60 protein-coding genes, 7 tRNA genes and 1 pseudogene (1 of these 68 cut by a window edge) are annotated in these 55,694 nt (G+C 38.8%); 59 read left to right on the forward strand and 9 right to left on the reverse strand.

Going from position 1 to position 55,694, the window contains the following annotated elements:
* A protein-coding gene (gene menC, locus VEI_RS01700) for an o-succinylbenzoate synthase (protein WP_059361573.1) crosses the window boundary here: on the forward strand, window positions 1-124 show its 3' end. The gene continues 1,019 nt to the left of window position 1, outside the view; the window shows 124 of its 1,143 coding nt (coding positions 1,020-1,143); the start codon falls outside the window, past its left edge; the stop codon is at window positions 122-124.
* Complete coding sequence (locus tag VEI_RS01705; RefSeq protein WP_005382168.1) at window positions 121-498, forward strand: PaaI family thioesterase; 378 nt, start codon at window positions 121-123, stop codon at window positions 496-498. Before menC ends, VEI_RS01705 begins: the two co-directional genes overlap by 4 nt.
* A 159-nt stretch (window positions 499-657) precedes the next feature.
* Here VEI_RS01705 and VEI_RS01710 read toward each other — a convergent pair whose 3' ends face one another.
* Complete coding sequence (locus VEI_RS01710; RefSeq protein ID WP_059361630.1) at window positions 658-1,275, reverse strand: DUF2939 domain-containing protein; 618 nt, start codon at window positions 1,273-1,275, stop codon at window positions 658-660.
* A 147-nt stretch (window positions 1,276-1,422) separates the two neighbouring features.
* Between VEI_RS01710 and VEI_RS01715 the strand changes: the two genes are divergently transcribed.
* The 10 genes from VEI_RS01715 (at window position 1,423) to VEI_RS01760 (ending at window position 7,997) form a co-directional block, all read left to right on the forward strand.
* Window positions 1,423-2,646: an inverse autotransporter beta domain-containing protein gene (locus VEI_RS01715; protein WP_059361574.1), complete on the forward strand. Its 1,224-nt coding sequence runs from the start codon at window positions 1,423-1,425 to the stop codon at window positions 2,644-2,646.
* Window positions 2,647-2,945: 299 nt separating this feature from the next.
* Window positions 2,946-3,021: transfer RNA gene (locus tag VEI_RS01720), tRNA-Asp, on the forward strand.
* Window positions 3,022-3,041: 20 nt separating this feature from the next.
* A tRNA-Phe gene (locus tag VEI_RS01725) sits at window positions 3,042-3,117 on the forward strand.
* Between the two features lie 14 nt (window positions 3,118-3,131).
* Window positions 3,132-3,217 (forward strand) — tRNA-Leu (locus VEI_RS01730).
* 71 nt (window positions 3,218-3,288) lie between these two features.
* Window positions 3,289-4,722: a hypothetical protein gene (locus VEI_RS01735; RefSeq protein WP_059361575.1), complete on the forward strand. Its 1,434-nt coding sequence runs from the start codon at window positions 3,289-3,291 to the stop codon at window positions 4,720-4,722.
* A gap of 487 nt (window positions 4,723-5,209) precedes the next feature.
* Entirely contained in the window at window positions 5,210-6,076 is an 867-nt protein-coding gene (locus VEI_RS10050; RefSeq protein ID WP_082161444.1) for a YadA C-terminal domain-containing protein, read from the forward strand.
* 67 nt (window positions 6,077-6,143) lie between these two features.
* The gene (gene relB, locus VEI_RS01745; protein WP_016475958.1) at window positions 6,144-6,365 is read left to right on the forward strand and encodes a type II toxin-antitoxin system RelB family antitoxin; all 222 of its coding nucleotides are present in this window, start codon (window positions 6,144-6,146) and stop codon (window positions 6,363-6,365) included.
* A complete protein-coding gene (locus VEI_RS01750; RefSeq protein ID WP_038124768.1) occupies window positions 6,355-6,621 on the forward strand; it encodes a type II toxin-antitoxin system RelE family toxin in 267 nt (88 codons plus the stop codon). Before relB ends, VEI_RS01750 begins: the two co-directional genes overlap by 11 nt.
* A gap of 11 nt (window positions 6,622-6,632) precedes the next feature.
* On the forward strand, window positions 6,633-6,845 hold the full coding sequence (locus VEI_RS01755; RefSeq protein ID WP_059361576.1) for a hypothetical protein: 213 nt from the start codon (window positions 6,633-6,635) through the stop codon (window positions 6,843-6,845).
* Window positions 6,846-6,911: 66 nt separating this feature from the next.
* Window positions 6,912-7,997, forward strand: a complete 1,086-nt coding sequence (locus tag VEI_RS01760) for a hypothetical protein (protein WP_059361577.1) — start codon at window positions 6,912-6,914, stop codon at window positions 7,995-7,997.
* Window positions 7,998-8,079: 82 nt separating this feature from the next.
* Here the strand turns inward: VEI_RS01760 and VEI_RS01765 are convergent, their stop codons facing one another.
* On the reverse strand, window positions 8,080-8,871 hold the full coding sequence (locus tag VEI_RS01765) for a carbon-nitrogen family hydrolase (protein WP_059361578.1): 792 nt from the start codon (window positions 8,869-8,871) through the stop codon (window positions 8,080-8,082).
* Window positions 8,872-9,045: 174 nt separating this feature from the next.
* Between VEI_RS01765 and VEI_RS01770 the strand changes: the two genes are divergently transcribed.
* The 12 genes and pseudogenes from VEI_RS01770 (at window position 9,046) to VEI_RS01825 (ending at window position 20,748) form a co-directional block, all read left to right on the forward strand.
* The gene (locus VEI_RS01770) at window positions 9,046-9,852 is read left to right on the forward strand and encodes a polysaccharide deacetylase family protein (protein WP_059361579.1); all 807 of its coding nucleotides are present in this window, start codon (window positions 9,046-9,048) and stop codon (window positions 9,850-9,852) included.
* An 11-nt stretch (window positions 9,853-9,863) separates the two neighbouring features.
* Window positions 9,864-10,802: a phosphodiester glycosidase family protein gene (locus tag VEI_RS01775; RefSeq protein ID WP_059361580.1), complete on the forward strand. Its 939-nt coding sequence runs from the start codon at window positions 9,864-9,866 to the stop codon at window positions 10,800-10,802.
* 8 nt (window positions 10,803-10,810) lie between these two features.
* Window positions 10,811-11,764, forward strand: coding sequence for a hypothetical protein (locus VEI_RS01780; RefSeq protein ID WP_059361581.1), 954 nt, complete (start codon window positions 10,811-10,813; stop codon window positions 11,762-11,764).
* A 181-nt stretch (window positions 11,765-11,945) separates the two neighbouring features.
* Window positions 11,946-13,109: a glycosyltransferase family 9 protein gene (locus VEI_RS01785; RefSeq protein ID WP_059361582.1), complete on the forward strand. Its 1,164-nt coding sequence runs from the start codon at window positions 11,946-11,948 to the stop codon at window positions 13,107-13,109.
* 41 nt (window positions 13,110-13,150) lie between these two features.
* Window positions 13,151-13,468 (forward strand): hypothetical protein, encoded by a 318-nt coding sequence (locus VEI_RS01790; RefSeq protein WP_059361583.1) that lies wholly within the window; start codon window positions 13,151-13,153, stop codon window positions 13,466-13,468.
* Window positions 13,469-13,960: 492 nt separating this feature from the next.
* Window positions 13,961-15,313, forward strand: a complete 1,353-nt coding sequence (locus VEI_RS01795; RefSeq protein ID WP_059361584.1) for a pyruvate carboxylase subunit B — start codon at window positions 13,961-13,963, stop codon at window positions 15,311-15,313.
* Window positions 15,314-15,570: 257 nt separating this feature from the next.
* The gene (locus tag VEI_RS01800) at window positions 15,571-16,914 is read left to right on the forward strand and encodes a sensor histidine kinase (protein WP_059361585.1); all 1,344 of its coding nucleotides are present in this window, start codon (window positions 15,571-15,573) and stop codon (window positions 16,912-16,914) included.
* A complete protein-coding gene (locus VEI_RS01805; RefSeq protein WP_059361586.1) occupies window positions 16,907-17,596 on the forward strand; it encodes a response regulator transcription factor in 690 nt (229 codons plus the stop codon). Before VEI_RS01800 ends, VEI_RS01805 begins: the two co-directional genes overlap by 8 nt.
* Before the next feature lie 445 nt (window positions 17,597-18,041).
* Window positions 18,042-19,139, forward strand: coding sequence for a S1C family serine protease (locus VEI_RS01810; RefSeq protein ID WP_059361587.1), 1,098 nt, complete (start codon window positions 18,042-18,044; stop codon window positions 19,137-19,139).
* A gap of 251 nt (window positions 19,140-19,390) precedes the next feature.
* Window positions 19,391-19,720: a PadR family transcriptional regulator gene (locus VEI_RS01815; RefSeq protein WP_059361588.1), complete on the forward strand. Its 330-nt coding sequence runs from the start codon at window positions 19,391-19,393 to the stop codon at window positions 19,718-19,720.
* Entirely contained in the window at window positions 19,707-20,282 is a 576-nt protein-coding gene (locus VEI_RS01820; protein ID WP_059361589.1) for a DUF1700 domain-containing protein, read from the forward strand. Before VEI_RS01815 ends, VEI_RS01820 begins: the two co-directional genes overlap by 14 nt.
* 9 nt (window positions 20,283-20,291) lie before the next feature.
* Window positions 20,292-20,748, forward strand: a pseudogene (locus tag VEI_RS01825) (transcriptional regulator).
* A gap of 190 nt (window positions 20,749-20,938) precedes the next feature.
* On the opposite strand, the gene pyrE reads toward VEI_RS01825, so the two are convergent.
* On the reverse strand, window positions 20,939-21,526 hold the full coding sequence (gene pyrE, locus VEI_RS01830; protein WP_059361590.1) for an orotate phosphoribosyltransferase: 588 nt from the start codon (window positions 21,524-21,526) through the stop codon (window positions 20,939-20,941).
* Window positions 21,523-22,242 (reverse strand): orotidine-5'-phosphate decarboxylase, encoded by a 720-nt coding sequence (pyrF, locus tag VEI_RS01835; RefSeq protein ID WP_059361591.1) that lies wholly within the window; start codon window positions 22,240-22,242, stop codon window positions 21,523-21,525. Before pyrF ends, pyrE begins: the two co-directional genes overlap by 4 nt.
* 231 nt (window positions 22,243-22,473) lie before the next feature.
* Between pyrF and VEI_RS01840 the strand changes: the two genes are divergently transcribed.
* The 4 genes from VEI_RS01840 to VEI_RS01855 all read left to right on the forward strand — a co-directional run bounded on the left by VEI_RS01840 (window position 22,474) and on the right by VEI_RS01855 (window position 25,626).
* Window positions 22,474-23,103, forward strand: coding sequence for a 3'-5' exonuclease (locus tag VEI_RS01840; RefSeq protein ID WP_059361592.1), 630 nt, complete (start codon window positions 22,474-22,476; stop codon window positions 23,101-23,103).
* A 70-nt stretch (window positions 23,104-23,173) separates the two neighbouring features.
* On the forward strand, window positions 23,174-23,836 hold the full coding sequence (gene deoC / locus VEI_RS01845; protein WP_059361593.1) for a deoxyribose-phosphate aldolase: 663 nt from the start codon (window positions 23,174-23,176) through the stop codon (window positions 23,834-23,836).
* Window positions 23,837-23,926: 90 nt separating this feature from the next.
* Window positions 23,927-25,222, forward strand: a complete 1,296-nt coding sequence (locus tag VEI_RS01850; protein WP_223209311.1) for a pyrimidine-nucleoside phosphorylase — start codon at window positions 23,927-23,929, stop codon at window positions 25,220-25,222.
* An 8-nt stretch (window positions 25,223-25,230) separates the two neighbouring features.
* Window positions 25,231-25,626, forward strand: a complete 396-nt coding sequence (locus VEI_RS01855; RefSeq protein ID WP_059361595.1) for a cytidine deaminase — start codon at window positions 25,231-25,233, stop codon at window positions 25,624-25,626.
* 111 nt (window positions 25,627-25,737) lie between these two features.
* On the opposite strand, the gene VEI_RS01860 is transcribed toward VEI_RS01855, so the two are convergent.
* Window positions 25,738-26,559: a MetQ/NlpA family ABC transporter substrate-binding protein gene (locus VEI_RS01860; protein WP_059361596.1), complete on the reverse strand. Its 822-nt coding sequence runs from the start codon at window positions 26,557-26,559 to the stop codon at window positions 25,738-25,740.
* Window positions 26,560-26,797: 238 nt separating this feature from the next.
* Window positions 26,798-27,694: a 1,4-dihydroxy-2-naphthoate octaprenyltransferase gene (gene menA / locus VEI_RS01865; RefSeq protein ID WP_059361597.1), complete on the reverse strand. Its 897-nt coding sequence runs from the start codon at window positions 27,692-27,694 to the stop codon at window positions 26,798-26,800.
* Window positions 27,695-27,882: 188 nt separating this feature from the next.
* Here menA and VEI_RS01870 point away from each other — a divergent pair, with 188 nt between their 5' ends.
* The 4 genes from VEI_RS01870 (at window position 27,883) to VEI_RS01885 (ending at window position 31,338) form a co-directional block, all read left to right on the forward strand.
* The gene (locus tag VEI_RS01870) at window positions 27,883-28,827 is read left to right on the forward strand and encodes a hypothetical protein (RefSeq protein WP_059361598.1); all 945 of its coding nucleotides are present in this window, start codon (window positions 27,883-27,885) and stop codon (window positions 28,825-28,827) included.
* Window positions 28,827-29,651: a hypothetical protein gene (locus VEI_RS01875; protein ID WP_059361599.1), complete on the forward strand. Its 825-nt coding sequence runs from the start codon at window positions 28,827-28,829 to the stop codon at window positions 29,649-29,651. The genes VEI_RS01870 and VEI_RS01875 overlap by 1 nt, the downstream gene beginning before the upstream one ends.
* 66 nt (window positions 29,652-29,717) lie before the next feature.
* Window positions 29,718-30,089 (forward strand): RidA family protein, encoded by a 372-nt coding sequence (locus VEI_RS01880; RefSeq protein ID WP_059361600.1) that lies wholly within the window; start codon window positions 29,718-29,720, stop codon window positions 30,087-30,089.
* A gap of 1 nt (window position 30,090) precedes the next feature.
* The gene (locus VEI_RS01885) at window positions 30,091-31,338 is read left to right on the forward strand and encodes an L-cysteine desulfidase family protein (protein WP_059361601.1); all 1,248 of its coding nucleotides are present in this window, start codon (window positions 30,091-30,093) and stop codon (window positions 31,336-31,338) included.
* Window positions 31,339-31,400: 62 nt separating this feature from the next.
* Here the strand turns inward: VEI_RS01885 and VEI_RS01890 are convergent, their stop codons facing one another.
* The 3 genes from VEI_RS01890 to tadA form a co-directional block, all read right to left on the reverse strand.
* Window positions 31,401-32,588: an MFS transporter gene (locus tag VEI_RS01890; RefSeq protein ID WP_059361602.1), complete on the reverse strand. Its 1,188-nt coding sequence runs from the start codon at window positions 32,586-32,588 to the stop codon at window positions 31,401-31,403.
* A gap of 251 nt (window positions 32,589-32,839) precedes the next feature.
* Window positions 32,840-32,930 (reverse strand) — tRNA-Ser (locus tag VEI_RS01895).
* Window positions 32,884-33,432 (reverse strand): tRNA adenosine(34) deaminase TadA, encoded by a 549-nt coding sequence (gene tadA, locus VEI_RS01900; protein WP_082161447.1) that lies wholly within the window; start codon window positions 33,430-33,432, stop codon window positions 32,884-32,886. The genes VEI_RS01895 and tadA overlap by 47 nt, the downstream gene beginning before the upstream one ends.
* Window positions 33,433-33,536: 104 nt before the next feature.
* On the opposite strand from tadA, the gene VEI_RS01905 reads away from it, so the two are divergent.
* From VEI_RS01905 to VEI_RS02035, 27 genes are all read left to right on the forward strand, one after another.
* The gene (locus VEI_RS01905; protein ID WP_059361603.1) at window positions 33,537-34,163 is read left to right on the forward strand and encodes a trimeric intracellular cation channel family protein; all 627 of its coding nucleotides are present in this window, start codon (window positions 33,537-33,539) and stop codon (window positions 34,161-34,163) included.
* 138 nt (window positions 34,164-34,301) lie between these two features.
* A complete protein-coding gene (locus VEI_RS01910; protein WP_059361604.1) occupies window positions 34,302-36,107 on the forward strand; it encodes a DUF4127 family protein in 1,806 nt (601 codons plus the stop codon).
* A 9-nt stretch (window positions 36,108-36,116) separates the two neighbouring features.
* Window positions 36,117-37,232: an acyltransferase gene (locus VEI_RS01915; RefSeq protein WP_059361605.1), complete on the forward strand. Its 1,116-nt coding sequence runs from the start codon at window positions 36,117-36,119 to the stop codon at window positions 37,230-37,232.
* Between the two features lie 211 nt (window positions 37,233-37,443).
* Complete coding sequence (locus VEI_RS01920) at window positions 37,444-38,301, forward strand: aminotransferase class IV (protein ID WP_059361606.1); 858 nt, start codon at window positions 37,444-37,446, stop codon at window positions 38,299-38,301.
* 75 nt (window positions 38,302-38,376) lie between these two features.
* Window positions 38,377-39,423 (forward strand): methionine ABC transporter ATP-binding protein, encoded by a 1,047-nt coding sequence (locus tag VEI_RS01925; RefSeq protein WP_059361607.1) that lies wholly within the window; start codon window positions 38,377-38,379, stop codon window positions 39,421-39,423.
* A complete protein-coding gene (locus VEI_RS01930; RefSeq protein ID WP_059361608.1) occupies window positions 39,404-40,057 on the forward strand; it encodes a methionine ABC transporter permease in 654 nt (217 codons plus the stop codon). Before VEI_RS01925 ends, VEI_RS01930 begins: the two co-directional genes overlap by 20 nt.
* A gap of 8 nt (window positions 40,058-40,065) precedes the next feature.
* The gene (locus VEI_RS01935) at window positions 40,066-40,371 is read left to right on the forward strand and encodes a YerC/YecD family TrpR-related protein (protein WP_059361609.1); all 306 of its coding nucleotides are present in this window, start codon (window positions 40,066-40,068) and stop codon (window positions 40,369-40,371) included.
* A gap of 136 nt (window positions 40,372-40,507) precedes the next feature.
* Window positions 40,508-41,302, forward strand: a complete 795-nt coding sequence (locus VEI_RS01940; protein ID WP_059361610.1) for a TSUP family transporter — start codon at window positions 40,508-40,510, stop codon at window positions 41,300-41,302.
* 11 nt (window positions 41,303-41,313) lie between these two features.
* On the forward strand, window positions 41,314-42,081 hold the full coding sequence (locus tag VEI_RS01945; protein ID WP_059361611.1) for an SDR family NAD(P)-dependent oxidoreductase: 768 nt from the start codon (window positions 41,314-41,316) through the stop codon (window positions 42,079-42,081).
* A gap of 159 nt (window positions 42,082-42,240) precedes the next feature.
* Window positions 42,241-43,104, forward strand: a complete 864-nt coding sequence (locus VEI_RS01950; RefSeq protein WP_059361612.1) for a hypothetical protein — start codon at window positions 42,241-42,243, stop codon at window positions 43,102-43,104.
* 14 nt (window positions 43,105-43,118) lie between these two features.
* Complete coding sequence (locus VEI_RS01955; protein ID WP_059361613.1) at window positions 43,119-43,457, forward strand: YkvA family protein; 339 nt, start codon at window positions 43,119-43,121, stop codon at window positions 43,455-43,457.
* A gap of 118 nt (window positions 43,458-43,575) precedes the next feature.
* Window positions 43,576-43,995 (forward strand): acyl-CoA thioesterase, encoded by a 420-nt coding sequence (locus VEI_RS01960; RefSeq protein ID WP_059361614.1) that lies wholly within the window; start codon window positions 43,576-43,578, stop codon window positions 43,993-43,995.
* A complete protein-coding gene (murI, locus tag VEI_RS01965) occupies window positions 43,988-44,797 on the forward strand; it encodes a glutamate racemase (protein ID WP_059361615.1) in 810 nt (269 codons plus the stop codon). The genes VEI_RS01960 and murI overlap by 8 nt, the downstream gene beginning before the upstream one ends.
* 12 nt (window positions 44,798-44,809) lie before the next feature.
* The gene (locus tag VEI_RS01970; RefSeq protein WP_059361616.1) at window positions 44,810-45,349 is read left to right on the forward strand and encodes a hypothetical protein; all 540 of its coding nucleotides are present in this window, start codon (window positions 44,810-44,812) and stop codon (window positions 45,347-45,349) included.
* A 12-nt stretch (window positions 45,350-45,361) separates the two neighbouring features.
* The gene (locus VEI_RS01975) at window positions 45,362-46,015 is read left to right on the forward strand and encodes a coenzyme F420-0:L-glutamate ligase (RefSeq protein ID WP_059361617.1); all 654 of its coding nucleotides are present in this window, start codon (window positions 45,362-45,364) and stop codon (window positions 46,013-46,015) included.
* A 173-nt stretch (window positions 46,016-46,188) separates the two neighbouring features.
* Window positions 46,189-47,853: a hydantoinase/oxoprolinase family protein gene (locus tag VEI_RS01980; protein WP_059361618.1), complete on the forward strand. Its 1,665-nt coding sequence runs from the start codon at window positions 46,189-46,191 to the stop codon at window positions 47,851-47,853.
* Window positions 47,840-49,222, forward strand: a complete 1,383-nt coding sequence (locus tag VEI_RS01985) for a histone deacetylase family protein (RefSeq protein WP_059361619.1) — start codon at window positions 47,840-47,842, stop codon at window positions 49,220-49,222. The genes VEI_RS01980 and VEI_RS01985 overlap by 14 nt, the downstream gene beginning before the upstream one ends.
* A gap of 152 nt (window positions 49,223-49,374) precedes the next feature.
* Window positions 49,375-50,148, forward strand: coding sequence for a ribonuclease PH (gene rph, locus VEI_RS01990; RefSeq protein ID WP_082161445.1), 774 nt, complete (start codon window positions 49,375-49,377; stop codon window positions 50,146-50,148).
* A gap of 1 nt (window position 50,149) precedes the next feature.
* On the forward strand, window positions 50,150-50,731 hold the full coding sequence (locus VEI_RS01995) for an XTP/dITP diphosphatase (protein WP_059361621.1): 582 nt from the start codon (window positions 50,150-50,152) through the stop codon (window positions 50,729-50,731).
* A complete protein-coding gene (locus VEI_RS02000; RefSeq protein WP_059361622.1) occupies window positions 50,728-51,225 on the forward strand; it encodes a metallophosphoesterase family protein in 498 nt (165 codons plus the stop codon). The genes VEI_RS01995 and VEI_RS02000 overlap by 4 nt, the downstream gene beginning before the upstream one ends.
* 75 nt (window positions 51,226-51,300) lie before the next feature.
* Window positions 51,301-52,083: an adenosylmethionine decarboxylase gene (gene speD / locus VEI_RS02005; RefSeq protein ID WP_059361623.1), complete on the forward strand. Its 783-nt coding sequence runs from the start codon at window positions 51,301-51,303 to the stop codon at window positions 52,081-52,083.
* 147 nt (window positions 52,084-52,230) lie between these two features.
* The gene (locus VEI_RS02010; RefSeq protein WP_059361624.1) at window positions 52,231-53,436 is read left to right on the forward strand and encodes an NAD(P)-dependent malic enzyme; all 1,206 of its coding nucleotides are present in this window, start codon (window positions 52,231-52,233) and stop codon (window positions 53,434-53,436) included.
* 126 nt (window positions 53,437-53,562) lie between these two features.
* Complete coding sequence (locus VEI_RS02015; protein ID WP_059361625.1) at window positions 53,563-54,156, forward strand: type IV toxin-antitoxin system AbiEi family antitoxin domain-containing protein; 594 nt, start codon at window positions 53,563-53,565, stop codon at window positions 54,154-54,156.
* Window positions 54,149-54,982, forward strand: coding sequence for a nucleotidyl transferase AbiEii/AbiGii toxin family protein (locus VEI_RS02020; RefSeq protein ID WP_059361626.1), 834 nt, complete (start codon window positions 54,149-54,151; stop codon window positions 54,980-54,982). Before VEI_RS02015 ends, VEI_RS02020 begins: the two co-directional genes overlap by 8 nt.
* Window positions 54,983-55,231: 249 nt before the next feature.
* Window positions 55,232-55,308: transfer RNA gene (locus VEI_RS02025), tRNA-Pro, on the forward strand.
* A gap of 11 nt (window positions 55,309-55,319) precedes the next feature.
* Window positions 55,320-55,393 (forward strand) — tRNA-Gly (locus VEI_RS02030).
* Between the two features lie 108 nt (window positions 55,394-55,501).
* Window positions 55,502-55,578 (forward strand) — tRNA-Arg (locus tag VEI_RS02035).
* Window positions 55,579-55,694: the final 116 nt, after the last annotated feature.

A 55,694-nucleotide genomic window follows, 5' to 3' on the forward strand; every position in this document is an offset into this window, starting at 1 on the left:
CCTTATCAATCCAGAAATTTTATTTACCGATGGGACCATGCAGGTGCCTAATGGTGCTGGTCTTGGCGTTGATGTATTGGATAATCGTATTGAAGAATATACAGTGGAGAAGCGAACACTATGACAATGATAGACGCATTACAAATCGATTGTGTAGAGCTAACCGGACCTACCAGTGGGCAAGGGGTGATGCATTTAACTAGTTATCATGCGCAACCACAAGGCTATCTCAATGGCGGAGCTACCTTGGCCTTTGGTGAAATTTTATCGGGGATGCTCAGCAATCAACTGATTCGAGATGATCAATTTGCTGTAGGACAATCGGTAACCGCAAATCACATGCGCCCTATGAAAGCAGAAGGCGATTTGATTGCTAAAGGACAGCTACTCTTACAAGGGAAAACATCTCATGTTTGGCGCTTTGATATGTATGATGAAAGCCATCGCTTGATATCTCAGGTTACCGTAACCTGTGCGATAGTACCTAAAAATCGATAAGAAAAAAGACCTCTTTTTGTAAGCTGATACGGAAAAGAGGTAGAGGGTAGCAAAATTCGACTTTGGCCCTGCGAAGCCCGAAGGGCGTAGACAGACCCGGCCGGTGGAGAATTTTATTACCATCTACCTCTACAAACGTATTTGCTACGAAAGAGGTCTTTATTTTCTTGTGATTTTATAGAGTGCTTCGATATCTGGGATATCGTAGATGGCCCAAGTTCCATCACCGATGTGCTTCATAAGTACTCGGATGGGAGCTGTTTGGTTTGTTTTTGTATTGTGAATCGTTACGGTTACTGTGGCGGTATCGCCATTATCTTCAGAGGTAATGTTTTTTATCTCCCAATGTCGTTGTTTAAATAATTCACCCCGTTGGATGCGGTCTACCATAGAAAACGTATTGGATGTGTCTTCGCTTTCAACATCTGAATCACTACTATTTTGCGATTTGAAACTATCTGGATCCTCTACATATTTACGAATTACATCATCAAGAAGGGCTGGTCCAAATGTTTTTGTTGCTGCCACAGCGGCCTTGCCTAATGGTGAGGATGTATCCACATAGGTGTTGCCCTCGCGGGTAACGATATTTTTAACCAATGATGTTGTATCGATGTGCTCCAATACCGTATCCGCATCTTTGTTTTCAACGGCTTCACGGATAGTTTGGAACGTATAGACTGGTGTATGAGGAATATACCATAAGAAATACCACATAGCGCTCAGTGCAGCTATGATGGCAATAATAATTGCTATTGTTAATGTTTTTGATCTCATAATGTTGCTCCGATGTATATAATACATATATTTTAACACATAAATTTCTCCTTCTCTATAGTTGTCAGCGCTTTAGATTATAGGTATAATAAAATATACTCATTTTATATTCATTATTAAAATGAATGTGTAAGAGAGGAGTTAGAAATGAAAGACAAATTAATACTAAAAGCTCTGGTTTGCAGTGCTTTTATGTGCAGTCTAAGTGTGGGAACGATGGCTGCAGATGTGAGCACCGATGTAAAAGCTGGGGATACTGAACAAAGTAGCTGGATGGACCGTACGGATATCGGTATTGGGTTACAAGGTACTCAGAAAGATTCTTATCATGATTATGCAATGCCTAATAAACAAATGACTGATAATAATCTAAGCTATGATACACGATTCCATTATCATAATCATAATTCTAAGCAGAAAATGAACGCAAAGTATTTTATAGAAACATTGCAACCTATAAAGAAATATGGCAAAAATGTCAAATCTATGGTGTTTGTACAAGGGCGCTTAGATGGTAATGGTGGCGAAAAAGTTTCCACTACTACATATTGGAATGGTTCGGATTCAGATTTTGGAAGAATGGACGGTCAAGGAACTTATATTGATAAAGGTGAAGTAGTAGAACATGATACGCTTGGTGTTGTCGGTACTGCTGGTATTGGCTATCGCCGTCTTAGTACACATGAGCATGCCTACGTCGGTGCCAATGTATTCTATGACTATGCTTTTAAAAATAAATTTTCTCGTGTTAGTACAGGATTAGAATATGTAGCTGGTCTAAATACGATTAGTGTCAATGTATACCATGGACTATCAGAAAAAAAGGTGGGGCCTTATGACATTAACACACCTTTGCGTCAAGTACCACGGGCAATAGATTTTCATGATAGCTTTAGTACACCACCTGATGGTATTCATAGAACACCTCGATATTCTTATGAACATGTATTGGATGGCTTTGATATACGGTATACACGAGATTATAAGAATGCCCGTTGGCTATCTAGTTATGTGGAAGGATATCATTGGAAAACAAAAGCACCAGGAGAACATCCAGAAGATATGTTCTATATTGACCAACATAAGTGGCAATCCATACATGGGCTAAAGGTAGGCGCTAAAATGAATGTGACGCCTCATATTTCTGTAGATCTAGGTATTGGTAAAAGTAATATTAGTTCTGTAGAACCGTATGTATCTATTATGTATACATTAGGTAAGTCTAAATATGCGTACTTTGGTGGTAAGCATAGTGAAAATGTGATGACTTCGGCACGTTCTAAGATGTTTGATAAGGTTAAACGCAGTGATATGAAGGTTGAGTATTATTGGGAACAAGACTTGCGTGACGGTCCTTGGGATCATTTATAATTAGTATCATATCTGTAGAAATACTATATAATAATTAATTTAATATAGTTATATTTGAATTGGCACCTAAAGTTCCCTTGTAGAATTTTAGGTGCCAATTTTATTTCTGTAATTTGGGGATATAATCTGGAGTATATTGAAGCATACTGAATATAAATGGCTATTATATACGATTTTTGATGTATAATTCTTATTTCTATATATTTTGGAGAGATTCATCAAAAAATTAGAAAAAAGTACTTGCATTATATTAGTGGCTCATGTTAATATATACGAGTAGTCAACGAGAGTTGATACGCGGCCCCGTGGTGTAGCGGTTAACATGTCGCCCTGTCACGGCGAAGATCGTCAGTTCAAATCTGATCGGGGTCGCCATTTTTTTTTACAAAAAACATGCCTCGGTAGCTCAGTCGGTAGAGCAACGGACTGAAAATCCGTGTGTCGACAGTTCGATTCTGTCCTGAGGCACCATTTTTGTATTCCACGCGGTTGTGGTGGAATGGCAGACACGCCATCTTGAGGGGGTGGTGAGCGTACGCTCGTGAGGGTTCAAGTCCCTCCAACCGCACCAAATATAAGGACCTACAGTTCACTGTAGGTCCTTCTTTTATATCTGTATGAGCAGAGTTTTATGGGAGAGATATGATTAAAAAAAGTATTGCCTTATGCATGTTTTCGCTAGCATTGTCTTGTCAATCTAGTTTGGCTGTATCAGTAGAAAATCAAAGTCAGACGTCAAGTATTACAATCAAAAGTAATATAAAATCTGAAGATTCTTTAAAGTCAGAGTTTGTTGAAGTTATTCCTGGTGCTTTTAAAAGAGTCGGGATGGGCAATTCAAAAACACCAAGAAAGCTTTCAGCAGAAGAAATTGAGTTATTGAAAGCACAAAGTCAGAAACGAGCTAAACAACGATTATTAGAACTACAAAAGTCAGATATGAATGTGGAGTATCAAATTTTTGATCTCCTTTATAATGATCGGGATGAAAAGGCACTCAAACAAATTACGCGCTACAATACGTTAGAAACAAATAAGCAAGGCTATGGATATGGCAGTAGAGATAAACCATTACGTATCGTAAGTCCTTATATGAGAAAAAATGGACACGGGGAAATTAAATTAACGAATCCAGTTAATATTCCATCCTACAGAACGCGTGCAGATAAGAATAAAGCAAGTGATAAAGAATTCAAAGCCTTTCTAGAAAAGAATAAAGGGAAATCTTATGATCTGTATACGGCTAGAACTAAAGAGGAGATAAAAGAATCAATAGAGGCATTTTTTAAGCCCATAGAGTTAATTGAGTATCCTATTAATAATCCTAAGGATTATAAGCTAGTTGCTACGATTCCAGGGTTTCCTAAACAAATACCTAGCTTTGCAAAGAATATTCATCTACATAGTAATCCCCCGTTCTTACAAGGCGGTTCATATGTACAACTGGCTTTTGGTGGTACACCAGATCAATTGAAGCCTTACATTGATGAGGCACGGATTGATTCTAAAGTTGTCATTTCAAAATCTGATCTATCCAATGTATATGTAAAAAACTATGTTGATTCAGATATGGAATATGCAGATACTTTGAAAACCTTAATGCCTACATCGATAATTATTGTAGAAAATACAACAGTATCTATGGGCAAATATGTACAAAATCAAGTGGATAATCCTATTGAGAAATCTGTTGATGAAATGTATGCATTACAGAATCAAGTGTTGGCTGAATTTAATAAGATTAAGATTGATGGTGAGGATAGCGAAGCTAAGTATAAACGTTATGTAGAAACGCGCAAGAGAGTAGAGGCTGAGCGAGATACATTAAAACCTAAACCGACGGATACGGTAGGTTTAGGTAAGAAGAAATATCCTATTTATACAGAGTTGGAGAATCGAAAACTACAGAAACAATATTTACATAGATTGTCTTTTAATGAAGACACGGTAGAAATGCCTGCTGATTATGTAATATATTTATTTGATTTTGGTGGTAATTGGAATCATCCATATGCGTTGGGCGCAGCGGTGAGCCCTGAGAAAAATTATATTATTTATTTCTGTCGACGCGGTTAATTGTAGGTTTAATATTGTAATTAGCTGATTTAATCTCTTTATAAATGGCAATTATTAAACTAAAAATAAATTATTGACATAAATTATTTTAAAATATAAAATAATTGTAGACATACTGGCGTGTCATAAAGGGACTTAGAGAGCCTAGCCAGATTTAATATGATATAGTTCGAGAGATCTATATACAACTAAAGACATGTTGCTGAGAGAGACGAGAGACTAGTAACATGTCTTTTTTGTGTGCTTAAAAAGGTTTATCATACAACTAGTTATAAAAATTACTTCATGAATCATTTAGTTGATTGATAAATATACTTAAAAATAAATAAAATATTGACATTAGAATTATAAACAAATATATTGATGGTGACATTCATTTTCATAAATAGAGATAGAGAAAATGATATAACAACTATAGTGTGAGAGCTTTAGGAGGGAACTTTCAAATGAATAAGGTCTATCGAGTTATTTTTAATGTCAAAAAAGGTTGCTATACTGTTGTAAAGGTCGTGCAGCTACAGAAGAACAATTAAGTGCTGTACGTAAAGAGATAAAAGATAGTGGTACTGTGATTAATCAACAAATTACGAATGTCGATAATCGTGTTAATACGGTAGAAAGTAAAATTAATACTGTTCAATCTCAAGTGTCTACATTAACTGAACGGGCAGATAAAACATATGCACGCATTCAAACTGTAGAACAATCTGTACAATCCGTAGATTCCAAGGTGACAAAGGTTGATGCTCGTGTTACAAGTGTTGAAACTAAGGTGAGTACAATTGATACAAGTGTTACAAATCTTGGTAAAGAGGTAAAATCAAATACAGAAACATTAACGGCACATACTGCTACTACTAATAACCGTTTTGCTACTATTGAAAGCAATATTAATACATTAGATCAACGTGTTGGTAGTATAGAATCAGGTATTGCTTCTGTTAACCAACGAGTGTCTAATCTTGATAGTCGCATTAATAAGGTTGGTGCAGGTGCAGCCGCACTAGCTGCTTTGCATCCTGTTAGTGGAGATGGTACTAAATTCGGTGTGGCTGCTGGTGTTGGTATCTATAATGGTCAAAAGGCAGTGGCAATAGGCGGTTCTTATAACCCTAATGACATGACCACAATTAGTGTTGGTGGCGCTGTAGGAAATGGCGAAAATATGATTAACGCTGGAGTATCCGTTAAAGTGGGAGCGGGTAATGCTATGAGTAAGGCACAAATGAATAGTCAAATTAGAACCTTACAAGCAGAAAATAATGCATTAAAAGCTAAGGATGCTACACAAGACACTCAATTACAAGAACTTCGTGCAGAAATTGCTGCATTAAAAGCAAGCATGATAAAATAATATAATTATAATTATAGACAGGCACCTCCTTGTGTATTACAATGTAATACACAAGGAGGTGCTTTGTATGTCAAATATTTCTGTGAGACTTAATGAACAAGAAGAAACACTGTTTAAAACGTATGCGGAATTTATGGATGAAACCTTGTCAACACTATTTAAAAAAGCGTTACTAGAAAAAATCGAAAATGACTTTGATCTTAGAGTGGGTCAAGAAGCTTTGAAAGAATATAAACAGGATCCTGTTACATATTCTGTAGCAGAAATGCGTGCAAAGTATGGTTTATAAGCTAGAGTTTAGTAAACGGTTTGACCGACAATTTTCAAAGTTGGATAAGTCAACACAACGTTATATTTTTAATTGGTTGATAAAACATTTGGATAATGTAGAAAATCCACGATATTCTGGTAAATCGTTAACTGGTAATAAACAAGGATTGTGGCGGTATAGAATTGGCAACTATAGAGTTATTGTTGACATTAGTGATACGAATTGTGTGATTATAGCGGTAGAAGTAGGTCATCGAAAATTTATTTATAAGTAGAGGTCATATTAATGAAATACTTACGTCGTGAATTAAATCAAGTAGAAAAAGAATATTTAAAACAATTTGGCGAAGGCTCTTTAAACCGTGTTATTCTCCACGATCCAGATACAAAGGATAAACAAGAAGTCCAAGATACCATTGATATCCTAAAAGAAGCTATGGCAAAAAATAAACCTCTAGAACAAGTTCCAGAGGAAATGTGGAAGATTATTGAGTTATAGAGTATTTGCGTGGTTGTATGACATGTATACCAACCATTTTATATAGTTTAGCTGAGAGAGATTTGAATGAAGTTAAAAAGAATTGCACTAGTTGTGACCGTATTATCTGCTAGTATAGGGATAGCAAATGCCGAGCAGATATCTAACCCACCTGTATCAATACCATTGAGTACAAAGACTACTCAACTTGATAGAACACAACCTTTAGAGGTTATGCCCTATATGGAAAGTAAAGTTACAGGTGAAACAGAACTATCTTATGCTGTTATGTCCGTTGCTAAAAAAACATATAATGAACAAATGTTGCAACATCGAGATGCAGAATTACGTATGCATGCTCATATTGAGGAACATAATAGAAAAATAAGAGGTGTGCCGCAACGAGACCTTATTAAAAATCCTTATACACAAGAGGAAATTGAAAAACAAATTGTGGATGCTATTAATTTTAGAGAAAGTATTAAGTATCCTATTAATGACAAGGAATATTACAATCATATAGATGTAGATAAAGTGAATGATTTGTCAGGTTTTCCAAAGAAAATACCATCATTTGCTAAGCAGGTTGATATTCATTTAAAACCTCCTAAGGCAATTGAAGATGGTCGTTACATTCAAGTTTCTTTCACAGGCAAACCATCAGAACTAAAGCCTTATATTCAAGATGCAGAAAATCATGCTAAGTTTATTATTACTAAGGGGCAGGCTGAACGTGTTTCTATTAAACCTTACGAAGATGTTAAGACGAATTGTAGAAAATACGTATCTACTATATTGCCAGAAGAATGGATTGAAGTAACCAATACATTCAATAATATGTATCAATATAAGCTGGCGCTAAGTAATGAAAATATTAAGCGACAAGTTAATCGTGAACTCTCTAACCAAAAGAACAATCAAATGGGTTTTGACTTAGAGCAAGATGCTAGCCAATTAAGTTCTGATAAAGTGTTGTCTAATGATGAAAATAAGGCTTTACAGAAAAAATATTTGGGTTACTATTCGTATAAAGAGGTAAAGAGACCATTTAACGCAGAGTACACATTCTACATCTTTAAATTTGATTATTTATATAATATGTTTACCGTTGCCGGTATGGCCGTTAATCCGGAACAAACTAGAGTAATTTATTTCCTCCATACAGTACAATAAAACAAAACAAAACTAAAGGCACATCGTTAAATGAATGCTTTTCCTAATATAAGGAGAAATTCAATAACAATGTGCCTTTATGTTATAGGTTGTAGAGTTCTGGTTTACGATCTCTAAAAATATTAATCTTATTACGAATATCTTCAACTACAGCGTGATCTATATCTACAGATGCAATGCCTTCCTTAGTATCCATCTCGAGTAGATTTATACCCCATGGATCATATACGGCGGAGTGACCTGTACTTTGAACTCGACCGACCGTGCCGCACCCATTTACAGCACAAAGGAATAACTGATTCTCGATAGCGCGTACTTCGTTTAATACTTGCCAATGGCGTAGACGCATAGTCGGCCATTGGGCAGGTACGAATAGAAGCTCGGTGCCAGGTAATGCAGCCATTCTCACGAGTTCTGGGAATCGGATGTCGTAGCAGATGACGGTGCTGCATGGAATGCAATCTAACTCAAAATGCGTAGTATGTGTGCCGCCTGCGAAGTATTGGTCTTCTTTAGCTGGACTAAAACCATGCATCTTGGAGTATTCGCCAACTAGTTCGCCGTTGCGATTATATGTATAGGATGTATTGAACACAACATCATTTTTAGCAACTGCTACGGAACCGCCTACAATATTTACATTATGCTCTTTTGCAAATGTACTTAATAACGATTTAGTTCGTTCTCCGTTCTTATCGGAAATATTGATTAACTCTCTTGAAGGATAAAACCCTGTATTCCATGTCTCTGGCAAAATGATAATATCTGGATTTTCAGAAAGAGAGTGGGAGAGTAATTCTTGAACACGATTGTAATTATATTCAACGTCATTAATATGGACGTCCATTTGAATAAGAGTAAGGCGTTTTTTCATAGTAAATCCTTTGTCTATATGTATAGTACTGTTAAAAATATATTTTACAATTAGAATATTAAATCATTCTGGCATGGATTACAATAAGGCGTAAATAATTTACTGGTTTTTACTATTTTTCATAGAAATGATATAATATATCGTATAAAATTGTGTCTATATAAAGGGGGACCTATGAAACGCTTTTCATTGGCAATGCTTTTCACAATTGTAATTGCTACAATGCTAGCAGGATGTGGATTGCTTTCACAGCAAACAACCGAAACTAAACCTAAAACGCCGCCTGTGAAAGAGGTAACAATGGTACAACCGTCTGGGATTCCAGTACTCATGTATCATAAAATTGGTGATGACAAAGATAATGATGCAGTTATTCGTGAAGATTTGTTTAGAGAGCAAATGAAATTCCTCAAGGATAACGGGTATAACCCATTGACGATGGATCAATTATACGATTATGTAGTTAATGGCGCTGCGGCACCTGAAAAGCCTGTAGTGTTAACCTTTGATGATGGGTATGCAGATACCTATTCTATCGTATATCCTTTGATGAAAGAGTATGGTTTTGCTGCTACTGTATTTGTTAATCCCGGCGATGTAGGAACGCGACTTACATGGGAGCAATTGAAAGAGATGAAAGAAAATGGTATGACCATTTCTAATCATGGGTTCCAGCATATCGAAATGGGACAGCTTTCAAAAGCGGAGCAAATGGAAAATATTAAAAGGGCTCAACAAGCTCTAGCTGATAAGCTTGGTATTACAGATAATCCTTGGTTCTGCTATCCTTATGGCGACAAAAACAAGGATACCGATGCGGCAACAAAAGAGAGCGGCATAAAAATGGCAATGGCTATGAAATCTGGTTGGGCGCATAAAGGCGATAATCCGTATAATATTTTGCGCGTCTGGATTGGCAATGCTGTAGATATTAAGCATTTTGAAGAGCGAATTAGCACTGAACATTTCAGTGATTTATAAGGAGATAGACATTGTTTAAAAAGAATTGGGTAAAGTTCATCCTCATGGTGTTCTTGTTTACCGCAGTCACATCACCAGTAGTGGTATTGTTTGGTCCATTTAATAATGTAAAACGTGCCGTTATTGGTGCTATATTGCAATCTCGTCACCCTCACTACATAACTTGGTTATTTAGTACTGATGAATTGCAAGCAATCCTTGGTTCCGTGGGCGTTGTAAAAAGCCAAGACTTATTCAAATTTAATGCTCGTGAAGACAAGGACTTAAAATTAGAAAAAATTGAGTCATCTCGTTATGTCGGCTATGTGCTTGAAATTCCTGATCCACGTCGCATTCAAGTAGCAACGGCAGCCAATATTCAAGAAAAAGGTGATACTACAAGTAATATCGCTAAAATGAATGGTGCTGTAGCGGCTATTAATGGCGGTGGGTTCCACGATCCAAATGGTACGGGTACAGGTCGTTTACCATATGGCTTTATTCTTCATGATGGAGAATATATCATCGGTAAAGATGTAGGCCCATCTGAGGCTGTTGACTTTATTGGGTTCTCAAAATCTGGCAACCTAATTGCTGGCAATTATGACAAAGCAGAACTAGCTGATATGAAAGCTATGGAAGGTATTACCTTTGGTCCTCCGCTTATCGTAGATGGTAAGAAAATGATTACTGATGGCGATGGCGGTTGGGGCGTAGGCCCTCGTACGGCTATTGGTCAACGCAAGGATGGTACTGTGTTATTTGTAGTTATCGATGGTCGTCAACCGGGCTATTCTATCGGTGCTACATTGCGTGATGTACAAGATGTATTATATGAAAAGGGCGCATACATTGCCGCTAACCTCGATGGTGGCTCTAGCTCTACCTTGTATTTAAATGGCAAAGTTGTTAATAAACCAGCCGATTTGTTAGGGGAACGGATGATTCCTACGGCGTTTATCGTGAAATAGGAGGGACAATGAAACCTTTTACGCGTGTACTGAGCGCCTTTGCAGTAGGTATTTTGCTGCAAGGAGGGGTGTATCTGTACCTTGATCAATATATGTTTGCACCCACTACTGAATTTAATGTGTCTGGTGCATCTAAGGATGACACAAAAAACTTCCCTAATGTAAAAGAGGGCCGTAAATACGTGTCCTATGATCATCAATTTATGGCTGTTGTAACTGATGACAGTCTACGGATTTATAAGGCTGGTGAAAGTAAACCTACAACGGTTAACTTAAAAGGCCGCTCCATTAGTTACTTTGACTGGATGCCAGACCGTAACTATGCAATTATGGGGCTTTATACGGATAATAAAGTCGTTATGGCTCGACTCAATGCAGATGATCCTGAACATGAAGTCGATACAGAACTAGAAGATGTGCCAAAAGGCAGTCGTATTGTTGATGCGGCATATTCCGAAGCAACTAATGTGGTATACATGAAGGTAAAGGTTCGTGAAGGTGCATACCGCATTTATCGAACTGATGCAAACTACGATACTCGTCGCGTTTACATGCAAGCTACAGATATTGGCCGCATAGCCGTATTCTACGATGAAGATAATTTCTTCTATGACAATGCTAAAACAGGTGATATATTCATGTTTAACGGCATTGAAGGTGGCTGGCGTGTAATCAATCCACCAGGACGCTATAGATTGATTGGTGTAGATACTAGTAAAACAATCTATATTGGTCGTGTTGATGAAGATAACAATGTAATCACTGTGTATACTGGTAAATTAGGTGTAGGTTTCAAACCAGTTTATAAGTATAACAATCCAACTACATTGTCTGAGGTGACAATGAGTACTGTGAAAGAAATTATTGCTAATGGTAGTGATGATACGACAAAGGTAACAGAAGATAATGAAAAATCTTCATCCTCTGATTCATCAACTAACTCAAAAAAGAAAAAGAATTAACATAAAGCCTTTATAATCTTAGGTTATAAAGGCTTTATTTATAAAATATTTTTGGTTTTATGCGATATAATTAAACTTAAATTCATATCTGTTTTGTTAGATAGAAGTAAATAATAACAGAAATGTATTGATGCTGAATAGTTAGTAGAATATAAACGCTATGTGAGAAAGGCGGTTGTTTGTGAATATACTATTTGTACGGCTTAGTTATATAGGTGATATACTACATGCCACAGCCGCTGCGCGGTGGATAAAGCAACGGTATCCTAATGCAATATTACATTGGATTGTTACACCGAGTATGGCTGAGTTATTAGAACATAATCCATATGTAGACCATATTATCCCCTGGGAACGGGATGTGTATGAGGCTCATTCCAAAAAATTGCACCTACGTACCATGTGGAATATGTGGTGGGATTTAAGAAAACAGCTACAACCATATCAGTTCGATATTGCTGTTGATATACAAGGTCGCCTTATTACAGGCCTTGTATTACTAGCAACAGGTGCTCCTATACGCTTAGGTTTGGGTGGAACGAAAGAGTTGAACTGGCTGTTTACAAACTATAAATCAAAAGATAGATCCAAGCATGTTATTGAGCAATATCTTGAAGTGGCCCAGCTATTACCGATGGCAATACAGCAATCTAGTCTTAAAGATAGAGGTACAGTTGAAACCTCTAATCAGGATCTTTTGGCTAATGATGCGTCTGAGACGACTAGATCTGATGAAAGTTTTGATGATATAAATCAAATGGATCTCTTTGTGACGGATGAGGAACAGCAACAGGCGCAATCTGAAATCGCACATGCTTTCACAGATAAAGAGAGACCGACTATAGGGATTGTTCTTGGTTCGTCTTGGCAAACTAAATCTTGGCCTAGTGAAAAGTGGCAGCAATTAATTGAATCCATGTCATATAGGAGTAATTTTATTTGCTTTGGTGGACCAAAGGAAGAAAAGGATTTTACTAGTCTCATGCAGTATGTAGAAAAAGAGGAATTACCTGTTTATAATAAATTAGGTAAAACAACACTTCGTGAAATGGCCGCCCTTTTGCAGGCCTGTGATGTGGTTGTTTCTTGCGATACTGGTGCGTTACATATGGCGATTGCTTTAAATCGACCTGTTGTGGCTCTATTTGGCCCTACAAATCCCGCTGAATGGGGACCCTTAACTGGACTTTATAGAGTGATACAAAATCATGATATGGATTGCTTAGGATGTCGTAAGAGAAAATGTCCTAAGGGCAAAGCCTATTGTATGTCAGGCATTGATCCAATATGGGTGAAAGAAAATATTATTGAACTATTAGATGTAGTATCTAGTGAGGTTCGGTAATAATAATTATAGCTTTTTAGTAAGAGAAATAGGTGATTATAATGGCAAAATTTAAGATTCAAAAAGGTTTGTCTGATGCGGAAATGATGAAGCAATGGGGGGGAGAGGATAATTTTGAAGAAACGATGATGGAGGCCGAACGTAATGCAGCTAAGCCTGTAATTCATCAAAGTCCTCAACAAAGTCAAGATGCTTTCTACCGTGAGTTCTTAACAGAAAAGGTAGAAACTTTAATTGGGAAAATGCTATTAGACATCAAGATGGAGTACTTTAAAGAAGGGGAAGGCGCTTTTTCTATTCAAGTAAAACGAAATGGCAAAAATATAGTTCTTGAAACAGCTCCGAAAAAAGTGAAATAAAACGCTTATACAAAGAATGTAAAATGTATAATTATGAAGTTTATAACCTACTGAACTCTTATCATAAAAATTGATAACTGCATTTACTAATCAAGATAATTCGTTATACTACATCAAGAAATACTGATATAGTCTAGACCATAAACAAAAATTATATCAAAATTTTGTTTAGTTAGTTTATACATTCTCATTAACATACTATTTTGGTAATGATTGAAAATACAAGATAAAATCTAGTGTATCCGGCGTTTATTGTGATTTTTCATACACTTTTATACCGAAAATGATCGCTTTTTAATGACAAATAAGCATAATATACTTGTTGACAAAGAATTTTAGAAGTAGTCTAATATAAGTATGTTCCAATAATTCATAGTGTATTTTACTTATATGGGTAGGCACTATAGAAATTGTTGATAAATAGGTATGAGATAGTAAGTGAAAAGATGCATAAAGTTGCATCGGGTAACTATTTCGAATTGGAGGATTAACATGGCAAACAAACTAAGAATCTGTGAAACCGTTCTTCGTGACGGTCATCAATCTATTTTGGCAACACGCATGCGTTATGAGCAAATGGAACCAGTACTTGGTCTTTTAGACGAAATTGGTTATGAAGCTCTTGAGTGTTGGGGCGGTGCTACTTATGATAGCTGCCTTCGTTTCTTGAATGAAGATCCATGGGAACGCCTTCGCAAATTGAAATCCAATTTGAAAAACACTCCATTGCAAATGTTGCTTCGTGGTCAAAACTTATTGGGCTACAAACACTACTCTGATGACGTAGTAGAAGCGTTCTGTAATGCAGCTGTTAAAAATGGTATCGACCGTATCCGTATTTTCGACGCATTGAATGACCCACGCAACATGGAAGCTGCTATTAAGTACTCCAAAAAAGCTGGTGCACACGTTCAATCCGCTATGGTATACACTATTTCCCCAGTTCATACAACTGAAAGCTTCTTGAAAGTAGCTGAAACATTGGTAGAAATGGGTACTGATTCCCTTTGTATCAAAGATATGTCCGGTTTGTTAGGACCTGCTGATGCATATGATTTAGTTTCTACTTTCAAAAAACGTTTTGGCGAATTGCCAATCGATTTGCACAGCCATTTCACTTGCGGTCTTGCAAGCACTACATACTGGGAAGCTGCTAAAGCTGGCGTAGATATCATCGATACTGCTATCTCCCCATTTGCTCATGCAACTAGCCAACCAGCTACTGAAACTATGATTGAAATGTTCAAAGGTACTGAATGGGATCTTGGTCTTGATCTTGACAAATTCATTCCATTAGTTGACCATTTCCGTAAAGTAAAACAACAAATCGCTGAAGAATTCAACTTGAAACCAGCTAGCGATGTAATCCCAGCTGTTCGCCGTTACCAAATTCCTGGCGGTATGTTGTCCAATACTCAAAACCAATTGAATGAAATGGGTATGGGAGATCGCTTCTTCGACGTTATGGATGAAATGCCACGCGTTCGTGAAGACTTGGGTTACCCTCCATTGGTAACTCCAACATCCCAAATCGTTGGTACAATGGCTATGATGAACGTTATGATGGGCGACCGTTACAAAATGGTTCCTAACGAAGTTAAAGACCTTGTACGCGGTAAATATGGTGCGTTGCCTGGTAAAATTTCTGACGAAATTCGTCACACTATCATTGGTGATGAAGAACCTATCACTTGCCGTCCAGCAGATCTTATCGAACCTGAATTGGAAGGTTACCGTCAAGATTTAGCTTCCAAAGGCTACAATGGTATCACTGACGAAGACGTATTAACATACGCTATGTTCCCAGAAGTTGCTATTAACTTCTTCGAAGCTAACCGTCGTTAATCTTACATTAACAGCTCTACCTATACAGGTGGAGCTGTTTTTATGTCTATTTATAGAAAATCTACTCTTTATTTATATTTTCTAGATATAGATATGAAAAAAATATAATTAGTAATTATTATTGGTTACAAATATAAACATATGATGAATAAGTTGTGAATTTTATTACATGAAATTTACGTTTTTGCTTGCTAATCATGCGTAAAATAGCGTACACTATAAGGAGTATCTACTAATTATGATATTGAGGTAATCCTGTGAATTTACAAATTAGAATTTGGATATCCAATGTTGTTCTATTTGTAGTTCCTATACTAATAGCAATTATTCTATTTTTGTTATATTTTTCAGGGCTACGCATTTTAGCAAATGCTGGATACTATTTGCGTATCGAGCAAGAACAACAATTTAAAAGTGTCAGTCGTGTGGCTGAGACAATTACTTTTTATGGCTTAGATAATGGTTTAATTGATTCTCTTGTTAAACCTAGCTATAGCTTGTTTGACCCAAATGAAATCTATGTAGAGGTTCTTGACCAAGGTAAACTTTTATATTCTTATGGAACACAACAAATTTACAATGAATCTGCTATTGTAGGGTTGATCGATGTTAACCCAGAATTACAGGGCATTGTGTATCAATCAAATCATACCTTTGTGTATGAAATGCGTAAGAATGAAGGTCGCCATGCTTACTTGTACCATATAGCTATTAAACGCGCTGTTCATGGTAGTGATAGTTTGATGGAATCAGTTTCCTTCTACATTAGTATTGTGGCTTTACTTTTGTTTATTGTTACATTTTTTGCAATTAACCGATTTGTAACTAAGTTTATCATGATTCACGTTCGTAATATGACGGAATCATTGAGAGTCGCTAATTACCAAATCGAGATGGAACAGGAGCAACAAAAGGAATTACTAGCTGGTATTTCCCATGATATCCGAACTCCATTAACTGCTATCAAAGCGTATGCAGAAGGTGTTAGAGATGGTATAGCACCAACTGAAGAGCAACAAAAGCGCTACATGGGTATTATTTTAAAACGCGCTAATGATTTAGATTCTATGTTGGAGGAACTATTCCTTATAACAACGCTAAATTATAAAAAAGAATCTAGACCGTCGGAAGCAATCAATCTAGGTAAATACGTACAGGGCTTTGTTGATGATCATATAGAACATTACAAGTCTAGAGGTCTTGAATTAAGTCAACGTATTACCGTAAAGGATGCAACTATTATGGCAAATCCGCAGTTGCTACAACGGGTTTTGCAAAATATTTTAAATAATAGTGCAAAATATAAGATGGCAGATATAGGACATAGTGTTATTGATGTCACCGAAGATGAAAGTCATGTGTACTGTGTGGTAAGTGATGATGGTCCTGGGGTTCCGCCAGAATCGCTTGACCGACTTATGCGTCCGTTTTATCGAGTTGATTCGTCCCGCACTAATCCACAGGAGGGGAGTGGACTTGGTCTTTCGATTATTAGACGTATTATGGAAATTTTCGAAGGTCGTGTAGTGATAGAAAATATTAGACCACATGGACTTAGGATTATTTTAGAGTTCCCAAAAAAAGGAGAAAATCATGAGTGAACATATTCTAATAATTGAAGACGATATCGATATTGCTAATATTGAACGTGATTATTTGATGGTTGCTGGTTATGATGTAACTGTTATGAACAATGGTACTGATGGTATTGAAGCTGCTTTAAATACACCTGTGGACTTAATTATCTTGGACGTTATGTTGCCGGAAATGGATGGCTTTGAAGTTTGTCGCATTATTCGTGACAAAGTCCGTGTACCTATCGTAATGGTTACTGCACGCCTTGATGATATTGATAAAATCCGTGGCCTTGGTGTAGGTGCCGATGACTATATCGAAAAACCATTCTCTCCATCCGTATTGATTGCTAAAATCAAAGCAATGTTAGCGCAATATAAACGTCTTACAGAAAAAGACGTGGTTGATACGAATGCAATTCAATCTGGTGATATTCGTCTTGATCCAAAAATGATGAAAGTTTGGGTGAACGATAATGAAGTTCATCTTAAAAAGAAAGAGTTCCAACTATTAGAATTCCTTATGCGTAATCGCGATATTGTATTCTCTAAAGAAGAATTATATTCCCGTGTATGGGGCTTGGACTCTTATGGTGATTATGCAACTGTAGCGGTTCATATTAATCGTTTACGTGAAGAAATTGAAGAAAATCCATCTGATAGTAAACACATTATTACTGTTTGGGGTGTAGGTTATAAATTTGTATAAATTAACAGTTTAATTCACTTTGAACTCATGGATTGGTGCGCTGTTGATAAGATATGGGATTAGAGGACTTATATTATAGAGATATAATTGAAGTTTTAAGTATTGTTTATATACTATGGTTTATTTTTTAGACATATCGTGTATACTATAATTGTAAGGATTTTATGAAGATATACGGAAAAGATACACTTAACTTCTCTCTCTTAATAAGTTCTCTCTCAACTTTTCCGTCTTCATAAATAACTCTCTCTCACAGTCCTTACACTCTCAAACTATATGCAAAAGAGGTATTCATTAGTAAATGCTAATGAATACCTCTTTTGTGTTCTCTGCTTTTTACATATATTTTAGGTTTAATAAGAATTGTTATATTGCAAATCTATAATATTAGCAATATAATAAATTAGTATTAATTGTATACAATTGAAAATACAGGAGAAAATATATGAATATAAAAAACTATAAGAAACAAATTATAGCATGTGCTATTGCAGCCTGTGTAGGTATCGGCGGTGGTTATTATTTATTTGGTACTCCAGCAGGCCACCAGCAAACTGTAGTGTCAGAGAATACCAAACAAACTAAGCCACTAACAGAATCTCGAAATACTTATGTTGTACAGGCGGCTAAAAAATCAGGCCCTGCCGTAGTTGGTATTACAACACAGGTATTCCAAAAGGATATCTTTAATCGTACTATTTATGCAGGTGAAGGCGTTGGCTCTGGCGTTTTAATCGATAATGAAGGTCATATTGTTACCAATAACCATGTTGTGGCAGGTGCTAAAAATGGGGAAGTTACAGTTTCCTTGTCTGATGGATCTACTGTAACAGGTACCGTTATAGGCACAGATTCACAAACAGATTTGGCCGTTGTAAAAATTACGGCGCCAAAGAACATTCAACCTATTACTATAGGTGATTCGGATTCCTTACAAGTAGGTGAACCTGCCATTGCTATCGGCAATCCATTAGGTTTAGAGTTTAAAGGTTCTGTAACATCTGGCGTGATCAGTGCCTTGGCACGTACCATTGACGATCAAGGACAACGTTTTCCATTGATTCAAACTGATGCCGCTATTAATCCAGGTAACTCTGGTGGTGCATTACTCAATGCGGATGGCGAGCTCATTGGCATCAATAGCTCTAAAATTTCTAAGGAAGGCGTTGAGGGGATGGGCTTTGCTATTCCTATTAATTCTGCTAAGTCTATTATCGACTCTATCATCAAGAATGGTAAGGTAATCCGTCCATATTTAGGAATATGGGCTGTGGATCGTCAAACAGCAGCTCGCAATAATGTAAGCTATGAAGGAGAAGGCCTTCTTATTGTACAATTGGATCCTACCGGTCCTGTGGCTCGAGCTGGTATTGTAGAAGGTGATACGATTGCTCAAATCGATGGTAAGAATGTAAGTACATTAATCGAATTGAAAGAGCAAATTGATGCCAAGAGCCCTGGTGATACAATTTTAGTATCTTATACTCATAATGGTAAAATGAAGAGCGCTCAGGTAAAATTAGGACAAGCCTCTACAAATTAATTAATAGATGTGTATTTACATTAGAAAATTGAATTTAATCTAACATGTTAAAACCCTTTCAATTCATGAAACACTTTATAATAGGTGTGTTTTTAGAGATATTGAAAGGGTTTTATATTGTATAAAACATTTTTTTACAAGGTACCTTGCAATTCGAGGTACCTTGTGTTATTATGTATTTGTCAGTACATGATAGTGACCGTAAGAGAGCTTTCACATTGGCAGGTAGGCACAGCCTAAAGGGAGGAACTATGCAAGTTCAATTAAAAAAAGGTGTTATGGATATGCTTGTGCTAGCACTATTAACACAAAGTGATCGCTATGGATATGAAATCGTAAGCACTATTTCAGAATACATTGAAATTTCAGAAGGAACTATATATCCATTATTTAATAGATTGAAAAAAGAAAAGTATGTTGAAACGTATTTGAAAGAGTCGTCCACAGGGCCATCTCGAAAATATTATCACATCACGGCAAACGGCCGTGTAGCATACAATCAGATGCGCCAAGAATGGGATGAATTTTCTAGTGTCATCAATATCCTGTTGAAAGGAGTCGACTATAATGGACAAAAATAGCTTTTTAGAGGCATTGCGCAATATTTTTAAAAAGGCGCACGTTGCCGATGTAGAGAGTATTATAGAGGTTTATGAGGAACACTTTGCCGTAGGTTATGAAAAAGGCCTTACAGATAGTGAAATCATTAAATCGTTAGGTACTCCAGAGGAAATTTATGCATCCTATGTAGATGCAGGCATTATTACAGATACATTAGGCCAAGATGGTGGTGACAGTAAATCTGTAAATATGCAAGAAATTTATGCTAGATTTGATGACTACAAAGAGCGTTTATTGCCGCAGTTGCCAGGAATGGCTAAAAAAGCATCTAAAACCTTACTATCCATCGGTAGTGGTTTATCATATATTGTGGGGGTTCTTATATTTATTATTACGCCGGCAATCCTGTATTTATTAGGTAGCTCTTGGCAACCATTCGAGAATGTAACGGCATTTCCTGCATTATCATTGGTAACTTTAGTGGCACTTGGTGGTGTAGGTCTCTTTGGGGGCCTTACATGTATCTTTATTGGTATTGAACTTCGTGGTGTACGCGAACGTTATTTCAGCAATGTAGATTAAGGAGGACCTATGAGACGAATTATAATTGCTGCCATTCTAACTGTAATCAGTGCTGTAGGGGTAGGTACATCCTTTGCTGTAAATGATTTACCAAATTTTGGTGAATGGATGAAAACCAATGAACAACAGTTCAGAAAAACACATAGACATGATGGTCCTAATATGCATATGAATCAACATATGATGGATGGAAATAATAAAATGATGCCTCAAGATGGTATGGGGCCAAATAATGGTCAACATATGTACCAAAATTGTCAAAACCAAATGATGCCTCAAGATGGTATGGGACGAAATAATGGTCAGTATATGCATCAAAATGGTCAAATGCCTCCACAAGGCCAATCTGGTCAAATAGGGCAACAAGGTCAACCTGGTCAAATGCCTCAAGGGGGGGCAACCAAATGGTAATGTGCCTCAACCATCTGTGGAACAAGGTGCATCACAGACTACTCAAAATCAATAGTATTTTATTGATTCTTTTCTCTCACAACACTTTTAGAGCGCGTGGTCATGAAAGTGCATTCATGGCCACCGTAGAGCCATACACTCTACGTGATACATATGTATCAGAATCTCTCTCTTACACACAATAACTACACACAAGCAAAAAGAGCTCCTCAGTGAAGGAGCTCTTTTTGTATCTGTTTATAATTTTATTTAATGTGTTTAGAACCGCGTTCTGTCATAGCTACGCCATCTTTACAAAGAGGGCATTCCTCTGGCTTGTATGTTGGAACTTCAAGGTTGAGTAATGCTTGTACCTTTTCGTTTGGTACGCCAAATTCGGCTTTGCCGCCAGAGCGGTTAACAAGAAGACCTACGCCTACGATTTCACCACCGGATTGGTTCACTACGTTAACAACTTCTTGTACGGAACCACCAGTAGTTACAATGTCCTCAACGATGAGTACGCGTGTACCTGGTTCAATCTTAAAACCGCGACGCAATGTCATAACGCCTTTTTCACGTTCTGTGAAAATAGCGCGAGTACCCAATTCTTTACCAACTTCGTGAGCCAATAAGATACCACCAGTCATAGGTCCAATAACGAGTTCTACATTTTGATCGCGGAAGCGTTCAGCTAACTCTTTACACAATGTTTCAGTGTACTTTGGATGTTGTAATACATTGAATTTTTCAACGTACATTGGGCTATGCAGACCAGAAGTCAATAAGAAATGACCTTCTAAAATTGCTTGGGTATCGATAAGTAATTGTTTTACTTCTTGTTCTGACATCATTTGGATACACTCTCCATTTCTTCAATAATCAAGCGCACAGCTTCTTGTGGGTTATCCGCTTGTGTAATCGGTCGGCCAATAACGAGGCGAGATGCGCCATCTTGTAACGCACTCGATGGTGTAGCGATGCGTTTTTGGTCATTTGTGGCTGCAAAGGATGGGCGAATACCAGGCGTAACGATAAGGAACTCTGATCCGCAGGCATCGCGAATCATCCTAGCCTCTAAAGCGGAACATACAACACCGTCCATACCAGATTCTTTTGCTAGTTTAGCAAGGCGAATTACTTGGTCTGCAATTGGTAATTGACCGCCAATAGATGTCCAAGATTCGTCATCAAAGCTCGTTAAAACGGTAATAGCCAATAGTTTTGGACGTTCGATGCCTAGTTTTTCAGCGCTTTCACGAGCAGCCTCAGCGGCAGCTTTCATCATTATAGGGCCACCTTGACCGTGAATGGTAATTAAATTGGCGCCTAAACGAGTAAGGGAAGATACGCCATGGGCCACCGTATTAGGAATATCATGTAATTTCAAATCGAGAAATACATGCTTGCCGTGCTCTTGCAAATAGCGAACCGTTTGGTCCCCTTCGGCGTAGAATAATTCCATCCCCACCTTGTAGAAACTAACGGAATCCCCTAGTGAGGACACGATAGATTTCATCGCATCCATTGTGGATACGTCGAGGGCGACGATTAATCTGTCATCTGCCATGTTATAACCTCCATAGTACTTATATATCTAAATAATTTTCACATAGAATGGGGCGTCCTGTCAATGAAAATCCAATGTGAAAGTATACATAAGAACGGCTTTTGTACATCGATTTTCTTCACGTTCATGATATAATAAATAAAGAAGTGAAGATGATTCCTAATACGAGTTGATATATGTATATCGGATTTATTTATATAATTTATTGTTAGTAGCTAAGAAAGGATAACCATGTTAGATTTTGTAGCATTGGATTTTGAAACAGCTAATAAATATAAAAATAGTGCCTGTTCCTTAGCGGTTATTACCGTAGAAAATGGACAGATTACAAAAAAAGCATATAGTCTTATTAAACCACCGTTTATGTCCTTTGATCCTGAGTGTATTGAGATTCATGGTATTGAACCTAATGAGGTAATACATGAGAAAACATTTGATCAATTATGGCCTACTATTTACGAGAATCATTTGAAGGGGAAAATCATGATTGCTCACAATGCTAAATTCGATATGAATGTATTGCGTGCTACTCTTGATTACTATAAAATTCCTTGGCCAGAACTCGATTATGCATGTACTGTAAAAATCTCTCGTGCCGTATGGCCTGATTTGGTAAATCATAAATTAAATACTATGGCAGCGTACCTAGGTGTAGAATTTAAGCATCATTATGCATTAGATGATGCAGAAACATGTGCTAAGGTCGCTATTGAGGCCGCTCGTTTGAAAGGCGCTAATTCATTGCCAGAGTTGCTTTCAAAAACAGGTGTACCGCTCGAGCCATTTATCGATGAAAAGAATAAGGCAGCACAGGCAGAGCTTCATAAAGCACCAGAACCAGAGCAAATGTCATTTTTCTAAATATGGCTTAGTTCGAAATACAAATTAATGATGAACCGTATAGTGTAATAGATTGTTTTGGGAGGTTATTATGCTAGGTAAAGAATTATTGACATATGTTGATCATACATTGTTAAACCCCATTGCTACATGGGAGGAAATTAAGGTCGTTTGTGAAGATGCACTAGCATATCATACAGCGTCTGTATGTATTCCACCGGACTTTGTAGCATCTGCGCATAATGCATATCCAGATTTAACTGTGTGTACCGTTGTAGGTTTTCCTTTGGGATACCAAACTACAGAAGCCAAGGTGGCAGAAACTAAACAAGCTATTGAAGAAGGTGCTTCGGAAATCGACATGGTAATCAACTTAGGTGATGTTAAACAAGGTGATTACCATGCTATAACCGAGGAGATTAAGGCACTTAAAGCCATATGTGGAGAGAAAATATTGAAGGTCATCATAGAGGCTTGCTCCTTAACAAAGGATGAAAAAGTAGAATTGTGCCACTGTGTGACTGAAGGTGGTGCAGACTTCATTAAGACATCGACTGGATTTGGTAGTGGTGGCGCTACCTTAGAAGATGTGCAATTATTTAAAAAGCATATTGGGCCACATGTACAAATAAAGGCGGCTGGCGGTATTCGTTCCGTTGAGGCTATGAAGGCTTATATCGAGGCTGGATGCACACGTATTGGGGCTAGTGCGGCAGTGGGGCTATTACAAAATCGATTGGATGAACAAGTATAGATTGTTTAGCCATGTACTGTATAGAAAGGGGGCTGTACCGAATTTAAAATAAGCTATTTCGGTACAGCCCTTTATAGGTGAACTATGAGAATGTATGATGTGATACTCAAAAAACGACAAGGTATTGAGTTAACTGACTCTGAATTACAATGGCTTATACATGGTTATGTAGCGGGTGATATTCCAGACTACCAAATGAGTGCCTTTTTGATGGCTGTCATATTTAAGGGCATGACACCAAAGGAGCTAGGGGCTTTCACTATGGCTATGGCATATTCTGGTGATATGGTTGATTTATCGGCTATTAAGGGAATCAAGGTAGACAAGCATAGCACTGGAGGTGTAGGTGATAAAACAACACTTGTCATCGCATCCTTGGTTGCAGCCTGTGGAGGTGTGGTGGCTAAGATGTCTGGTCGTGGCCTTGGTCATACGGGTGGCACCATTGATAAAATGGAGTCTATACCTGGTCTTAGAACAGAGCTTTCAGAGGAGGAATTTAGAAATCAAGTCAACAATATTGGCGTTGCTGTAATTGGTCAATCCAGTAATATTGCACCAGCCGATAAAAAAATTTATGCACTTCGAGATGTAACGGCTACGGTGGATAGTATTCCTCTTATTGCATCTTCGATTATGAGTAAGAAGCTCGCTTCTGGGGCAGATGCTATTTTATTAGATGTTAAGGTCGGTAGTGGTGCATTTATGAAAACTATCGATGATGCTCGCTTACTCGCGCAGGCAATGGTGGATATCGGTAACGCTAATGGTCGTATTGTGAAGGCTGTTATTACAGATATGGATCGACCATTGGGGCAGGCCATCGGAAATGCTTTGGAAATTGCAGAGGTGATTCAAACCTTGAAGGGACGTGGACCTCAAGATTTAACACACGAATGCCTTGTGATGGCGACCCATTTATTAGTGATGAGTGAAAAGGGCGATTATGACAACTGCTATTCTATGGTGCAGACGGCATTGCAAAATGGAGCTGGTTTGGCTAAGTTGCGAGAACTCATCGTGGCACAAGGTGGAAAAGGTCAAGTTGTAGATGATACTTCTCTATTAGGGTCCGCTCGATTTACCTATGATATTAGGGCCTCTAAGGCAGGCTATATCGCTCATATGAATACGGAGGATTGTGGTATTGCATCTGTTATGCTTGGTGCTGGTCGTATTGTGAAAGATGGCCCTATTGATATGACAGCAGGGATTGTGATGCATAAGAAAACTGGTGATGCTGTTGTAGCAGGTGATGTGCTTGCCACCTTGTATGCTAATGATGAAAGTCTGTTTGAGGGAGCCGAAAAGGCCTACGTACAAGCCCTTACAATAGGTACAGAAGCATCTACTATTGGTGAGACTATACTTGGTTTTGTAGAATAGGAGGGCTTATGATAGAACAAGAGTTACAGAAATTAATTCAAGCTGCCATAGAGACGCGTAAACAGTCCTATAGTCCGTATTCTAATTTTGCCGTAGGGGCCGCTGTTTTAAGCAATGATGGATACATCTATGGAGGCTGTAATATTGAAAATGCATCCTATGGGCTCACAAATTGTGCTGAACGAACTGCTATATTTAATGCTGTGTCCGATGGGAAACGAAACATATCTGCCATTGCAGTTGTGGCGGATACGGACAGGCCTTGCTCGCCTTGTGGCGCATGTCGTCAAGTCATTGGAGAGTTCAAGATACCTTGTATTATCATGGCAAATTTAAAAGGAGAGTATAAGACGGTTACTCTAGAAGAATTACTGCCCTTTAGTTTCTCAAACACAGATTTATAAGAATGACTGGAGTTTCTTTTACCTTAGTAGAATGGTATAGAATTAAGTTTTATAAGCAAAAGAAAAAGGCTGGAGCACGTTGTAGTGGCTCCAGCCTTTTGATATGTAATCTTAGAAAGCAGGTAAGATAGCACCTTGGTATTTATCTTGAATGAATTTTTTGATTTCAGGGCTATGAAGAGCAGCCATTAATTTTTGGATGCGAGGGTCATTTTCATTGCCTTTAAGAACAGTTACGATATTTACATAAGGGGAATCGTTAGCTTCGATGAATAATGCATCTTTAGCAGGGTTAAGATTTGCATTCAATGCAAAGTTAGTATTAACAGCTGCTAAAGCAACATCGTCAAGAGAGCGAGGTACTTGTGCTGCTTCCAATTCTACAAATTCGTAACCATTAGGGTTAGTAGCAATATCTTGTACAGTGGATAAGATATTATTGGAGTCTTTCAATGTGATAAGACCAGCTTTTTGCAATAACAACAATGCACGACCGCCATTTGTAGGGTCATTAGGAATAGCGATTTTAGCGCCTTTAGGAAGATCTTTTAAATCTTTGATTTGACGGGAATATAAGCCCATTGGTTCAAGATGAACACCACCCACAGATACTAGAGGAAGGTTATGTGCTTTCGCAAATTCGTCCATGTATGGCACATGTTGGAAGAAGTTAGCGTCGATTTCTTTATCACCCAATGCTAGATTTGGTGTATTGTAATCAGTGAATTCTGTGATTTTTAATTCAACACCTTCTTTTGCTAAGATTGGTTTTACTTGTTCTAAGATTTCCGCATGTGGTACTGCAGTAGCACCAATTTTTAATACTTGTTTGTCACCGCTGCTAGCCGCTTTATTATTATCGCTGCCGCAACCTGCGATTAATAGCGCACCGCCGAGAACGACTGTAGCCGCTAATGCTAAAAATTTGTTCATACAAACACTCTCCTTTTCGAGAAAATTAAATGTAATTTAATAAACTTATAGTACTAAAATATTTCCTATTCTGCAACTATGTATTATTGGCGGTTATCCATAACTAAAAGTTATAGGGCTCATTATAGGTAAAAGTAAAAAATAAGCTGCCCTAAATAACTCCACCGGCTGGGTCTGACTTCGGCCTACGGCCTTCGCAGGGCCAAAGTCGTTATTTAGGGTAGCTTATCTTTTTTTATTATTTACTAATAATGAGCCCTATACTTAATAGTAATTGGTATAACATCGCTGTGGCAGCAGTAGTGCCCATCGCTTTATCTAATTCAAATTCATCGACATACATATAGAATGTTTTTATTGTTTTGAACGCTGGGATAATAGCAATAAGGGCTAAGAGGGCAAGTATTGGTAATGCTTTCAAATAGATCCATGCACCAATCCAGATAAAATTAAAAATATAGGTAATGCTCATGAGGCTGATGGCGCGGTCTCGACCTAGTACGATAGGTAGTGTACGGCGACCGTGGTTTTCATCATTACGAATATCACGGATATTATTGGTAAGCATGATGGAGCCTACCAAAAGGGTGGCTGGGATCGCTGGAATTAAGAGTGACCAGCTAAGTTCACTAGTCCATGCATAGCCCGTGATGAGAACAATGGCAAGCCCCATGGCTATACCAGAGGAGATTTCACCAAATGGTGTGCGAGAAATTGGCTTTGGGCCGCCAGAGTAGAGAAAGCTAATTAAGATGCAAACAAAGCCAGCTGGAATATAGTACCAAGTAATTGTAGATGCTAAATAGAGACCAATGATGATTGGCACGACCATCAATACTTTTATCATGGTAATGATGAGTTCAGGCGTGATAGCACCACGCGTGATAGAGCCCGCATTGCCAACCTTTTGGCCTGCATCGAGACCTGATTTAAAATCCTTATACTCATTCCATAAGTTGGCTACAATTTGAGCGGATACGACGGCTAGAAATATTAGGATGGTGTGAAAGATGGCAAGACCTGTACCATGAACAGCACCAAAGGCATAGTAACAAAATGCAGCACCTAAAATAGTAGGTCCTAGTGCAGCTGCTAATGTGCGCGGTCTAGTAAGAGGAATAATTTCTTGTATCATAATGGTTTGGCGAAATGACAACTCCTTTCTGCAATTAATGAGTTTCTTATCTCTAAGTATTGTATAGTACATTAGGTAAAATGTAAATTTGAGAAACCTATCATGATAGTACAATTATATAGTATAATACTATATATATTCAAAATTACTAATTTAGAGTTAATATAATAGATTCACGAGGTGAGATCATGAAGTTGTGGAGTAAAAAAGTAATGGCACTAGCTTGTGCAACATGCCTAACAGTTGGCATGGGGGCAGTAGCCTGTGCAGATACGATTGACCTAGGTTATGGACAATATGCAACTACAAATAATGGTGTTAGTGCCACCGCTATAGACGTAGTTTCTACAAATCCTAATTTTAGAACTAAGGAACAAAATAAAGCTGTAAATGAGGCTAATGCGGAAGTTAGAAAAAAACTTAGCGAGCGCATGCAAGAGATATATCAAGTAGCGATTCCTCCATTTAATGGGAATACTGTAGATGGATATAGTGTCTATCAACTATCTGGAGATAGTGCTTTGGGCCACCATACAGCTTGGTTGATATCATATAATCTGAATAAAGATTTTATTGATTATTCTAGTGATGTATCGACTCAAATTGTTAATTCTGTAATGGCCGAAAAACAAGTAGGAATAATTACAAATAATAAGCCATACTCCAAATCAAATGCAGAAGAGTTTATTACTCAGTTGTCATTAGTCAATTTAGATCGTAATTCATTAACACCTGTTATGATCGAATATAATACGGCAATGCAACGCAATATGAACAAGCAGTTGAATCAAGCTGTTATAGATAATGCAACTTTATCTCCTAAAGAACAGCAACTTACAAATGAAGCGATTGATGTTTTAAAGAAAATTATCCCTAATTTCTCGGTAGGTGCTACAGAATTATCTTTTAGCCCTTACACCTCTAAATTTGGTACTCTTGAGAGAGTGAGCTTACGTGGTAGCATTAATTATGATGGATTCATGTTGCCAGGTGCGTTGAATCTGTATATATTACCACAAAATGAAGGTATTTCTATACAAGTATTGGCGACAGAAGATACGAGCAGAGATTACTGGTTAGGACAACTAGAATCTATGTATAGTTTAAAAACCCTAAAGGGAGGACATAAATAATGAAACCATTAAAAACGCTTGTGTTAGCAGCCTGTTTAGTTGGTGCTGTTACTAGCTTGGCTGGTGCAAAGGATGTAAAAACGTTGGCTGGCACAATGACTGTTCCAAATACAGTGACTGTCACATCTGCAGCTAACACAAATACAGTAGGTATTATAAAAGATATCCTTATCAAAGATAATGCAAAGCCTAATATCAATAAACTTACACGGCAAAGTAATGATGAGGCGTTGGCTGTTTTAGACCAAATGGGTATTTCCTACGATGTATATCAAATCCAAGGTGAAGATAAAACAGGACAAAAGGATGCGTTGTTAGCCGCTGTAGATTTAAAAACAGCAGCTAATGCATTGTTTGAAAATCCTAAAGGTAATGCTCCTATTCTTCCTGTATTAGCAATACTTAATACGGGTAAGATGGATCCTATTACAGAACAACTTATGTTGACTACGGTTAATAATGCACTGCCAAAAGAAACTAAGACGTTTACATTGGCAGATAAGAATATACCTGGTTCTGTATATGTAAAAGCCGGTAATGATTACAGTGCTGCTGTTGGTGTAGTGGGAGAGCGTAAAGCGCCGACAACTGTTACTGTGGAAAATACAGAAATGATGGAAAAAATAAATAATACAAAGTATCCAACATACACTGTTGGTACTCGTGTATTGCTTGATACAGAAGGTCTTAAATTCCCTTACTATGCAAAAGCAGCTCTTGTAATGACCCCAGAAAAACCAACACTGTTTTTGGCATTAACAAGTGATGTACAACGTCAATATTTTATGCCAATCTTTACAGAAGCTTTCAAATCCATTAAATAATTAATTGAAATACATCGTGTTGTGATGTTTGATTTAACTATATATTTGTAACAAAGGAGAGTTATTATGAAAACGATTCATACAGACAAAGCACCTGCAGCAGTAGGTCCTTATTCTCAAGCTAAGGTAGCAGGTGGATTCTTATTTGCGTCTGGACAAGTGCCAATTAATCCTGAAACAGCTACAGTTATTGAAGGTGGTATTGAGGCACAAACTGAACAAGTATGCAAAAATATCGAAGCTGTATTAACTGAAGCAGGTACAGACTTTTCAAAGGTTGTTAAAACAACATGTTTCTTAGCAGATATTAATGATTTTAAAGCATTTAACGAAGTATATGCTAACTATTTTACTTCTAAACCAGCACGCTCTTGCGTAGCTGTAAAAGATCTTCCATTAGGCGTATCCGTAGAAGTGGAAATCATTGCGGAAGTGTAATATGGATTATATTTCTTTATTACAGTCTGAGATGCGGCCTGCCTTTGGTTGTACTGAGCCCATTGCTTTGGCGTATGCGGCTGCGAAGGCAGTCTCTGTTTTAGATGAGTTTCCCAATCATATTCATGCGCGATGCAGTGCGAATATTATTAAAAATGTAAAATCTGTAGTCATTCCTAACTCTGGTGGTCGTAAAGGCCTCATAGCTGCAACGACTCTTGGAGCTATCGTAGGTCATCCGGAACGTGAGTTAGAGGTATTGGAATCTGCTACAGATGAAGATCGCAAATGGCTTGGTACATTGCTTGATGCTAATTTCTGTACCGTTTCATTAGCGGAAGGCGTAGATAATCTTTATATTGAAATTACGGCTGAAACAGATGCACATACGGCCGTTGTTCGTATTGAAAATGACCATACGAATATAACTTATGTATCTGTGGATGATGAGATTATCTCTGAATCTGTCAATGAGATTAAAAAAGCGGCTAAAACTGAATGTGCCATGACCTTTGATAGCATTTACGAATTTGCTAAGAACGCTGATATTTCTGGCATTTTGCCTCAAATTAAACAACAAGTCGAGTATAATACTGCGATTTCGAAGGAAGGTTTATCTAACGATTATGGCTCTAATATTGGCCAATTGCTATTGTTGGATGATGAGAATCCTTCCCTTGAAACGAAATGTAAGGCTCGTGCAGCGGCTGGATCTGATGCTCGTATGAGTGGATGCCCATTGCCTGTAGTAATTTGCTCAGGTTCTGGTAACCAAGGCTTAACCGTGTCTGTGCCTATCATTACATCTGCTGAGGAACTTGGTAAAAGTAATGATGAACTGTATCGAGCGCTAGTCTTTGCAAACTTGTTAACCCTTTATGTTAAATCTGGCATTGGTAAACTATCCGCCTATTGCGGCGTTGTATCTGCCGGCGTTGTAAGCGTAGCAGGTATTGCCTTCTTGAAAGGCGATAGCAAAGAAATTATCGAGAACACCCTTGTAAATGGCCTTGCAAGTCTATCTGGCATTGTATGTGATGGAGCAAAGCCGTCTTGCGCAGGTAAAATTGCAATCTCTTTAGATGGTGCCTTTATGGGCTATAAACAAGCCCGCCTAAATAAGAACTACCAAAAAGGCGATGGCCTTGTAGCATACTCCGTTGATGATACCATCCGCAGTATTGGTACCGTGGCTCAAGGCATGAAAGAAACGGATATCGTTATTTTGAATGAGATGTTAAAACATTAAGTCTTACACTTAAATATGTGATTGCATAGAAAAAGAACCCTCGTTGAAAGGGTTCTTTTTGTTTACTGTAATTTTTTAGGATCTTTAAGTAGCAATGATGCCCCTAGGCCCATTACGAGGAATGGTACTAGCGTCATCATTGCAGTTGGGAGTGAGTAGGTGTCGGCTAGGTTACCCACCACTGGTGCGATGATACCGCCAATAGTTTGGCTCACGCCGAGGGTGATGCCGGAGGCAAAGCCGATGCTTTTTGCTAGGTAGGTTTGTCCTAATACGATGACAGGACTGTAGCTAATAGCTTTGGCTGCGCCAATCATGAGTAAAAGTAGATAGCCTACAGGTAATATGATTGCTGGAGAGAAGGTTGGTACTTCGGTTAATAAGAACATCGCTGGTAACCAAATTAATAGAGATAATCTAATGATTTTGATAGGACCATATTTATCGCCCAATAGACCGCCGATATATGTCATGAAGATGCCGATACTAAAGAATACGGTTAATGCAAAACTGCCTTGTTCGGGACTAGTACCGAGCTCACGAGTCCAGAAAATAGGGATGAAAGCGTTGATAACTCGGAAGTTGACCGATTGGCTGAGGATGATGATGAATAGTATGCCAAAGTACTTCCAGTAGTTTTTCAGAGGTTTAGCTGCCACTGTAGGATTTTCAGCAGCTACAGCTTGGTCGATTGTACATGCATAAGATACGATGCGCGGCATGAGTACGAATAAAACTGATGAAATAAGTATGCCTACTACTGTGAAAGCCGCTAATCCATGTGGACCGACCGTATAGGCGATGGCACCTGCAAATAGAGGCCCAATAGCAAAGCCTGAACTGCCACCGATGGCAAAGGTTCCCATAGCTTTCCCTTTTTTGCCGCCACCAAGGCGATTCATAATTTTCGCACCTTCTGGATGGAAAATAGAAGAACCTACACCGGCGAGTGTGGCACAAATTAAGAGGCTTTCATAAGAGGTAACAAAACCCATCATACCCGTACTACAGGCGGATAATAAGACCCCCATTGCTATGAGGCGCGGTTGATTGATTTTGTCTGAAATATAACCGAGTAAAGGTTGTAGTAATGACGATAAGGCCGTATTGGCTAAGATAAGAAAACCTGCTTGCTCTAAGGATAGTCCATAGGTATAGATGAACAATGGCAATAGTGCAGGCAATACACTTTGGCATGAGTCATTGATCATGTGGCTCAGCGTGATGAGATAGGGATAATATTTTTGCATAGTAGTATCCTCTTCGATTGATGATGTAGTGTACGATATATTTCTATTATATACTATATTTGTATTAAAATATAAAATTGCATGACAGATATTGGAAATATAAAAATCTTTACAGATTCATTGACTAGATGTAATATTATGAATAATTAAAGCATAAAACTTATTTAAAAAAACAAGAAAACCTAGATAACATCTGGATTATGTGTATCTAGGTTTATTTATTATATCTCTATCATTATCATTTAAAAGAATGGCAGAGGAGGAGGGATTTGAACCCCCGCGCCGGTTGCCCGACCTACCGCATTTCGAGTGCGGACCCTTCAGCCTCTTGGGTACTCCTCCGTGCTTTACGACGCTCTTTAAAGAAATCTTTCATCAATTGGCTACATTCATCGGCTAGGATGCCTGCTTGCAATTGCGGTTCATGATTTAATCCAGGGTGGGATAGCACATTAAACAAAGATTCAACAGCGCCTCCTTTGTAGTCGCTAGCACCATATACAACACGATCAATACGGCTGTTAATAATGGCTCCGGCGCACATCGGACACGGCTCTATCGTAACATACAGGGTGCATCCAGTCAACCGCCAGCGTTTTAGGCTATCACAGGCTTCGCGAATGACGAGAACTTCTGCGTGCGCCGTTGCATCATGATCGAGTTCACGTCGATTATGGTGGCGCGAGATGATTTTGTTATTATAGACTAAAATAGCACCAATAGGGATTTCACCAAGGGCATAAGCTTTTTGTCCCTCCTCGATAGCAAGGCTCATAAAGTATTCGTCGCGACTACGTTCGTCCATCTGATTCAGTTCATTTTGTGGTATAAGGTCTTTTGTCATTATAGTACCTCTTCATGTATAATATCTTACATAAAGTCTATCATATTATATGAGTTTTTGCGAATAGATTTAATCGTTGTATATGTAAATCGTGTGAGGCAATTATGGATATTATTTGGTATATGTTTGATATGATTGGCACCGTTGCTTTTGCCGTATCAGGGGCGCTTGTGGGCGTGTCGCGTAAAATGGATATTTTCGGTATGGCTGTACTCGCTTTGGCTACCGCTATTGGAGGCGGAGTTATTCGAGACGTATTGTTAGGCTATTTTCCACCGAACTCATTGAGGAATGTTGTATATGTTACGGTAGTTCTGGCAGTGACATTCATCGTTTTTGTGATCTATAGCAGTCGTTATCATCGCAATATGATGGGGCCTCGCAGCCGTGCTAGCTATTTGTTTGCCGATGCATTGGGGTTGGCATCCTTTACCGTAACAGGTGCTTCTGCGGGGTATACATTATATCCTGAACTTCCTATCTTTATTGTGTTACTAGGCACAATTACTGCTGTGGGCGGAGGTATTTTGCGTGACATGTTAGCACAACGGGTGCCATCTGTACTAAAAGAAGATGTATATGCACTACCTAGTATTATTGGTGGGATTGCATATTATTTATTTGTTATTTACGGTTGGTCTGATCAGGCCGTATATGGTGCTTTCAGCATTGTACTAGTCATTCGATTGCTGGCTATTAAATATCAGTGGAGCTTGCCGCGCGTTAGATAGTAGCGGAGGTTATGGCTAGATTTGCGAAAATATGACTAAGTGATATAATTGTAATATTAGTTATTTTTAAAATGATTGTATCCCTTACAATAGTTGTGAAATGTACGCGCATGCGTGCTTAATGAAGGAGTTTAATGTATGTCTAAGAAATGGTTGAAAGTAGCATTAATGGTTACCGCTATTGCTACTAGTACATCCATCCAAGTTGATGCGGAAACTGTACTGTTTGTTCCGCAAGATGATCGACCTGTAAGTCTTCAGTATACCGTTGACACTGCAAAAGCTGCGGGTATGACGGTATTGACACCACCACAAAATTTAATATCTGGTAAAACCTATAAGGGGCAAGCTGACCAAATTTGGAATTGGGTAGAGCAAAATGCGGGGCGTGCCGATGTTATGGTATTGAGTACGGATACATTGATTTATGGTGGTCTTGTAGATTCTCGTAAGCATAATTTGCCTCTAAGTACATTGGAATATCGCTTAAAACGTATTGAAGCGTTAAAGGCAAATTATAAGAATACTCGCATTTATGGTTTTGGTACTGTAATGCGTTCTCCACGCGCTAGTGGGGGTGGCACAGAACCGTCCTACTATGCAGACTATGGTCCAACCATATTCCAAATTGCTGCATTGCAAGATAAACTAGACGCTGGTACATTGACTCAAGCAGAAACACAAAAATTGATGAGTTTACAAGCCTCTGTTCCTGTAGAATACTTGCAAGACTGGTTTTCCCGTCGTCAAAAGAATATGCAAATTAACAAGGGCTTAATCGATGAAGCGCGTAAGGGGGTATTTGAGTACTTTGCACTCGGTCATGATGATACGTCTCAACTATCTCAATCCGCTTTGGAAGGTCGTTATTTGAGCCAATACTCTAAAGGAATTCCACGCACTCAATACGGAAGTTTTCCAGGTGCCGACCAACTGGGCTTGTTATTGATGGCTCGTTCTCGGACTGATGAAAGTGTAGAGAAACCAACATTCTCCATCATCTATCCCCTTGGTGGAGCGGGTAAAACATTACCAGGCTATGAAGATCAAACGATTGATAAAACCATTGCAGAACACGTAGAGGCTGTAGGTGGTACGATGACAACAGCTGGTAAACCAACGGTTCTTCTTGCTGTTAATACGCCACTATCTACGAGCACCTCTGAATCTGAAGCATTTGGCAATTTGCCAATGGTGTCTCAAGCAACTAATGCCTTTGTAGACCGTATTCAACAAGCTACTGAGCAAGGTGTAACTGTGAGTGTTGCAGATATTGCTTATAATAATGGTTCTGATAATACCTTGGTAGGTGCGATGTATAAACGTGACTTACTGTATAAAATAGGTGCCTATAATGGCTGGAATACAGCAAGTAATACAGTAGGTTATGCTATCGCGCAAGGCTTGTTGCTCAAATCCATGAGCCCTGAAGGCCATCGCGATATGTTAACCCAGCAATATCTAGATAACTGGGCGTACCAAGCTAATATCCGCAAGGATATTTATCGCATGCAGGATTCTATCCGTACCGATAATGTACGTTACTCTGGCGATTTAAATTCAAAACTAGAAGAGTACTTACAAGAACGAATTCAAGATTTTGGTAAAACCTATTTAAAGGTAGACCCTCGCACAATCAAGGCTACATTCCCATGGGGCCGTCTATTTGAAACAGATATTACCGTATACAATAAACCGGTCGTACCATTGCAAAAAGACATTCGTTTGCAACGTGAAGCAGAAGCAAAAAGAAAAGCTGAAGCAGAGGCTGCAGAGGCTGCAGCGGCAGCCGCATTAGCAAACGGTCAAACAGTACCAGCTGCTCAATCAGTAGCAACTCAACCAGTAGCAACTCAACCTGCTACACCTGTTGTGGCGGTACCAACAACTCAGCCGGCAACGACTCCTACTATTATTCCTACACCGGCAGCGGTGCCACAATAATAATTGCGTATGAAAAAAGCATTTTTACCTGAAATAACCTATATGCGGGGACTTTGCATGCTCGGCGTTATCGGCATTCATGTAGGTTCCTATGCATTACAAAATCCATTCGTTAATTTACAACTCATTAGCGTATTGGAAATCTTATCGCGATTCGCGGTACCCGCATTTTTCTTCCTTTCAGCGTTTGGACTGTTTTATCATACATCGGTAAATGATCCATTTAGCTACAAGGACTTTATGAAACGGCGTATCCAAGTGGTACTATACCCTTATATCGTGTGGTCCTTATTTTATCTCCTCTATACAGGAATAACGGCGCACAATTTAGGTAATCTGCATCCAGGCCCATTAATAGTGAACCTCCTATTTGGAACCGGTATGTACCATTTGTATTTTATGGTCATCTTGGTATGGTTCTATGTGCTTATGCCGTTATGGCGTGTCCTGGTGCGGTGGATTTTGAAAGTCCCCATTCCATGGCTCGTTATCTTATTTGCCTTGCAATTAGGATTTGATTTTATATCGTCCTATCGACTAGGTGCGTGGGTGACACAGCAATTTAGTGATTCACCAACTATCAAATATCTTTTTGATATGCGCCTTAACTATTGGGTGATTCATTATGTATGGATATTCCTCTTTGGTGCTGTTGTAGCAGAAAAATATGAACAAGCATCAGAGTATATGTGGCGATATAGATATATTTTGGCGATTTGTGCTGTTGTATCGATGCTCTCCATGTTAGGGGCCTATTACTACGTGATGGATGTATGGCATTACACTGTTCTTGAAGCGATTTACACGGTCCATCAGTTAAGTCCAATGGGGGTATTCTATACGGCGTTAGGCACATTATTTAGTCTATTCCTATTCCAAGTAATGCCTCTCAACAATACGATGGAAGCATTTTGGTCGCAAATTGGTGACACATCCTATGGCATATACTTAGTACATCCATTCTGGTTGTTGATTATGACAGGCGTGATGGTAAAATATAATCTTTTGTTTACGGTGGTTCATGTTGTTTTACTCTATGTGATGGCCGTAGGTTTATCCTACTTAACCACAATCGCTTTAAAACAATTGCCTACATCGGCTCGTAAATATATTCTTGGTAATTAAATCTTAGGTTATATCGTGTGCATTATACGTACGATATAGCTCTTTATAAGAAAAACCGCTCTGGCCATAACTTATAGTTATCGGGAAGGGGCGGTTTTTTTCATAACTAAAAAGAAAACTTTCACAATGTAAAGTGTAAAAATTAATTAGTAATTGTGCTATAATACAATCATACTGATTAGAGTTACAACAAGGAAAATGAGGTGCTCTTATGCAAGAATTAACATATTTTAACGGTGAATTCGTCGAATCAGGTGCAAAGGTTATCAGCATTAATGACCGAGGCTATTTATTCGGCGATTCTGTATATGAAGTTGTACGTGTTACAAAAGGTCGTTGTTTTGCGTTGTCCTATCATCAAGATCGTTTATATCGATCCATGCGTGAAATGGATATACCTGTAAAAATGACACCTGATGATTTAACGGAACTTCACGAAATTTTGATTGAACAAAGTGAAATCAAAGAAGGTTATATTTACTTACAAATTTCTCGTGGTGTAGCGCCGCGTCATCATGCATATGATCGTTCTAAATTGGAACCACAAATGCTCATGTCTATCCACAATCTCGATATGGATGAGGTGAATAAGGTGGCAGCTGGTGTAAAAGCGATTGCTTTGCCTGATGAACGTTGGAGCCATGTAGATATTAAAACAACTAATTTGATTCCTAACATTTTGGCACAAACAAAGGCAGAAAAGAAATTTGCTTATACAGCGATGTTATTCCGTGACGGCATTTGCACAGAAGGGGCAACATCCAATGTGTTTGCCGTAAAAGATGGCATTCTTTATACTCATCCAGCAGATAATTTCATCTTGAAGGGCATTACTCGTCAAATGATTATTACTCGTGTAGCACCATCATTAGGGGTTACTGTCATTGAAAAAGAATTCGACCGCGTATTTGTAGATGATGCGGATGAATTATTCTTTACCGATACTATTGGTGGCGTAATTCCAATTACAAAACTCGATCGTAATCCAGTAGCTGATGGTAAACCAGGTACTGTGACCATGAAATTACGACATGGTCTGGAAAAATTAATGGAAGAAGGCTTAGCTTAACCTAGTTTTACTATAGCTTTGATATTGTTAGCTAAGTGGCTAGTAAGGGGCGCTTTCACAGAGAAAGGAACTATTTTGATTACATTAGAACACATTAGTAAGGTTTACGAAGGTGCTCATCGCGTAGAGGCCCTGAAAGATATAAGCCTCACCATTGAAAAAGGGCAAATCTATGGTATTATCGGTCAATCAGGGGCCGGTAAATCTACATTGATTCGCTGCATTAACATGCTTGAAGCACCTACATCGGGTTCTGTTATCGTAGACGGCACCGATTTGACGAAATTGAGTGCTAATGAATTGCGTAAGGCGCGCAAAAATATTGGTATGATTTTCCAACATTTTAACCTCTTATCATCTCGTACCGTGTATGATAATGTAGCATTTCCATTGGAAATACAAGGGATGAGAAAAGCTGAGATTAAGGAACGTATCACACCGATTCTTGATATCGTAGGCTTGTCTGACCGTGTAAATAACTATCCATCCCAATTGTCGGGTGGTCAAAAGCAACGTGTTGGTATTGCACGTGCATTGGCATCTAATCCGAAGGTATTGTTATGCGACGAAGCAACATCCGCCTTGGATCCACAAACTACACAATCTATCTTGAAATTATTGAAAGATATCAATGAACGCATGGGGCTTACTATCGTTCTTATCACTCATGAGATGCAGGTTATTCGTGAAATCTGTGACCGCGTAGCTGTTATCGAAGGGGGCATGATTTTAGAGGAAGGTAGTACCGTTGATGTATTTACGAATCCGAAGAAACCAACTACAAAGGACTTCGTTGGTTCTGTAGTAAGTGATAACCTACCACAAGAGGCTCTTGAACACTTTGAACTTCACCAAGATTGGATTGCTGGTACGGCACCACTTGTAAGATTGAAATTTACAGGTCAAGCTACAGATGAACCGGTTGTGGCGGGATTAGTTCGCCGTTTTGATCTTGATGTAAGCATCTTGTTCGGAGGTATCGATTACATCCAAAATACTAGCGTTGGTCGCCTCATTGTCATCTTAAATGGCGATTCTATGAAGGCTAAAGAAGGGCTAGACTATATTAGAACATTACCAATTGAAAGCGAGGTGATCGGTTATGTCAGAGCAAGTCGTTAAATTGTTACTAACCGGTACCTTGGATACATTGCAAATGACTGTAATTTCTACAGTTATGGCAATGCTTATTGGTATTCCGCTTGGCGTAGTATTGGTTATTACGTCTAAAGGTCATATCTTAGAAAATACAGCACTTAATAAAATTTTAGGTGCTATCATTAATGCTACACGCTCTATTCCGTTTATTATTTTGATGGTTGCTATCATTCCATTTACTCGTATGGTAGTAGGTACATCCATTGGTACAACTGCAGCCTGTGTGCCGTTGACATTGGCGGCAATTCCGTTTTTAGCACGCTTGGTGGAAACATCCATTAAGGATATTCAGTTTGGCGTTATTGAAGCGGCTCAATCCATGGGGGCCAGTCCATTCCAAATCATCCGTAAAGTATTATTGCCTGAGGCTTTGCCTACGATTATCGATAATGTAACAGTACTTATCGTTAATTTAATCGGTTACTCTGCGATGGCGGGTGCTATTGGTGGCGGCGGTCTTGGCGATATTGCAATTCGCTATGGTTACCAACGTTTCCAAGGGGATATCATGCTCGCTACAATCATCATTCTTATCATCATGGTACAAGTAATCCAAATGGTTGGTGATGCTTTATCCAAGGCGATGAATAAGAAATAGGAGGCGTTATGAGCGTCAATGAAAAATTGAGAAGTGCTCAACATGACGAGCTCTTTTCAGGTATATTACAACTTCAAACTGTGGAAGAGTGTTATGCATTCTTTGAGGATATTTGTACTGTAAATGAATTGAAAGCTTTATCACAGCGTTTACAAGTAGCAAAAATGTTGCGTGCTGGTGATAGTTATGAAACAATCGTAGAAGAAACCGGTGCTAGTACAGCAACCATTAGTCGCGTAAAACGATGTCTCGTTTATGGTGCTGATGGATATACCTTGGTATTAGATCGATTGGCAGAAACAAAAGATTCATAGAGTGTTTTCATAAAATCACAATTATACAACGGTGACCGATGGGCACCGTTGTTTTGCATATAAGGCTATTATTTTTCTATCTGTGAATGGTAAAATAATATTATGAATCTGATCAGTGAGATTTTGGAGGTCGTATATGGACTGGATTCTTTCGATAACTGGATTGCCGTATGACTTGGCGATTCTCATGCTGCTTGCTATAGCTGGGGCCTTTGCGGGTTTTGTAGACTCCATCGTCGGTGGTGGCGGTCTTATTTCCGTACCGGCTATGTTGCTGACAAATTTACCGCCTAGCGTTGCATTAGGTAGTAATAAACTATCTAGCATCTTTGGCGCTGGTAGTGCGTCTATTACTTTTTTACGAAATCACATGGTTGACTTTAATCTAGTTCGTAAATTACTACCTTTTACCTTTATTGGCTCTATGCTGGGCACATTAGCAGTTGTATCGTTACCGCCATTATATGTTAAGCCCATTATTATTGTATTACTCGTAGCGGTAACCTTATTTGTGGTCTTTAAAAAGAATTGGGGCGAAGTGAATCGAACATCCCAAGTAATGGGACGGGCCTTATATATTTGCATGTCCTTTGCTCTTGGCATTGGTATCTATGATGGATTTATTGGACCTGGTACGGGTACATTTCTCATCATGGGATTTATCTTTACGGGCTTTGATTTCTTGCATGCATCAGCAAATGCAAAAATATTAAACTTTACCAGTAATTTAGCATCTTTACTGGTATTCCTATATTTAGGTCATGTCAATATTATGTATGGTTTGGCCGCTGCTGTAGGTCAAGTTGTTGGCGCTTATTTAGGTTCTCATCTAGCGATTGCGAAGGGGTCCTCCTTGGTGCGCGTAGTATTCTTGTCGGTAACGACCGTTATGTTATTAAAATTAGTATTTGATTATATTTCTACCTTATAGGAGGTGTGAGTATGCCTCATAAAAGTGATGTTCAAGTGGTATTGATTAGTGGCGGTACATCCGGTATCGGATTTGCTACGGCCAAGCTTTTACTGCAAGAGGGCTGGTGCGTGGTTATCAACGGTCGCGACGAACAAGCAGGACAAAAGGCGAAGATGAAATTACGTCGTTATTCGTCAAAGGTTCACTATATTAAGGGTGATGTATCTGTCGTAAGCGAATGTCAACGCATCGTAAATGAAACTGTAGATTTCTATGGTGGTATTTCGGCTCTAGTAACGGCGGCAGGGTATTATGAAGAAGAATTGTTGTCAGATGTGTCTGAGGCAGCTTTTGATGAAATGTTTGGAACGAATGTGAAAGGTACAGTATTTTTGTGCCAAGCAGCATTACCCTATTTACGTAAAACAAAGGGCAGTATCGTAACTGTATCTAGTGATGCGGGACTGCAAGGCAATGTAGCTTGCTCTGTATATGGTGCATCAAAAGGGGCTATCGTAAGTTTTACAAAATCTTTATCTCTTGAAATGGCACCACATGGGGTGCGCGTAAATTGTGTATGCCCTGGTGATGTAGATACTTCTCTTGTAGATAAACAGATTGCTCAATCCCATCAGGATGCAGTGCAAGCAAAGGAGGAAATGGGACAGCATTATCCATTAGGCCGTATCGCAAAGCCTCATGAAATTGGTGAAGTTATTGCATTTTTGATCAGTTCCAAGGCTTCTTTTGTAACGGGTGCAGCTTGGACTATTGATGGTGGTCTTACAAGTTGGTAATGCATTGATGTTTATCTATTACTAATAGTCATAATACACCCATTTATACAGGTAAAAATATATATTATTCATTTCAATTCTACATTGAGAATGGTATAATAATACTAATGAATAAAACATACATTCACAAGTGGAATCCGGAGAAAAAGGAGAACGATTATGGCAGAATATAATGGCGTTACAATTGAACCGCTTAGCGATGGTGGTCAAGATTTAAATTATCAAGTTGAACAGTTTATTTTCTGGGGCGCTGGTCGTGCTGCTGTGTTAGCTTTATCCCCTAAATTTAGCAATGTTGCTTTATGCACAAATGCAACATACATGGTGACTCGCATTGCACATTTGTATGATGTAGAATTACAAACAGGTGCTGTTGTAGGTTTAGTAGGTGGTTTGAGCACAGCTATTGCTACAGCTGCAATTTCCATATTAGTTCCTATGAAAGCAGTTCGCGTACCTGTAGCTGTTGGTTTAACATATGCTATCGGTAAAGTAGCACATATTTGGATTGAAGATGGTATGCCATCCGATATTGAACGCTACAAACCAATGATCGCTGAATTCTATGAAAACGGTAAAGCTATTGCTGGTGAAATTGCTCGCGATGCAGCTGCAAGCATTCCTTTCACTCAATGTCAACGCGACGTATGGGCTGGTATTGCCAATGAAACAGGTCTTGCTAAAGAACAATTAGAGCAAGTATATGCTGACAAAGTGGCACCTGCTATCGAAAAATGGAACACAGAAACAAAATACCAACTTCATGACCATGCAGCAGAAGCAGTTGCTAAAGTTACTGATGCAGCGAAAGAAAAAATCGATGTAGCAAAAGAAACTTTGGATACAGCAAAAGAATTGGCTAAAGGTGGCGTAGAAGTAGCAAAAGCAACAACTCAAGTAGCTGTTGAAAACGCAAAAACTACGGCAGCTCAAGCTGTTGAAACTGCAAAAGATACCGCTTTCCAAGCTGTTGAAACTGTTAAAGAAACAACAAAATCCACAATTAACGGTTTCCGTAAATAATTGGAAGGATTGTTATGAATCCATTAAAAATTATCAAATATGGCAAGTATTTTAGTGAATCACGCTTTTTAGCGTTTGCAACACGATATGGTAAAAAACTTGCCTTTGTACAAAGAGCAGTGGTGTTATTCTTGTGCTTACGCGATCAAGATACACCGAAATATGTAAAGGCTATTTTAGCCGGCGCCTTAGGGTATCTCATCCTACCAATTGATGTCATTCCCGACACGATTGCGGGCCTTGGCTGGGTGGATGATGTAGCTATTCTTGGCATTGCTTTCAAAGTGGCCAATCGCTATATCAAAACAACCCATGAAGAACAAGCGAAAAAGTTATTCCCTTTTGGCCGTTAACAAGTACATAGAAAAGGCAGTTTAATCATTTTTATTGGTTGGACTGCCTTTGTTTATTTGACACCCTTTGTTAATAGATATACAATTAAATTTATATTGTAATAAGAAGGATGAATAAATGTATACAGCGACAATTAACGTCCGTTTTTATGAAACCGATATGATGGGGATTGCCCACCACAGTAATCATTTTCGGTGGTTTGAAATGGCTCGTATTGAATTTCTTCGTCACATCGGCGTAACCCTATGGGACATGATGGACGAGGACATAGTATTTCCAATCATGAATGTATCGTGTAACTATAAGGAACCAGCTCGGTTTGATGATACGATTAATATAGAAACGTATTTAGTCAAAATGACTCGAGCTCAAATGGTATTCAAATACCGTATGCGACGCGCCAGTGATGGTGCTCTATTGGCAACGGGGGAGACCAAGAACGCATTTATGTCTAAATCGTCTGGAAAAATCATACGATTAGAGGATAAATTTTATCAACCTATTGTAAATGCTGTTGAGGAGATGCCTCATGACTAATATAGATACACAACGACTGCCCATCGGTGTCTTTGACTCCGGTGTAGGAGGTCTATCCGTTTTGAAGATCCTTCAAGAACAATTTCCCAATGAAGACTTCATCTATATAGGAGATAATGCTAATAACCCCGTTGGCAATCGACCGACTGAGGAAATTACAGAAATCGCATGTCGTATAGCAGAAACACTGCATCAACTTCCGGTGAAACTGATGGTTATTGCTTGTAATACCTTTACTGTAGTAGCCCTTGATGAGGTTCGTAGCCGTGTAACTGTGCCGGTTATCGGCGTGTCGCAAGGTGTTAAGACGGCTATTCGTGAAAGCAATAGTAATACCATCGGTATTATGGCGACGGTTGCCACCGTGAATAGTCATATTCATAAGCATGTGGCCATGGAAATTGACCATGAAGTATTTGTGTGGGAACAACCATGTCCAGAACTAGCAGGTTTAATTGAACAAGGCCATTTACAGGATGATGCTGTGCGTGAGGCGGCTAAAGACTATTTAGCACCTATGCTAGAACGCGATATTGATGTTGTTGTATTGGGGTGTACTCATTTCCCATTCGTTAGATCAGTGCTCCAAGAATTATCGGGCGATAGCATCCGCTATATCGACCCTGCTTATGAGACAAGTGATCTTGTTAAACGAACGATGGATAGTAATAATTTGCATAATCCGTCTACGAAGCAAGGTCATAGTACCTTGTATTTTACAAAGGATATCGTTCTCGGTGCTGATTTAGGGGCCCAATTCTTAGATACGGATAATTTTTCTGTGGAATTGATTACACTATAAAGGAGAATTCTCATGTGGTTTTATAACATATTGAATGTGATAGTTGCCATTGCAGTTATCATAGCTGTTTTGTATTTATTGTTCCGTTTATTCGTATTCAAACAAGGTAATGAACGTGTTATTTTGTTAGCGAAACGAAAAACAAACTTTCAGTTGGCAGACATGAACATGAGCTCTATGACATTGTTCTGCGATGTACCATTTGTAAATAAAGGTCGCCAACTTGGCACCATTATGGATTTGTTCCCTCGTACATTGTTACCAGAAGAACATTTTGACGCAGTGAAGGTAGATGCTTGGGCGATGGATATCGACCGTCCGCGTCACGATGGGTATTTTGAAGCCATTATTATTAAACCTCGCAAAGGTGGCACGGTTCGTATTTACGTTACATTGACTGGCAAAAATGGCAATATCCGTGAAGATATTAAGGGATTCCCTTACATGGATATCGATATTTACTACCAAATCGTAGGTCGTACGGACTATCATATTGATAAACAACGTATTCGTTTAACTGCTGAAGAAGTACAAGCAGCATTAGTTCACTAAGGAGGCATAACAATGGCAGAATTAGAATTAGTATGTGTTCCCACACGTATTCTTACAGATAATGATGACATCGTTGATGCTATCGTTGAATTTGGTGGTCATAACATTGGACCAGAAGACATCGTATGTGTAGCAGAATCCGTTGTTGCGATTACACAAGGTCGCTTTACACGTCCAGAAGAACTCGATGTATGTTGGCAAGCACGCATGATTAACCGCTTTATTCATCCGGATGGATCTATGGCATCCATTTATGGTATGCAATCTGCAATGAACCTAGATGGTAAATGGAAGGTGTTAGGTGCATTCTTCTTAGGCGCTATAGCTAAAGCGTTCCGTAAACCTGGTGTGTTCTATGCAATTGCTCGTGCTGCATCCTTAACCGATGATGTAACTGGCACAATGCCTCCGTTCGATAAACATATCGTATTTGGTCCTAAAGATCCAGATAAGGTAGCTGAAAAAATCGTTCAACGTACTGGTTGCTACGGCGCTGTTGTGGCGGACGTGAATGATTTGAAACGCTCTGCAATTCTCGGTACAAGCCGCGGCATTGATGCAAATAAGATTGCTCAATTGTTGATTGATAATCCGTTTGGTAATGATAGCCAAATGACACCAATCGTTATCATTAAAAACTATGCTTCCGTTTCGGCAGCGAAATAAGAAATTCTCGATGTTTCCGGTGCAGAAACTGGTAAGTCTAGATATGTAGCAACAAGAGACTGTTCCGGCGGTCTCTTTTGTTGTATATGAGATAATAAACGTTATGAGCACGCTATATATTGTGAAAGTCTAGTCCCATGCTTACAATGTGAAAGCATAGTTAGGAGGATAGTATGTTATTAGGCATAGATGTAGGTGGTACCTTTACAGATGCCGTTATCATAGACGGTGCAAACATCGTTTCTTGGGCAAAGAGACGTACCACAAAAGATAATCTCATGAACGGTATTACAGAGGCCTTAGGTGCTGTATTAGTCGATATAGACTCGGCGCAGATTGAACAGGTTACATTATCTACTACAGTTGTTACGAATACGATTGTAGAACATAAGGAACAACCGGTAGACCTCTATGTTGTAGCGGGACCAGGCCGAAATGTGGACGATATATTTCCCGTAAGGCCCGTGTATCTAAAGGGCTATACAGATCATAGAGGGATTGTAGTAGAATCGACGAAATGTGAGGCTATTAATCATATTGCTCATACGGTGCAATCTCGGAGTGGCACCAATTTAGCGGCCGTATCTGCTAAATTTGGCGTTCGAAACCCTAAGGAAGAACTAGATGTTACAAATGCTCTGAGTGCTATGTATGACACTATTTCGACAGGTAGCTCTCTAAGTGGCAATCTTAATTTCCCTCGACGCACAATTAGTGCCTATTTTAATAGTGCTGTAACGGATGTATTTAATCGCTTCAGACAAGCTGTGCGTGATGCATTGGTTGCACATAATATTACAGCCCCAGTGTATATATTAAAGGCTGATGGTGGTTCATTGCCTATCGATACGATTGCTTCGGTTCCTGTAGAAACCGTATTTACAGGTCCTGCTGCGACAGTACTAGGCCTAGAAGCATTGCGTAGCGCTACATTAGGGCATACAGTGGCCCTAGATATAGGTGGTACTACAACAGATATATCCTTATGGAAACAAGGGAAGCCCCTTATGACAAAAGAGGGGGTATCCATTCGTAATTATCCAAGTGCGGTGCGTTCCTTTGCAGTGACATCCGTCGGTATTGGTGGCGAATCAGTGGTGCGTTATAATAACGGAAATCTTACAGTAGGTCCAGAACGTGTAGGTCCATCTGTTGCACTTGGTGGCATAGAACCAACATTAGGAGATGCCCTTATTGTTCTTGGAAAAGCCCAGTATGGTGACGGACAAAAGGCCTATGATGGGATTGCTCAAATTGATAGTACTATAGATGCTACTACTATGGCTCAAAGTATCGTAAATGTAGCGGTACAGGTGATTCAAGAGGGGATTGATACGGTAGTAGCGAACGAAAATAAACGACCTATTTATGTAGTGGCTGATATTGTGCATCCAGATCCATTTGTGCCAGCACAGCTTGTCATCGTTGGCGGTACAGCCGCAAGTCTAGGTCCTATCATCGGAGACCAATTAGGATTGCCTATTCACATTCCGTCTGATGCGGCGGTGGCAAATGCTATTGGTGCAGGTGTGGCTAATCATACTATGGCCATTACGATTCATGTCGATACAAAACGGCGCACCATGGTGGTTCCTGAATTAGGCATTCAAGATACATCTAGTCATCTACGCTCAGCCCAAGCCGTAGAAGAGGTTGCATATAGTCTATTGCGTGAGGCGGCCAAAGAACAAGGCTTAGTTACTTCAGATGTACTACCTGACATAGAAACTATTAGTGTAGAAGATTTTCCAGTAGTAGATGGATGGCAATCAATGGAACGCATTATAACTGTGAAAGCTCAATTACAAGCGGGGGTGAGTAGTTATGTGGAATCATAAGGACAGTTACCGTGTACGAAATGGAATCGTGCCGGCAAGTGCAATAGAACATTCTTCATTAGGCCTCGTATTTTTTCCTGCCTTTGATTGGAAAATTTCCGCTACCCATCCAGAAAGGCAAGAACGGTTACTCTATACGCGGGATCAAATCGTAGAAGAAGGGTTACTAGATGTACCCAATATTCGAGAATACAATCCTATCGTAGCAGAGTGGGATGTAATAGAACGTGTTCACGTTGGTGCCCCTGATTTACAATCGTGGGTGACCGATGCGCATCGCGTATCTGCTGGTGGTGCCATTGCTGCAGCTGATGCAGTATTACAAGGTGAAGTAGATAGAGCCTTTGCTCTCGTTAGACCTCCAGGGCATCATGCGATGGCCATGGTACATGGTATTCGAGGATTCTGTACCATCAATATCGAGGCCGTCATGGTCCAACACATACGCAAAACCTATGGTGTGAAACGCGTAGCTATCGTAGATACAGATGTGCATCATGGTGATGGTTCACAAGACGTGTTCTACCATGACCCAGATACATTGTATATAAGCTTTCACCAAGATGGACGGACCTTATATCCGGGCACAGGTTTTATGGATGAATTCGGAGGCCCTCAAGCCATTGGCGCTAATATAGATATTCCATTACCACCGGGCACGGGTGATGAAGGTCTATTAAAGGTGATGCATGAACTTGTATTGCCAATTCTACATGAATTTAAACCGGATATCGTCATTAATTCAGCAGGACAGGACAATCACTTCTCTGATCCATTAGCAAATATGAATGTGACCGCTAAAGGATATGCAGAATTAGTGGATTTATTGCAAGCAGATGTCGCTGTACTTGAAGGTGGCTATTCTGTACAGGAGGCCTTGCCCTATGTAAATACAGGGATAATCTTATCCATGGCTGGCCTAGATTATAGTTGTGTTATTGAACCAAATTATGTAGAGCAACATCAATCGGCTAATGTAACGAAATATATAGATGATCTCATTGTTAAATGGAAACAGCAATGGGCACGTCGTGATGAAATGGCACGAGAGGCTCTTGTTGGTCATACAGATAGATGGGTACATGATTATTCTGTCTATTATGATGAGTCCGGCGTACAAGAACAACGACGTGAAACGGTACGTCTCTATGAGGATAAGATAGGATGGCACAGCATAGAGTCCTATGGTAACTATGGTCCGTATGCAAAACAGAGTGTGTACGCCATGTTTATTCCTTGGCAAGCTGATGATGCGACGAGAGAAGAGGCTTTCACAGAAGCCCGAAAGGCACAACAGCGAGGTGGGCTGCAACGCTATGTTGTGGTAGATCCATTAGGTAGTGGACAAATAGAACTAAAAGGGAAATGATGTCGTCATATATCGAATATAATCGTCATTTCGTGCTATAATAGAATAAATAATAAGACGCCCCTTTGTATAAGGGGCGTTACTAATGTAGTAATTCGGCTATATACATCGTGCTAAAGAATATATAATATGGTTACAAGGGAGGCATTGTGATGCGCAGCGATAATAGAACAGCTGGTCAATTGAGACCAATTAAGATAACGAGACATTTTACGGAATATGCAGAAGGTTCTGTACTTATTGAATGTGGTAAAACAAAGGTTATTTGTACAGCTACTATCGAGGAAAATGTACCGCGCTGGCTAAAAGGTTCCGGTCAAGGCTGGGTGACTGCAGAATATTCCTTATTGCCACGTTCTACAAAAACACGGGTAAGCCGTGAGGCCGCTCGAGGTAAACAAACGGGCCGTACCGTTGAAATTCAACGCTTAATCGGTCGAGCATTGCGTGCCGTTGTTGATTTAAAAGCTCTTGGTGAACGGTCGATTACTGTAGATTGTGATGTTATCCAAGCAGATGGTGGTACGCGTACGGCATCGATTACAGGCGCTTTCGTGGCGCTTGTTGATGCAATCGACTATACTTTTGGTGGTTTTGGTAAATTCCCAATTACTGATTTTTGTGCCGCTATTTCTGTCGGTATTGGCCCTGATGGTCCGATTACGGATTTATGCTACGAAGAGGATAGCGCTGCCGTTGTGGATATGAATGTGGTACGCACTGGTGCAGGTAATCTCATCGAGGTACAAGGTACAGGTGAACATGGCACATTTAGCCGCGACGAACTCAATGCACTATTAGACCTTGCAGAAGCTGCAACCGATGAATTGATGGCAAACCAACGAGACGTATTAGGCTCTGTAGCGGATAAAATCGGTAAGGTGTATCCTGATGCACCAGCTATGGCGTCTGAAGGAGATAAGTAATATGGAACGAATTGTGCTAGCAACAGGTAACAAGGGAAAAATCCGCGAGTTTGAACGGGCTTTTTCTCACATGAATATTACTTGTGTGCCTGTAAAAGAAGTTGCCACAGTTCCAGAACCTGAGGAAACAGGCACAACCTTTATGGAAAATGCCATTCTCAAAGCTAAATATTATAGCGAAAAAATAGGGTTACCTTGTTTAGCGGATGATTCAGGATTAACTGTTGATGCTCTAGGAGGTGAACCTGGCGTATATTCTGCACGTTATGCTGGTTCGCATGGTGATGATGAAGCAAATAATCAAAAGTTGATTCGAGAACTACAAGGCAAAGCTAACCGGACGGCTCATTATGTGTGTGCACTAGCACTAGTCTATCCAGATGGCTCTAGTTTAACCTCAGAAGCCTCTTGCGATGGTGAAATTCAAGATACGCCAATCGGTACAAATGGTTTTGGTTATGATCCATATTTTTATGTACCTCAATTTGGAAAAACGATGGCGGAACTCGATATCGATACGAAGGAATCCATTAGCCATCGCGGTAAAGCATTACAACAATTGGTAGCGAAGGTGAATGGATGAAACGGATAGGTATTATTAGTGACACCCATGGATACCTTGAAGATATCGACCTTGTGTTAGCGGCAACGGCTGAACAAGATATCGATATGTGGCTTCATGCAGGAGATTTGGGCGATGATGCACGGTATATGCAGGAACATACAGATGTACCAGTATATGCTGTTCGCGGCAATAATGACCGCGTGCAGCCGCTCGAGCCTAGGGAACAGTTGATTCCTTTAGAGGATACCTATATTTACATGACTCACGGTCATGATGTATCCTATTATAATCAATCGGGGGACCTCATCCACCTTGGACGAGCGATGGGGGCTCACCTTATTGTGGCAGGGCATACACATCGTCATGATGCGGTGCGAGTGGGTAAAATTCTTTTTGTAAATCCCGGCAGCCTATCGTTACCTCGTGATAAATCGGGTGGTTCCTTTGCCGTAGTTACGTATGATGAAGGACAATTTGGTGTAGAATTTATATATAAACAAGAAATTATTTAGTATAATGGTGAAAGAAGGAAAGATAACTTTCACAAATAATAGTAAGTCTATGCATGGAAAGGGTTATGGCATATCATGGATACACCAGTTAAAGCAAAGCCTAAAATGAAATTATATGGTTTTAATAATCTCACAAAGACGTTGAGTTTTAATATTTATGATATTTGTTATACTCGTACAGAGGAAGAGAAAAAACAATATATTCAATATATTGATGAAGTATACAATGCAGAGCGTTTAACATCCATTTTGACGGAGGTTAGCCATATCATTGGCGCTAATATTTTGAACGTGGCGAAGCAAGACTATGATCCACAAGGTGCATCCGTTACGATTTTGATTTCCGAAGAAGAAATCGAGAAAGAAGATGTGGTAATGCACTTGGATAAATCCCATTTGACTGTTCATACCTATCCTGAAAGTCATCCGCACAAAGGGGTGAGTACATTCCGTGCAGATATTGAAGTATCTACATGTGGTCAAATTTCTCCGCTTAATGCGCTTAATTATTTGATTAAGAGCTTTGATTCAGATATTCTCACTTTGGATTATCATGTTCGTGGCTTTACGCGTGATGTATCAGGGAAGAAAATTTATATCGATCACCGCATCAATTCGATTCAAAACTATATCAATTCAAAAACTCGTAATTTGTACAATATGATTGATGTTAACGTATACCAAGAGAATATTTTCCATACGAAGATGATGCTTAAAGAATTTGACTTAGATAACTATCTATTTGGTATTACTGAATCCGAATTGAGCGCTCGTGAAATCAAGGAAATCAAGCATCAATTAAAACAAGAAATGACAGAAATTTTCTATGGACGTAACTTGCCATCTGTGAAAGCGTAATCAATTCTAAAATTTTCGAAAAACTATATCGAAAAATATTGTAATGTTTGTATAGATTCTGTATAATGAAGATGTAAGGGGTATTAATAATTAGTACCAAGTACGAAAAATATAATGTGTGCGTTGTGATTCAAAAGGAGAATTATTATGGACGTACGTGAATTAGCAGTACAAAAAAAACGTGAATTAAAAGGCTTCCTCACAGTAGGAACTAAATATGAATTGAAAGATGCTCATGACTTGTCCGTTGCCTACACACCAGGTGTAGCAGAGCCATGCTTGCGCATTAAAGATAACGAAGCAGAATCCTTCGAATTAACTTGTCGTTCCAACATGGTTGCTGTTGTATCCGACGGTACTCGTGTACTTGGCCTTGGTGATATTGGCGCTGCTGCTGCATTGCCTGTAATGGAAGGTAAATCCTTGTTGTTCAAAAAATTTGGCGATGTAGACTGCATTCCATTAGTTGTAGACACAAAAGACGCTGATACTTTGATCAACACTGTAAAATTATTGCAAAAAAACTTTGCTGGTATCAACTTGGAAGACATTTCCTCTCCTAAATGCTACGAAATCGAAAATCGTTTAAAAGAAGAATTGGAAATTCCTGTATTCCATGATGACCAACATGGTACAGCTATTGCATGTTTGGCTGGTGTAAAAGGTGCTCTTCGTTTAGTTAAAAAAGATTTAGCTACTGCTAAAATCGTTGTAAACGGTGCTGGTGCTGCTGGTGCAAATATTGCTCGTTTGTTATACCTTGCAGGCGCTCGAGATATCACTGTATTGGTATCCTCTGGCGTATTGCACAAAGATTACAAACGTCTTGATTCTTTACAAGCTGAATTGATTGACTTGCTTGGTCTTGAAGAAAAACATGGCAACTTGGCTGAAAATGCTAAAGGTGCTGATATTCTTCTTGGTGTATCCGCGGCAGGTGCTTTCACAAAAGAAATCTTGGAAAATTTGGCTGATGATGCAATCGTATTTGCAATGGCTAACCCTAATCCAGAAGCAACATACGCTGATATGAAAGCTGCTGGTATTCGCATCGCTGGTACTGGTCGTTCTGATGCTCCTAACCAAATCAATAACGTAGCGGTATTCCCAGGCGTATTCCGCGGTGCTATCGATGTTCGTGCATCCCAAATCACTGACGAAATGAAATTGGCTGCTGCTGAGGCATTGGCTCACTTGATTCCAGATGACGAATTGAATGAAGAAAACGTAATGCCATCCGTATTCGATCCACGTGTAGCTCCAGCTGTTGCAAAAGCAGTTGCTGAAGTTGCTGTAAAACAAGGTATCGCAAGAAACCCTCAAGTAGTTGAAGATGGTCATTACGAAGGCTAATTTTAACTAAACGAAATATGATTTTGAACATGCATCCTGCGGGGTGCATGTTTTTTATATAGATGTTGCATTTGTGCGCACAAAATTATAAAATGTAAGCACAATAATAACAATAGGAGATATTATATGGATTATAGAGGAATTATAGAATCAAAACTAGAACAAAATAATGGTATACTTTCAAGTCGCGATATTAAAGCTCTTAATATTCCTTCCATATACCTAACTAGAATGGTAAATGAGGGGATACTTAATCGTGTAAGTCGGGGTATTTATTTAAGCACAAAAGGCGATTATGATGAATACTATCTCTTTCAAAAACAATATAGAGTGCCTATTTTTTCATATGCATCAGCCCTGTATTTACATCAATTCACTGATGATATTTATCCGGTACTAGAGATAACTGTGTATCGAGGGTATAATGTTCATAGAATTAACAATGTGAATCTCGTACATTATGTTACGAAAGATATATATGATTTAGGTCTCACTGAGTGTAAAACGGTATATGGTAATATTGTCAAAGCGTATGATTTAGAACGGACCTTATGTGATTTCATTAAAAATAGAAATAAGATTGATACTGAATTATTTTCTAAAACTTTACATAGGTATATGCGTTATAAAAATCGAAATCTAAATCGTTTATACGATTACGCTAAGAAAATGAAGATATATGATAAGGTTAAAAGTATTTTGGAGGTTATCTATGAATAAGGATAAACTGAAAGCTTTATGTCATAAATTATCGAAAGAGTCTGGACTGCCTTTTAATATGATACAAACACATTATTTTTTAGAGCGGATACTAGAGCAAATATCATTTAGTAGTGAATGTGAAAATTTTATATTTAAAGGTGGTTTTTTACTATCAAATGTTATTGGTATACGGCAACGGAGTACATTAGATATTGATTTTGTTATTCGACAATTTCCACTGACAGAAGAAGTATTATTAATGAAATTCCAGTCTATACTATTGAACTCATCATCGGATATTAAATATTCAATACAACGAATAGAACCAATTCGTGAATCTGATGAGTATGGAGGCTATAGACTAACAATACTTTGTCAATTAGAAAATATTAGACAAGTTATTCCTTTAGATATAGCTACAGGTGATCCGATTACACCAGAAGCTATAAGATATTCCTATAAGAGCATTTTTGATGAAAGTGAATTTAATATTTGTGCATATAATGTAGAAACTATGTTAGCAGAGAAACTACAGACCATATGTGAGCGGGGTGTATTTAATAGTCGATGTAAAGACTTTTACGACGTATTTATGATTTATAGTACATTAAATGACATTATAGATTATAAGTTGTTACATGCTGCCTGTGTAAAAACATTTGCATATAGGAATACTTCATTTAATAAGGAAACATTTGAGGATGTTCTTATGATGTTAAGAAATGATGATGATTTACATTCATCGTGGCTAAGATATCAAAAACGTTCACCTTACGCTGTAGAAATTACTTTTGATAAAACATTAGATGTATTTGAACAGATTATTGAATGTATGGGATTATAAAAGAAATTTTTTTAAAGAGGGAAAGAGGGGGTGATATTATGTGCTTTTGATTTAGAAATTATGAAAATAATTTTGGGAATAGGTAATCCTAAATTTTTAATGAAGTTATAAAAAAATACTTGTCAGAATAGTGGTCCGATGATATAATAATTTTCGTTGCAGAGAGGTACTCACAACTGAGTAAAACTCAGCAAAAGTAGTGGTTGACATCAACTACCGGGTTTGCTATAATTAGCAAGTAATTAATGACGGGGCATAGCGCAGTTTGGTAGCGCACCTGGCTTGGGACCAGGGGGTCGCAGGTTCGAATCCTGCTGCTCCGACCATTTTTTATTTTGCGGGTGTAGCTCAATGGTAGAGCCCCAGCCTTCCAAGCTGGTCGCGAGGGTTCGATTCCCTTCACCCGCTCCATTTTTTTTTGCCTTTTTTAGGGTGAACGAAAAATGACGTCATTAGTTGACGATACATGTCACATAATTTATACTATAATAGATAATTACATATAAAGGTAATCCACATGGTTCAGTAGCTCAGTTGGATAGAGCAACGGCCTTCTAAGCCGTGGGTCGGGGGTTCGAATCCCTCCTGGATCACCAAAGAAAAAAGCGGATAGTTCGTAATGATATGTACCCCCTTTACTGGACAACCAGTAAAGGGGGTATTTTCATGAGATATAGTTATGAATTTAAAAAGAAAGCAATTGAATTATTTA

It is taken from the genome of Veillonella tobetsuensis, from assembly GCF_001078375.1.
Taxonomy (GTDB): Bacteria; Bacillota; Negativicutes; order Veillonellales; family Veillonellaceae; genus Veillonella; species Veillonella tobetsuensis.

Excerpts from the sequence above, each read along its gene's own strand:
- VEI_RS01705 (WP_005382168.1), top strand. The coding sequence starts at position 121 with ATGACAATGATAGACGCATTACAAATCGATTGTGTAGAGCTAACCGGA.
- VEI_RS01710 (WP_059361630.1), bottom strand. The coding sequence starts at position 1,275 with ATGAGATCAAAAACATTAACAATAGCAATTATTATTGCCATCATAGCT.
- VEI_RS01715 (WP_059361574.1), top strand. The coding sequence starts at position 1,423 with ATGAAAGACAAATTAATACTAAAAGCTCTGGTTTGCAGTGCTTTTATG.
- VEI_RS01735 (WP_059361575.1), top strand. The coding sequence starts at position 3,289 with ATGATTAAAAAAAGTATTGCCTTATGCATGTTTTCGCTAGCATTGTCT.
- relB (WP_016475958.1), top strand. The coding sequence starts at position 6,144 with ATGTCAAATATTTCTGTGAGACTTAATGAACAAGAAGAAACACTGTTT.
- VEI_RS01750 (WP_038124768.1), top strand. The coding sequence starts at position 6,355 with ATGGTTTATAAGCTAGAGTTTAGTAAACGGTTTGACCGACAATTTTCA.
- VEI_RS01755 (WP_059361576.1), top strand. The coding sequence starts at position 6,633 with ATGAAATACTTACGTCGTGAATTAAATCAAGTAGAAAAAGAATATTTA.
- VEI_RS01760 (WP_059361577.1), top strand. The coding sequence starts at position 6,912 with ATGAAGTTAAAAAGAATTGCACTAGTTGTGACCGTATTATCTGCTAGT.
- VEI_RS01765 (WP_059361578.1), bottom strand. The coding sequence starts at position 8,871 with ATGAAAAAACGCCTTACTCTTATTCAAATGGACGTCCATATTAATGAC.
- VEI_RS01770 (WP_059361579.1), top strand. The coding sequence starts at position 9,046 with ATGAAACGCTTTTCATTGGCAATGCTTTTCACAATTGTAATTGCTACA.
- VEI_RS01780 (WP_059361581.1), top strand. The coding sequence starts at position 10,811 with ATGAAACCTTTTACGCGTGTACTGAGCGCCTTTGCAGTAGGTATTTTG.
- VEI_RS01790 (WP_059361583.1), top strand. The coding sequence starts at position 13,151 with ATGGCAAAATTTAAGATTCAAAAAGGTTTGTCTGATGCGGAAATGATG.
- VEI_RS01795 (WP_059361584.1), top strand. The coding sequence starts at position 13,961 with ATGGCAAACAAACTAAGAATCTGTGAAACCGTTCTTCGTGACGGTCAT.
- VEI_RS01805 (WP_059361586.1), top strand. The coding sequence starts at position 16,907 with ATGAGTGAACATATTCTAATAATTGAAGACGATATCGATATTGCTAAT.
- VEI_RS01810 (WP_059361587.1), top strand. The coding sequence starts at position 18,042 with ATGAATATAAAAAACTATAAGAAACAAATTATAGCATGTGCTATTGCA.
- VEI_RS01815 (WP_059361588.1), top strand. The coding sequence starts at position 19,391 with ATGCAAGTTCAATTAAAAAAAGGTGTTATGGATATGCTTGTGCTAGCA.
- VEI_RS01820 (WP_059361589.1), top strand. The coding sequence starts at position 19,707 with ATGGACAAAAATAGCTTTTTAGAGGCATTGCGCAATATTTTTAAAAAG.
- pyrE (WP_059361590.1), bottom strand. The coding sequence starts at position 21,526 with ATGATGTCAGAACAAGAAGTAAAACAATTACTTATCGATACCCAAGCA.
- pyrF (WP_059361591.1), bottom strand. The coding sequence starts at position 22,242 with ATGGCAGATGACAGATTAATCGTCGCCCTCGACGTATCCACAATGGAT.
- VEI_RS01840 (WP_059361592.1), top strand. The coding sequence starts at position 22,474 with ATGTTAGATTTTGTAGCATTGGATTTTGAAACAGCTAATAAATATAAA.
- deoC (WP_059361593.1), top strand. The coding sequence starts at position 23,174 with ATGCTAGGTAAAGAATTATTGACATATGTTGATCATACATTGTTAAAC.
- VEI_RS01850 (WP_223209311.1), top strand. The coding sequence starts at position 23,927 with ATGTATGATGTGATACTCAAAAAACGACAAGGTATTGAGTTAACTGAC.
- VEI_RS01855 (WP_059361595.1), top strand. The coding sequence starts at position 25,231 with ATGATAGAACAAGAGTTACAGAAATTAATTCAAGCTGCCATAGAGACG.
- VEI_RS01860 (WP_059361596.1), bottom strand. The coding sequence starts at position 26,559 with ATGAACAAATTTTTAGCATTAGCGGCTACAGTCGTTCTCGGCGGTGCG.
- menA (WP_059361597.1), bottom strand. The coding sequence starts at position 27,694 with ATGATACAAGAAATTATTCCTCTTACTAGACCGCGCACATTAGCAGCT.
- VEI_RS01870 (WP_059361598.1), top strand. The coding sequence starts at position 27,883 with ATGAAGTTGTGGAGTAAAAAAGTAATGGCACTAGCTTGTGCAACATGC.
- VEI_RS01875 (WP_059361599.1), top strand. The coding sequence starts at position 28,827 with ATGAAACCATTAAAAACGCTTGTGTTAGCAGCCTGTTTAGTTGGTGCT.
- VEI_RS01880 (WP_059361600.1), top strand. The coding sequence starts at position 29,718 with ATGAAAACGATTCATACAGACAAAGCACCTGCAGCAGTAGGTCCTTAT.
- VEI_RS01885 (WP_059361601.1), top strand. The coding sequence starts at position 30,091 with ATGGATTATATTTCTTTATTACAGTCTGAGATGCGGCCTGCCTTTGGT.
- VEI_RS01890 (WP_059361602.1), bottom strand. The coding sequence starts at position 32,588 with ATGCAAAAATATTATCCCTATCTCATCACGCTGAGCCACATGATCAAT.
- tadA (WP_082161447.1), bottom strand. The coding sequence starts at position 33,432 with ATGACAAAAGACCTTATACCACAAAATGAACTGAATCAGATGGACGAA.
- VEI_RS01905 (WP_059361603.1), top strand. The coding sequence starts at position 33,537 with ATGGATATTATTTGGTATATGTTTGATATGATTGGCACCGTTGCTTTT.
- VEI_RS01910 (WP_059361604.1), top strand. The coding sequence starts at position 34,302 with ATGTCTAAGAAATGGTTGAAAGTAGCATTAATGGTTACCGCTATTGCT.
- VEI_RS01915 (WP_059361605.1), top strand. The coding sequence starts at position 36,117 with ATGAAAAAAGCATTTTTACCTGAAATAACCTATATGCGGGGACTTTGC.
- VEI_RS01920 (WP_059361606.1), top strand. The coding sequence starts at position 37,444 with ATGCAAGAATTAACATATTTTAACGGTGAATTCGTCGAATCAGGTGCA.
- VEI_RS01930 (WP_059361608.1), top strand. The coding sequence starts at position 39,404 with ATGTCAGAGCAAGTCGTTAAATTGTTACTAACCGGTACCTTGGATACA.
- VEI_RS01935 (WP_059361609.1), top strand. The coding sequence starts at position 40,066 with ATGAGCGTCAATGAAAAATTGAGAAGTGCTCAACATGACGAGCTCTTT.
- VEI_RS01940 (WP_059361610.1), top strand. The coding sequence starts at position 40,508 with ATGGACTGGATTCTTTCGATAACTGGATTGCCGTATGACTTGGCGATT.
- VEI_RS01945 (WP_059361611.1), top strand. The coding sequence starts at position 41,314 with ATGCCTCATAAAAGTGATGTTCAAGTGGTATTGATTAGTGGCGGTACA.
- VEI_RS01950 (WP_059361612.1), top strand. The coding sequence starts at position 42,241 with ATGGCAGAATATAATGGCGTTACAATTGAACCGCTTAGCGATGGTGGT.
- VEI_RS01955 (WP_059361613.1), top strand. The coding sequence starts at position 43,119 with ATGAATCCATTAAAAATTATCAAATATGGCAAGTATTTTAGTGAATCA.
- VEI_RS01960 (WP_059361614.1), top strand. The coding sequence starts at position 43,576 with ATGTATACAGCGACAATTAACGTCCGTTTTTATGAAACCGATATGATG.
- murI (WP_059361615.1), top strand. The coding sequence starts at position 43,988 with ATGACTAATATAGATACACAACGACTGCCCATCGGTGTCTTTGACTCC.
- VEI_RS01970 (WP_059361616.1), top strand. The coding sequence starts at position 44,810 with ATGTGGTTTTATAACATATTGAATGTGATAGTTGCCATTGCAGTTATC.
- VEI_RS01975 (WP_059361617.1), top strand. The coding sequence starts at position 45,362 with ATGGCAGAATTAGAATTAGTATGTGTTCCCACACGTATTCTTACAGAT.
- VEI_RS01980 (WP_059361618.1), top strand. The coding sequence starts at position 46,189 with ATGTTATTAGGCATAGATGTAGGTGGTACCTTTACAGATGCCGTTATC.
- VEI_RS01985 (WP_059361619.1), top strand. The coding sequence starts at position 47,840 with ATGTGGAATCATAAGGACAGTTACCGTGTACGAAATGGAATCGTGCCG.
- rph (WP_082161445.1), top strand. The coding sequence starts at position 49,375 with ATGCGCAGCGATAATAGAACAGCTGGTCAATTGAGACCAATTAAGATA.
- VEI_RS01995 (WP_059361621.1), top strand. The coding sequence starts at position 50,150 with ATGGAACGAATTGTGCTAGCAACAGGTAACAAGGGAAAAATCCGCGAG.
- VEI_RS02000 (WP_059361622.1), top strand. The coding sequence starts at position 50,728 with ATGAAACGGATAGGTATTATTAGTGACACCCATGGATACCTTGAAGAT.
- speD (WP_059361623.1), top strand. The coding sequence starts at position 51,301 with ATGGATACACCAGTTAAAGCAAAGCCTAAAATGAAATTATATGGTTTT.
- VEI_RS02010 (WP_059361624.1), top strand. The coding sequence starts at position 52,231 with ATGGACGTACGTGAATTAGCAGTACAAAAAAAACGTGAATTAAAAGGC.
- VEI_RS02015 (WP_059361625.1), top strand. The coding sequence starts at position 53,563 with ATGGATTATAGAGGAATTATAGAATCAAAACTAGAACAAAATAATGGT.
- VEI_RS02020 (WP_059361626.1), top strand. The coding sequence starts at position 54,149 with ATGAATAAGGATAAACTGAAAGCTTTATGTCATAAATTATCGAAAGAG.